Here is a 49,727-nt window from a genome sequence, read left to right as displayed (position 1 = left end):
AGTTGCCTTATATCCACCGCCTGAAGTCGGTGGTTTTACGGCAACAGAGGATAAAAAGGTCAGCGCAAATAGTTGAATTTAAAGGTGCGATAGATGAAATCCAAGCCAGCATAAATTATTGAGCTACCTTGAGAACACTATTAAAATGTTATAATATAACATTTTTAATATTTTCAATACCTGATTTGGCGACCCAGCATGATAAACGCATTGATTAACAAATATGCTTTTTTTAGCCGACCTTTTTTGCTACTAAGGCTACTAAAAACCCCCACGATTGCAGGGGTAACATTGACGCTGAGCCTATTGGGGGGATTAACAGGCTGCCAAAAGCAAACTGACAATCAATCCACTTCAAATCAATCAGCCTCAAATCAATCCCCATCAAATAGCTCAGCTACAACAGTCTCATCAAACACCGTTATTGATAGCCAATTACCCACCGTGTATGCTACCACCAATGTGTGGGGTTCGGTGGCTAAAGCGGTCGGGGGGGATAAAGTCAATGTGATTGTGGGGGTCGATGATTTATCACAAGATCCGCATGATTATCAAGCCACAGCGACCGACAAGCTTAATATTACTAAGTCCGCTGTCATGCTGGTCAACGGTGGCGGGTATGATGATTGGGGTATGAGCTTAGCTCAGTCGGTAAGTCATAAACCTGTGCTGATTAATGCCGTAGCACTTTCAGGGCTGTCGCCTAACACGGACAATGCGGCAGATGAGCCTGCCAGTGAACAACACCAACACGACACCCAACACGAAATAAAAACCGCTGATCCGCAGCCATCTGATCATCCTCACGTGCTCAGTGAGGGGCCCAGTGAAGTGCACAGCGAAGTACATAGTCACTCGCACGGTGACTTCAATGAGCATGTGTTTTTCTCCCTCGATACAGCAAAAAAAGTGGCTGAAGCGGTCAACAAGCAATTGGCTGCAACATCGCCTGCCAATCAAGCAATTTATGCGAAAAATACCCAGCAATTCATCCAGCAAATTGATGCGCTTAAAGTCAAAGCCCAACAAATCGGACAGCGAAAAGCCATCACTGCCTTTGCTACTGAGCCCGTCATCGGGTATTTGCTAGCCGATATGGGCATCAAGGATGTGACGCCAAAAGCCTATGCTGTGCAATCAGAGACGGATGCGGGGGTATCGGTCAAAGTGCTCAACGACAGTAAAAGCCTGCTGAGCAATAAACAAGTGGGTTTGTTGGTGGTCAATGCCCAGACCGAAGATGCCACCTCAAAGCAACTAATCACATTGGCTAAGGCATCAGCAGTCCCAGTTGTGGCGGTCTATGAAACCTTCCCCGATGGCGTGACAAGCTACACACAATTTATTGAAAAAACTCTGGATGATTTTGCGGCAGCGACGCGCTAATTTTAACTAGCCTAAAAATTTTAGATTACCCATTAACGCATTTGGGGAAAAATTTGCGTTAATGGGTATAGTGTTGGCGGGTTATCGCTTATAATGCTTAATTTTTAGCCCAGATTTTTTGCAATGTGATATTGCCAATCAACCATCCTTGCCTTTAGGATCTTGTCGTTAGGATGAAGAAGTAGCCACCATGCCTATGTCAACCACCAAAATAGCCAATAGCGAGCGGCAGTTTGCGCAGGCCATTCATTGCCAATCGTTTGTCAAACTGCCCCATTCACAGCAAGTCGTTTTGCAAGTCAAAGATGGCAGTATGCACTTTGGACAACGTCTGCTATGGCAGGATGTCAATTTTTCGATTTTATCGGGTGAATTTGTGGTACTGCTCGGCGCCAACGGTACAGGAAAGACGACACTGTTGCGAAGTTTACTCAAACTTGTGCCACTATCCAGTGGTTCAATCACGCTTGGCAAAGATATTCGAGTGGGCTATGTGCCACAGATCAAAGACTTTGCGCCAAAACTACCGATTCGGGGTAGGGACTTGGTGCAGCTAGGGCTGGATGGGGAAAATTATTTGTTTGGTCTATTTAGCCCGAAAAAAACCTTGGGCGGTTTTTGGCAGACAGCAAAACAAAAAAAATACTTGGTGGATAAAGCCATTGCGGAAGTCGGCGGTGAGTCATTTTGTGATGCGCCGCTTACCATGCTCTCGGGTGGTGAGCAGCAGCGCATGCGTATCGCCCAAGCCTTGGTCGCTGAGCCTGATGTTTTGTTGATGGATGAGCCGCTGCTGAGTCTTGATGTGGCAAGTCAGTATGTGGTCAGTGATATTTTAGCCCATCGCAAACAGGCGCATCATACCGCGATTTTGATGATTAGCCATGAACTCGAACCGATTATACCTTTGGTAGATAAAGTGCTGCACCTTGAAAATGCGACTGCCAACCTCGGTGGTATCGACTTAATCAATCGATTTCGCTAATTTATTTGCTTCAATCAAACACAAGCCATCACATTCGATGGTTTTTTAACTTTTGGAATTTACATGCTGCTCACGACTTGGCTACATACCATCATCAATTTTGATAACTTTGCTGAGCTGTTGCCCTTGGTGTCGACATCCATCGTGGCCGCGGTATTGTTGGGTGTGATGGCGGGATTCATCGGACCGATGGTTCAGGCACGGGACATGGCGTTTGCCGTGCATGGGACAGCAGAGCTGTCGTTTGCAGGGGCGGCGTGTGCCTTATGGTTAGGGTCTTCAGTGACGCTAGGTGCCGTCATTGGGGCGGTGACGGCTGGCATGGTGCTAGGGGTCATGGGGATTGATGGCAAAAACCGCAACTCAGTGGTGGGTATTTTGTTGCCATTCGGGCTTGGGCTGGGGGTGTTGTTTTTATCCTTGTATCAAGGGCGCTCCTCCAATAAATTTGGCTTATTAACCGGGCAAATTGTTGCAATCACGCCCGCTGAATTGCAGTCGATGTTAGTGGTTGCGGTGATTGTGCTGTCAATCATCGCCATATTTGGTCAGCGCATGTTATTTGCCGCAGTTGACCCGCAAGTTGCCCAAGCGCAGCATCTGAATTTAACATTTTTATCTTTGCTGTTTATGTTTGCGCTGAGTCTTGTGGTGGCGGTAAGTGTGCAGTTTGTCGGTGCCTTGCTGCTATTATCGTTACTCATCACGCCTGCGGCGGCGGCGAGTCAAGTGACGGCTAGACCTATCTATGTCTATTTGTTGTCCATGCTGTTTGCCATCATCGCTGGGGTCGGCGGGATATTACTATCGTTAGGACCTGGACTGCCGATTTCACCTTATATTACCACCATTTCGTTTGTGATTTATTTAAGCTGCTGGGGAATTGGCTACCTACGAAAAAAAGCAGGGTGGAATAAACGCTTAGCCGCAAAAAACTTTTCTTAATCAACAGGGTATAAAAAAAGCGCAAATGGTATCAATTTGCGCTGTTTGTATCTTGATGGGTATTAAACTTTAAACTTCAGCTAGGCTAGTAGGAGCATCAATGGTCTGAATCACGCCACCACCTAGACAAATATCACCGTCATAAAACACACAAGACTGACCCGGTGTCACCGCGCGCTGTGGCTCGTCAAACACCACTTTTATGGTGTCACCCGTTTCATCAAGGGCAAAAACTGTACAGGCTTGATCGGGCTGACGATAGCGCGTTTTGGCGGTACAGCGATAACCTTGGGCAGTAAACAGTTGGATGGGTGCATCAACCACCCAGTCAAGCTTATAAGCAGTCAATTCAGTGGATTGTAACATCGGATGGTCATGCCCTTGACCGACAATCAGGCGATTATTATCCAAGTCTTTGTGCAACACAAACCAAGGCGCCTCATCTCTATCTTTGACCCCACCAATACCAATACCGCCACGTTGACCAAGTGTGTAATACATTAAGCCATCATGGGTACCGATTTTTTTGCCATCATCGGTATAGATATCGCCTTTTTGAGCGGGCAAATACTGCTGTAAAAAGTCTTTAAAGCGTCGCTCGCCGATAAAGCAAATACCGGTAGAGTCTTTTTTCTTCGCAGTTGCTAAATCGTATTGCTCGGCAATACGGCGTACTTCAGGTTTTTCTAACTCACCCACAGGGAACAGGGTTTTGGCGATTTTATCGCCTGCCACCGCATGCAGAAAATAGCTTTGGTCTTTATTGTTATCAAGTCCGCGCAGTAGTGGCGATTTGCCATTTTCATCGCTAAAACCGCGGCGTGCATAGTGACCGGTGGCAATGTAATCCGCGCCCAAGGTTAACGCATAATCCAAAAACGCTTTAAACTTGACTTCTTTGTTGCATAAAATATCAGGGTTTGGGGTGCGACCTGCGCTATATTCCGCCAAAAAATGCTCAAATACGTGATCCCAATATTCCATGGCAAAGTTGGCGGTATGCAGTTTAATACCGATTTTATCGGCGACCGCTTGCGCGTCGGCAAGGTCAGTCATGGCGGTACAATATTCGGTACCGTCATCTTCTTCCCAGTTTTTCATAAACAAGCCTTCAACGTCAAAGCCCGCTTGTTTGAGCAAAACGGCGGTGACAGAAGAATCAACGCCCCCCGACATCCCCACAATGACGCGGGTTTTGGCAGGGCTCGCAATATCAGATAAATTAACAGCAGTTGAATAAGTCATAATTTTTAGAAGTGCCAAAAGGGTTATTATAGCAAATTTATTGCTTGTTAAAAATCAATAAACCTGCCACAATACCATTATCGGATGAGCCGATATCGAAAAAACCCAACTTATTCTCGTAAGTTGGGTTTTTTAATGGGCAAATTATATTAATTGATTTTTTCAAATTCACTGATTGGCTTTAATAGATAAAGCGACATTGTAAATTCACAAACATTCTTTATATAACCTTTACTTATCAAAAATTTGGGGCTGGTATGCGTTGGATATTTCTGACCGTCATTGTATTGTTGTTTGAATTGTTTACTTATGGCGCGGGGCGGGGGCTGCAGTGGTGGGCAGGGTCTTGGTTATCCGATCGGTCTTCTCGCTATTTGATGATTAGTCTATTTGTGATGAGTAATGCGTTATTGGTATTTGGCATCGCACGATTGACGAGCTTTGGGCTTAAGCTGTCTATGACTTGGCTGACTATTTTGTGGTTTGTCATCATGTCAATGGTGGCGGTGGGCATTATCAATCTGGTGTTGATGAAAGTTGCCCCGCAATTTTTTAATTCCGTGAGTTATCAAACTTACGGGGAACGCATTTTATTGCCGGTCGTGTTTTTTGGCATGGTGTTGATGGGTATTTATAATGCTTATACACCCACCATTCGTCATATCAGCTTGACTGCCAACCAGCCGCTTGCCAAACCGATTCGTATTGGGATGGTTTCAGACTTGCATTTGGGTCTAATGGTCGGTGAGCGGCAAATTAACCGATTAACCGAGATGGTAAAAGCACAGAACGTGCAACTGCTGCTGATGCCTGGCGATATCATGGATGATAATGTTGACTACTATACCTCGCAAAATATGCAGCCAGCACTGCAGCAACTAGCAAATGCAGGGCCAATGGGCGCGTATGCCACGCTAGGCAATCATGATATGTATGGGCATGAAGGCGAGATTCGTGATGCGATCCAAAAAGCCAATATTACCTTATTGGCAGATGAGAACGTGTTGGTTGATAACCAGCTTTGGTTGGTAGGGCGACTGGATAATCATGCCAGTTATCGTAAAGCGACCAAGGACTTAATGCCGTCAAATACCGATAAGCCGATTATTTTACTTGACCATGAGCCCAATGAGATTGAAAAAAACGTACAATTACCGATTGATCTACAAGTGTCTGGACATACCCATAATGGGCAAATATTTCCTGCCAATTTCATTGTCAAATTCTTAAATCGTTTGGGTTACGGCTATGAGCGTATCAACAATACCGATGTGATTGTAAGCTCCGGTTATGGTTTTTGGGGTGTGCCGTTTCGGCTGGGCTCGCAAGCGGAACTTTGGGTGATTGATTTAGTCGGTAAAAAATCCTAAATTGGACTTTAGCGCGCTTTAACTAGACTCTAATGATGACATTGAGGTTATGGCAGATTATGGCACAGTAATCAGAGATTATTGCGATGAGAGATTACTGTATAGACACTGTCTGCATCATCAGTTGTATATTGCTACGAATATCCTCGAGTGGCATTTGGTGGTCTTGCTGCAGGCAGTAACTTAAATTGTTTAATATAATGCCTGCATACGTATGCCCTTGAAAATCCAAGTCGCCTGGGCGTTCGTGGCGCTTGGCGTGCTCAATATAATTTTGTTTGATTAACGCATACATGTCATCATATAAATGAATATTGGGGGTTTTGATTTGCCAAAAAGCCAGTATGCGTTGTTTTTGCGTGTGAATAAACGCCCAAAATTGTTCCAAACACATCAGTAAATTTTCTTGACTGGCGACACTAAAGCGTTCAGTTAAAAACTTCTCATACACTTGGCGAAAATTACTTACCATTTTCTCTGCCAGCGCCTCTTTACTGGCGTAATGACGATAAAAGGTTGAGCGATTAATCGCTGCAGTATCTAAAATATCTTGGACCGTGATGGCGCGGTAAGGTTTCTGCTGCAGTAATGCGAGGAAAGCTTGCTCGATATGTTGTTCAGTCTTAATGACCCGTAAATCATTTTCGTTCATCGCTTTTTGGTATCCTTACGCTCTTTATCATACGCTTTATGTCTTAGCCTTTAAATTTTAGCAATCGCACGAATTGCGCAAAATTTTTACAATAAACAACATTATCTACCTAACTGTATTCTTATGCAACATTTATGTTTTATTTGATGCTTGATGGCTGTTTAGGATAGTTTTATATTGCCACCCATTAAGCATATTAAATTACATAATCGAGCTATTTTCTAGCATAAATCCGTCTGCTAGCCGTCGGATTTTTTAGATTTTGCCACTCAAGTTTAGCGATAAGGACGAAAAAATGGCTGAAACCATGCCGACTGGGGTTGATGATAGCCCCGAACCAGTACCGACACTAGAACCTACGCATAACACAACCCAACGCCCCGCCAAATCCAAACGTAAAAAAAACCTATTGTTATTTACCTTGATTGTTTTAGCGATTGCTGCGGTGACGTTATGGTTATACGTTAACCAATGGCGCTATCAAGTCAGTACCGAAGACGCCTATGTGAGCGGCAACCAAGTACAAATCAACGCGCAAATATCGGGGACGGTGACAGCAATTGGGGTCAATGACACAGATATGGTCAAAGCTGGGCAAACCTTGGTAGCATTAGACCAAGCGGATAATGGCTTAGCCCTTGAAACCGCCAAAGCACAATTGCGCACAGCAATCAGACAGTATAAAACCCAAACCGCAACCATCCAACAAGCTGATGTCAATATCTCGCAAGCACAAACTGCGATGAATGAAGTGCAATCACAAATTGAATCTGCCAAGATTGCGCTGCTTGCCGCACAATCTGACTATCAACGCCGCGCCGCTTTGATGGCAAGTCAAGCAGTATCGCAAGAAGAAGTCCAGCATGCTGCCGACACTGTCAAAAAAGCCCAAGCCCAGCTCAATGCGGCAGTTGCCAAGCAAGCCACCGCTCGCTCTGCCGTTGTGACTGCCGAAGCGCAGCGCAATGTGACAATCGCCAATTTAGGTAAAAATGATGTGCTATCACAACCTGCGGTACAAACCGCGATAGCAAATATCCAAACCGCTTGGCTCAATCTCAACCGTACCCAGATTGTAGCACCCATCGATGGGCAAATTGCCAAACGCGGTGTGCAATTAGGTCAAAAAATCAGCGCAGGCACGCCTTTGATGGTGATTGTGCCGTTACATGATTTGTGGGTTGATGCCAATTTTAAAGAAAGCCAAATTAAAGACATTCACCTAGGTCAAGCGGTGAATTTAACATCAGATATCTATGGTAAAGAGGTTGTTTATCATGGCAAAGTGATTGGCTTATCAGCAGGAACAGGCAGTGCGTTCTCGGTTTTGCCTGCCCAAAACGCCACCGGTAACTGGATTAAAGTCACCCAGCGTCTACCTGTACGAATTGCACTCGATAGCAAAGAATTACAACAGCATCCGCTACGCGTGGGGCTAAGTATGCATGCCGAGCTTGATAGCCGAGACCAACAAGGCAAACCGCAGGTGGCTACCGCGACCGCTAGCAACAAACCTGTTGCGCAGCTGCAGCCGCAAGTCGATATGTCAGGCGCGACCAAAATTATCCAACAAATTATCCAGCAAAACCAATCGTGAGGTGAAAAATGGCGGAAGCAATTTCACCCACTATGGATGCCGAGCAGCCAGCGGCTGATAGCCGAGCCCGTAGTCAGCTAAATCAACCCCCGCCTTTATCAGGGATGCCGCTTGCGATTGTGACTTTTGCCCTATCGATGGCGGTGTTTATGATGGTGCTTGATTCGACCATTGCCAATGTGGCATTGCCGACCATTGCAGGGGATTTGGGTGCGGCGACCTCGCAAGGTACATGGGTGATTACCATGTTTGCCGTGTCCAACGCGATATCTATTCCCCTCACAGGGTGGTTGGCTCGTCAGTATGGCTCGGTCAAAGTGTTTTTGGTGTCGGCAAGTTTATTTGTATTTTGTTCATGGCTATGCGGGGTGTCCCATAGTTTGACGATGCTGATTATTGCCAGGGTGGCGCAAGGTGCAGTAGCAGGTCCGATGATTCCACTGGCACAAAGCCTATTATTACAGTCTTTTGCGCTTGAAAAACGGGCAATGGCGCTTGGATTATTTGCTATGGTGGTCGTCACCGCGCCGATATTAGGTCCGATTTTGGGCGGTTATATCTGCGACAATTATCACTGGGGCTGGATATTTTTTATCAATATTCCGATTGGCATTGTCGCCATCATTTTGGCATGGCAACAACTTAAAGACCGCGAAACGCCTGTCATCAAGACCGATATTGATAAAGTAGGCCTTGTTTTGATGATTGTTGGGGTGGGTGCACTGCAGTTTTTCTTGGATCGTGGGCGTGAGCTCGATTGGTTTGCTTCCCCTGAAATCATTGCTTTAGCCGTCATTAGCGTTTTATGTTTGAGTTATTTGATAATTTGGGAGCGCGGTGAGGAACATCCGATTATTGATTTGTCGATTTTTCAAGACCGCAATTTTACCATTGGCACATTGGTGATTAGCTTGGCATTTTTGCTATATATGGGCGCCATTGTGCTATTGCCCGTCATGCTGCAGCAGACCATGGGCTATACCGCGGTTTGGGCAGGGTTGGCAGCCGCACCGATTGGTATTTTCCCGGTGTTGTTGACGCCCTTAATCGGTAAATACGCGCGAAACATTGATATGCGCATCTTGGTGACGTTAAGTTTTTTAATCTATTGTGCGACCTTTGTATGGCGAAGTGATTTTAATCCGCAGATGACGTTTTGGGATGTGTTTTGGCCGCAGTTTATCCAAGGACTGGGTACTGCCATGTTTTTTATGCCCTTAACTACCATTGCACTCTCCAACATTTCGCATGATAAAATGGCGGCAGCGACAGGGATTTTCACCTTTGTGAGAACCTTGGCGGGCGGGATTGGCGCTTCAATGGTGATGACTGTTTGGGAAAGACGCAGCAATTATGCGCATACTTATTTGACCGAAAGTATCACCCAAAATTCCAATTTTGATGCGTGGTCAAAAAGCCTGCAAGCGTCTGGTATGAGTTATGAACAAACGCTGGCGCTCATCAACCAAAATATTAACCAACAGGCGCTGATTATTGGCTCGAATGAGGTTTTTTATGTGTTTGGCTTGGTGTTCTTATTATTGATTGGTATGATTTGGCTTGCCAAACCGCCATTTCACCATTAAAAATAAGGGGTTAGGTTGCTTCTTTCAAATTGACGCTGATAAAATGTTACTATCGTCAAGTACATAGATAACTTTGGTTACAAAATATAATTTAACCGCAATTTTATAATTCGACTTATAATAATCCATCTTATCAAATTGCGTCGTTAATTTATGAGTAAAGCACATGCTAAAACCTCGGTTCCTGCATTGACATTAGGGGCAATCGGGGTCGTTTATGGCGATATCGGTACCAGTGTACTGTATTCAGTAAAAGAAGTTTTTAATTCTGGTCATGTCGCCTTTAACGTTGCCAATATCTATGGGGTGCTGTCGTTATTTGTGTGGACTATCACCATTATCGTCAGTCTTAAGTACATCTCGTTGGTGCTACGCGCCGACAATAAAGGGGAAGGCGGTCTGATTGCGATGCTCGCTTTGGCATCAAGCGCGGTGAAACATCGCCCAAAATTGCACGCAATCATCATGACCATGGGGATATTTGGTACTTGCTTGTTTTATGGTGATGGGGTGATTACCCCATCCATCTCGGTGCTATCGGCAGTAGAGGGTTTGACGGTGGTATCGCCACGGCTGCATAGTGTGGTAATTCCTGCCACGCTGACCATTTTGTTCATACTGTTTTTTGTGCAAAAATTTGGTACCAAAGGTATTGGTAAGCTGTTTGGACCTGTGATGGTGCTATGGTTTTTGTTGATTGCTGGTATTGGGGTTTATCATATCCAGCACAATGTCGAAATCTTGCAAGCCATCAATCCCATCTATGCTTATCAGTTTGTGATCACCAATCCGACACTCGCCTTTATCATCTTGGGGGCAGTTGTGTTGTGTGTGACAGGCGGTGAAGCCTTGTATGCCGATATGGGGCATTTTGGCAAAAAACCGATTCGTATCGCCTGGTTTTCCATTGTCATGCCTGCCTTGCTGCTCAATTATTTTGGTCAAGGCGCATTTTTACTCGCCAATCCTGATGGCAAATCCAATCCCTTCTTTTTGATGATTCCAGATGCCATGCGTATCCCGATGGTGGTGATGGCAACTTTAGCGACGGTGATTGCATCACAAGCGCTGATTTCTGGAGCGTTTAGTATCACAAAACAAGCGGTGCAACTGGGCTTTTTACCGCGTATGCGTATTGTGTATACCAATGTCAAAGAAGTGGGTCAGGTGTATATTCCAGCGATTAACTGGGGCTTATTTATCGCCATTGCGTTTGCTGTGGTGATGTTCAAATCATCGGGTGCGTTAGCGGCCGCTTATGGTATTGCGGTTTGTACGGATATGCTGATTACCACGATATTGACCTTCTTTGTGATTCGCTATGCGTGGAAATACCCATTGCTACTGTGTATTGCCGCGACCTCATTGTTCTTTGTAGTGGATTTCTTGTTTTGGGCGTCAAATCTGCTCAAATTGTTCAAAGGCGGCTGGTTCCCATTGTTGTTAGGGGGCGTCATGTTTGTGCTCATGATGACTTGGCGAGATGGGCGTAACTTGGTGAGAATTGCCCATACCACAAGACAAATTAACTTAAAAAATTTCTTGGATGACTTGTTTGGTAGTTTTACCAATAAACGCTTACAAATAGCTTTGGAGTCGACGCAAGGCAAATTAGAAAAGCTGGCCCAAGATATTGAAAACGCGCCACTTGAGAATATCCAAGAGCTGCAAAATCAGCAAGCGGTACTGCAAGAGAAAATCTTAATCAACCAGCGCTGCCAAGTGCTGTTTGAAAATATCAAAAAAATCAAAGGCATTGCTGTATTTATGGTCTCTGAAGTCGATATCGTACCCGTGGCGTTGAAACAAAACTTAAAGCACAATAAATGCTTGCATGAGTACAATATCTTTGTCACTGTGAATACCTTAGAAACCCCTTGGGTGGGTCTTAGCAAACGTAGTGAAGTGACCTATTTGGGACACAATTGCTGGAAGGTGGTGCTCAATTTTGGCTTTAAAAATGACCCTGATGTGCCAGACTCACTCAAACACATTCAGCAATTTAACTTTGATTTCGATCCTGCCAAGGTCAGTTATTTCTTATCCCATGAAGCAGTGGTGGCATCTGAGAGTATTAAAGGTATGGCGTTATGGCGTGAAAAATTGTTTGCGCATATGCACCGTAATGCCGGCACCGCGGCTGAATTTCTAAAACTTCCTAGCAACAATGTGGTAGAAATGGGTGCCAAAGTAGAAATTTAAATGCCCAACATAAAAAAGCCATTATCCTTCGATAGTGGCTTTTTTTATTCTGCTTTTATGCTTGATTGAAACTTAGTCTGTTTCAAACGCTTGATTAAGCGAGGCTTCGACGGCATCAATCCGCGCTTGGCATACTTTATAGGCGTCAATGGACTGCGCTACAATGGTCATCAGCGCGTCGATGTTGGGTTCTTGGCTATTTTGCAAGCGCTGTGCATTTGTTTTTAACACCTCATAGGCGCTTTTAAAATCAGTTGGCTCGGTCATGGTTATTCCTGTTGATTGATAAGTCAGTTTTTTGATTGTTTGGCAGTGACGGTGGCTTGTAGATAGCCATCTTGTAGTTCAATGGTTATGGTTGAATTGGGTTCAGCTTGGGCAATCGAAGTCATCACCGTATTCGATACGAGGTCATTTGATGTTGAATCATGTGAGGCTAAGTCCTTTGAGGCAGGATGGGAGGTTCTGATAATCGCATAGCCACGGGTCAATACGGTCGACGGATGCTGTAACAATGTCATCTCACGCAGTTGGTTGGTGGATTGGCGAGCGGTGGTGATTTGCTGATAGGCAAGTTGGCGAATCTGTACAAATTGGTTGTCTATGGCAAGTTTAGCGGCAGATAATTGTCGCTGCGCTGCCGATTGTATCTTGGTAAGTTGTTGTTCGCTATCACGGCGTGCCTGCAAGATGCTGGATTTAGCAATTTGCTCGATGGTCAAAAAATGTTGTTTGGCACCTTGGGTAATAGTGAGCAGATGATTGCGAATGCCTGCGATAACCTTGGATGGGGTATCAAAACTTTGATGTGCCACTTCATCTAGCATGACGCGGTCGCGCTCATGACCAATGCCGACCCATACCGGTATCGGCTGCTCCGCCACCAGCGCGGCAAGTTCGTAATCATTGAGATAGGCCAAATCGCCCACCGCGCCACCACCCCGGATAATCACTATCAAATCTGCGGCAATATGCTGCTTGCTCAGATTTTTCATGCCTTTAATGATGGCTTGGCGGATGTCTTCAGGGGCGTGATTGCCTTGAAAAGTGGCGTGCTCATAATGAAAAATACAAGCCCCTGTGCTGGCGAGCCTATCGGCATCCGCGCGAAAATCGCCTAACCCTGCCGCTTTTTCAGGCGCGATGACGAGCACATGCTCAATATCAAACGGCATGGGGAGCGATTGATTGAGATCGAGCAGCCCTTCTTCATGCAGTCTGGTTAAAATCATTTGGTATTGCTTTGCCAAATCGCCCAGTGTGTAAGTGGGGTCGATATCGACGATGTTTAGCGAAAAGCCATATTGGGCATGGAACGTGGCTGATACTTTGAGCAATACATTCAAGCCTCGCTCAAGGCTCATGCCAGTGTTTTTTTCAAACTTTGACAGTACTTTGGCTGCTTGACCGCGCCATAGCGTGCCGCGGCAGCTGGCGGTGACTTTGCCCTCCATATCTTTATCCGCCAATTCAAAATAATAGTGACCGCCTTTGGCTGACAGACTACGGATTTCAGCTTTCACCCAAACGGTATGGGCAAACGTTTCACTAATCACCAACTGCACAGCGGATAGATAATCGCTCAGTGACAATACAGTATCGCTTAACGCCTGTTGTAGTTGGCTATCGCGATCTTGAATGGCTAATTGTTCGCTAAAGTCATAATCGTTTAAGTTATCAACGCTTAAGTTATCAACACTGCCACGCTTTGCAGTTGCTTTATTATTAGGCTCACCATCGACAAGCAGCGCCAAGAATACGTCATCAGCCTGATTTGATGGGATGGTTTGCAAATCCAGTCGTGCGAGCTGATCTTCAATTGATTTGATAACGGTTTTGGAAGCTTTTGCCATGGAGAATTCTTGTTAACTAAAAATAAAATTGTAGGGGAAAATGATAACGCTGACAACGTGACATTTGTGATTCAGGTGTGATTCAGCCTGTTAAGCTGTTAATTTTAAATATTACATTATATTTTATGATGTAATATTCAGAAGTGGAATATGAATAAAGAATAATATTGTTTTTTTTGTCGACGCTTTTTTTGTAAAATAGTATGAATTTAACATTATATATTGATTTTTATACATTGAGATGAGGGGTGACCATGATGACTGTTAATTTTCAAAAAAAAACTAAGGTTCAACACAAAACCGTAGCCGTGCTATCAAGTCTAGCGTTATTAGGCGTGAGTCTAGCGGGCTGTTCACGTGCGCCCACCCAGCAAGACCAACAAGCCGCTTCAGGTCAAGCCGCCACGCAATCAAATACAGACGCGAGCGATAAAGGCGGTATTAAACTCCTCAATGTCTCCTATGACGTTGCGCGTGACTTTTATAAAAGCTACAATCCCCTGTTTATCAAAGACTACGAAGCCAAAAATAGCGGCAAAACCATCGATATCCAGCAATCGCATGGCGGCTCTAGCAAACAAGCGCTCGCAGTTGCCAACGGTCTGCAAGCGGACGTAGTGAGTATGAACCAAGGCTCAGATGTAGAGCTGTTGGTGAAAAAAGGCTTGGTGGCGCAAGATTGGCAAAGCCAATTCCCAAACAAAGCAGTACCCTATACCAGTGCCATCGTGTTTTTGGTGCGTAAAGACAACCCAAAACAAATCAAAGACTGGTCTGATTTGGCAAAACCAGGCGTACAAATCGTACTTGCCAACCCAAAAACCACGGGTAATGGGCGTTATGCCTTCTTAGGCGCGTATGGCTACGGCTTACATAGTTTTAATAAAGATGAAAGTAAAACCAAAAGCTTTGTCAAAGCGTTGCTCAAAAACGTACCAGTGTATGAAAATGGTGGGCGTGCGGCAACGACCACGTTCTTACAACGTCAAATTGGCGATGTGTTAGTCACCTTTGAAAACGAAGCCAACCTAGCGGTCAAACAGTTTGGTAAAGGCGATGTGCAAATTGTCTATCCAAGCTACACCATATCAGCAGAAAACCCCGTGGCGATTGTCAAATCAGTGACCGATAAAAAAGGCACCAACGACGCAGCGAAAGCGTATCTTGATTATTTATGGAGCGAGCCTGCCCAGCAATTGGCGGCAGATTTATACCTGCGCCCAAGCGACGCGGCGGTACTGGCTAAAAATCAAGATAAATTACCCCCGCTTACCACCTTTAGTCCCAATGCCGAATTTGGTAGCTGGACGGATATCATGACCAAATACTTCAAAGATGGTGGTGTTTTTGATCAGCTAGCCAGCCCAACGAGTACCATAGCATCGGCACCTGCGGCAAAATAGTTCGCTGTTTTTACCTCACAAAACCAGAGTTCGGCTCTGGTTTTTTATTCTAGCTAAGAATATTTAAAGCGCATAAATATAGTTTGGAAAATTGAAGTGAGATGGTACTATAGCCGTGCTTAAGATTTTGGATACAGAGCTTTTTGTATCTTTATTTTTGAATTTTTATTTTTGTATGTTTATTAGTTTAAATTCTGACGTTGCCTACCGATTATTAGTAAAGGAAGCCCTGCATGGCAAGCATCAATGCTAACCATCAAGCCGATTTAACATCAAACAATCAGCCTAAAACACCCAATTCACCCTTAAAACGCAATAAAAAGCGCCATATCATGCCGTTTTTTAATTTGAGTTTGGGCATCAGTGTGTTGGCGTTGTCGATTATTGTGCTATTGCCATTTGTGGCAATGGTAATGACGGCCGCCGATATTGGCGTGGCAGGATTTATCAAAACCATTGCCGAACCGCGCGTCAAGGCAGCGATTGAACTGTCGCTAAAAATGTCATTACTAGCGACATTGACCAATTTGGTGTTTGGTACGCTGATTGCATGGGTATTGGTGCGCTATGAGTTTTGGGGAAAGTCGATTTTAAATGCACTGGTCGATTTGCCCTTTGCTTTGCCAACGGCGGTAATGGGGATTTCGCTAGCAACCTTATATGCACCCAATGGTTTAATCGGGCAGTTTTTTGCGCCATTTGGCATTAAAATTGCTTTTACCCCCATTGGTATTTGGTTGGCGTTGATTGTGGTGAGTTTGCCGTTTATTGTGCGTGCGGTGCAACCTGTGCTAGCTGAGCTGTCGCCAGAATATGAAGAGGCGGCATCGGTGCTGGGCGCTGGTAGATTGACAACTTTTAGACGGGTCATATTACCAGAATTGTATCCTGCGTTGCTAATGGGCTCAGGCATGATGTTTGCGCGGGCGACGGGGGAGTATGGTTCGGTGATTTTTATTGCGGGTAATTTGCCGATGAAATCTGAGATTTTACCGTTAATCATTATTGGTAAGCTTGAAAGCTTTGATGTACAAGGGGCTGCTGCGGTTGCTTTGTTTATGTTGATGATTTCGTTTGTGATTTTATTCGCCATTAATGCCTTGCAGTGGCTATTAACCAAACGTATGGGCGGGGCAAGTGTATGATAGATAGCAGCCAATATCCTTACCAAACCCAAGCCGCAACCCGTGAGCCAACATGGCTACGTTATACCTTAATTGGTATTGCGGTGGCGTTTATGACGCTGATGCTAGTGATTCCGCTGATATCGGTGTTTTACGAAGCCTTAAAATCTGGCTGGCAGTTGTATGTGGCTGCCTTGACCGATCACGAGGCGTTATCGGCTATCAAGCTTACCTTGATTACGGCGCTGATTGTGGTACCGATTAATACGGTGATTGGGATTGCATTAGCCTGGCTATTGACCCGATTTGATTTTAAAGGTAAGCAATTTCTCACCACGCTGCTAGATTTGCCATTTTCGGTGTCGCCGGTGGTCGCAGGCTTGATGTTTGTAGCGCTACTGGGCGCCAATACTTGGCTTGGCGGCTGGCTAGAATACTTTGGTTTTCAAGTGATTTTTGCCATTCCCGGTATCGTACTTGCCACCATGTTTGTGACTTTTCCATTCGTGGCGCGTGAAGTGATTCCGCTGATGCAGTCGCAGGGCAGCAGTGAAGAGCAAGCGGCATTAACACTCGGCGCGTCAGGCTGGCAAATGTTTTGGCGGGTGACGCTGCCCAATATCAAATGGGCATTGCTATACGGTATTATTTTGACCAATGCCCGGGCGATGGGTGAGTTTGGCGCGGTGAGTGTGGTCTCAGGTCATATTCGCGGTGAAACCAATACCATGCCGCTATTGGTTGAGATTGCCTACAATGAATACAACATGACGGCGGCGTTTGCGTTGTCGAGTTTGTTGGCGTTGTTGGCACTCGTTACCTTAATCGTGCAGCAGGCGTTGACTAAACGTCAGTCTGCCAATGATGAATAACATTGATGCAATTTAAAAAGTAAAAAAAGTTAAGAGAATACCATGAGTATCGAAATCCGTGATATCACCAAACAGTTTGGTCGCTTTACTGCACTACAACCGATTAATTTAACCGTACCGACGGGCAAATTAACCTCGCTCTTGGGACCTTCAGGCTGCGGTAAGACAACCTTACTGCGCATCATTGCAGGGCTTGAGCTTGCCGATACGGGGCGTATTTTGTTTGATGGTGAAGATGTGACCGATGTGCCTGTGCAGCAGCGCCATATCGGCTTTATGTTCCAGCATTACGCGTTATTTCGCCATATGACCGTGTTTGATAACGTGGCGTTTGGCTTGACCGTCATGCCAAAAAACAAACGCTTAAGCAACGCGGAAATCAGCAAAAAGGTCAATTATCTGCTGGAGCTCGTGCAACTATCCCAAACCGCAAAAAAATACCCGCATCAACTCTCAGGCGGTCAGCGTCAGCGTATCGCATTGGCGCGTGCGTTAGCGGTAGAGCCGAAGCTGTTGTTACTCGATGAGCCATTTGGCGCACTCGATGCCAAGGTGCGTAAAGAATTACGTGCTTGGCTGCGCTCAATTCATCATGAGCTCGGTGTCACCAGTATTTTAGTGACCCATGACCAAGAAGAAGCGGCAGAATTATCCGATGAAATTGTGGTGATGAACCAAGGTCAAATCGTGCAAATTGGGGATTATGAGACGCTGGTCAATCATCCCTCGAATCATTTTGTTGCCAATTTTCTACAAGATTCACACGTCGAATATGTGATTTAGCCTAGTTAAATTTAGCCTTAATTAAATTTAGCTCAGTTAAGCAATGTTAAGCAATAAAAAAGAGAAGCCCCGTGCTTCTTTTTCATTGCTAATTTTTTTGCTAAAGGCTGGATAAAAAAAAGGGTATTATCACATACCCTTTTTATCGATTGATAAGCGTTAAACCTCGCAATAATTATTTTGCAGAGTGACCTGTTAGCTCAACTTTATGTTTTTGATGATCTTCTAAGCCTTCATAGTAGTTACGAAGTACCGCTAACACTTCTGGACGGCTGAAGTTATCAGGCACGTCTTCCCCTTCAGATAGGGCTTTACGCAATTTGGTACCTGAGACTTTGACATGATGGCTGGCATCGTGTGGGCAAGTTTTGGTCGATGCCATCGAGTCACAAGCATCACACCAGAATGTCCAGTCAATTTTTAACGGTTGGGTGATTAAATCATTCGGTTGGAGCGTATCAAAAATATGCTGCGCATCAAACGCGCCATAGTAATCACCCACGCCTGCATGGTCACGACCGACAATCAAATGGCTACAACCATAGTTTTGACGGAACAAGGCATGTAATAACGCTTCACGCGGACCGGCGTAGCGCATATCCAGTGGATAGCCTGCTTGGATGACGGTGTCTTTACGGAAGTAATGGTCGATTAATGTACCAATAGCTTCTTGGCGTACATCTGCAGGAATATCCCCAGGTTTTAATGCGCCAAGCAAGGAATGAATGAGTACGCCATCACAGATTTCAATGGCGATTTTGGCAAGGTACTCATGTGAGCGGTGCATTGGGTTACGGGTTTGGAAGGCAGCGACGGTTTTCCAGCCATTTTGAGTAAAGATGTCACGGGTTTGTGCCGGGGTGAGGTAGATATCACCATATTTGCTAGGAAATTCGCCTTCACTTAACACCACCACATCGCCGGCGAGATTGACATCACCTTGTGCCATTACCATGGCAACGCCGGGATGCTCAAGTTCTGTAGTGCCAAAGACGGTTTGGCACTCGTGCGCTTTATCAATGCGGTATTTTTCGCTTAAGGTCAAAATCCCCATGATTTCGCCTTGGTATTCTAGCGCGATGTCATCGCCTAGGTTTAGCGTATCGGCAGTGGCAGCATCGGTCGATAGGGTAATAGGAATGGGCCAAAATACGCCCGCATTGTCACCGCTGGTTAAATGCATATTGTCACATACGCTTTGCCAGTCTGCTTGGTTCATAAAACCATCTAGCGGGGTAAAGCCGCCAATGCCGAGCATAATCAAATCACCGGCTTCACGGGAGCTGATTTGGATTTTTGGGAGATTTTTGGCTTTTTGCTGGGCGGCGGTTAGCGCATCGCCTTGGAGTAATTTTTCTTTTAATGTGTCACTGCCGTGCGGTGGTACCAGTTGGCTTAGAGAATGGAGAGTTGAAGTGGCGCTTTGGCTCATCGGATTTCCTATATTAGCGGGTCAAAATTAACGTGTCAAAAAAACAGACGGTTCAAAAAAATTAAGGTAGCGTATAATAGAATATTGCGGTTCGCAATAATAAATGCAGTAACTCGATATATTTATGTAAAAATGGAATTTACTAAATACCCCTTGGGCATTTATGATAGGCAGGTTAAAATTTCACCCAGTTGAAATGGCTGCAACAGCTAAAAGTTTTAAATTTAATTTGTAATTAGAATTTGTATTAGTGACATAGGAATCCGCATGTATAAATACAACGCAATTGACCAACAATTGGTAGACGATCGGGTCGAGCAGTTTCGCGACCAAACCCGACGTTTTTTGGCTGGCGAGCTCAGTGAAGAAGCATACTTGCCATTACGCCTGATGAATGGTCTATATATTCAGCGTCATGCGCCGATGCTTCGCGTGGCGATTCCTTATGGTTTGCTTGCGACGTATCAACTGCGTAAACTTGCCGACATCAGCGAAAAATACGATCGTGGCTATGGTCATATCACAACCCGTACCAATATGCAATTTAACTGGCCAAAATTAGAGGAAGTGCCCGATATTTTGGCAGAATTGGCATCGGTACAAATGCATGCGATTCAAACCTCAGGTAACTGTATCCGCAATACTACCACCGACCAGTTTGCCGGTGTGACGGCTGATGAAATCGCCGATCCGCGCCCGTATTGTGAAATCATCCGCCAATGGTCAACGTTTCACCCAGAATTTACCTATTTACCGCGTAAATTTAAAATTGCCGTTATCGGTACCCGGTCAGACCGTGCAGCGACCCAGCTGCATGACATTGGCCTGCATGTCGTCAAAAATGACGCAGGTGACATCGGCTTTGAAGTGATTGTGGGCGGTGGTCTAGGGCGCACCCCTGTGATTGGCAAAGTGATTCGTCCGTTTTTACCTGAACGCCATTTACTCTCTTATTTAGATGCCATCTTACGTGTCTACAACCAATACGGTCGCCGTGACAACAAATATAAAGCGCGTATCAAGATTTTGGTAGAAAGTATGGGCGCCGAAGCGTTTTCACGAATCGTGGAAGAAGATTGGGAAAAACACAATAAAGACGGTGCATTAACACTGACAGCTGAACAAATTGAACACGCCAAAACCTACTTTCCACCGCCAGCGTATCAAACATTCAGTCAACAACAATTACAAGCTAGCCAAGACAAACTGGCTGCCCAGTTTGAAGATAGCGAGTTTGTGCGTTGGTTTAATCAAAATACCCGCGAGCATAAAGTCAAAGGCTATCAGGTGGTGATTATCTCACTCAAACACTTTATGCAAGACACCGGCGATATCACCGCCACCCAAATGCGCGTGGTGGCTGATTTGGCGGATAAATACAGCTTCGGTGAAGTGCGCGGCACCCATCATCAAAACTTGGTGCTCACGGATGTCAAACTTGAAGAGGTGTATGAGGTCTATCAGGTGCTCAAACAATACGACCTTGCCCGCCCAAATATTGGCTTATTGACGGATATTATCTCATGTCCAGGCTTTGACTATTGCTCATTGGCCAATGCCAGCACCTTAAATATCGTTAACCAAGTCAATCAATATTTCCAAGACGCAGATTTTGTCCATGATATTGGTGAAATTCGCCTAAACATGTCAGGCTGTATGAATGCCTGTGCGCATCACCACGTCGCAGATATCGGTATTTTGGGCGTTGATAAAAAAGGCGAACATTGGTACCAAATCTCGCTCGGTGGTAGCTCGGGTCAAAACGCCAAATTAGGCGATATTTTGGGTAAAGCAGTGCCTGTCGATGCGGTTGCGGCGACGGTGGATGATATCCTGCAAGTCTATCTTAAATATCGCCAAGCGGCGGATACCGATTTTGGTAGTGAAACATTTGCCGAAGTGGTCGATCGTATCGGCATTGAGCCATTTAAAGAGTATGTATATCGTGACAAATCAGAACAGCCGGTGGAGGGATAAGCCATGGCACTCATTAACCAAAGCCAAGTGATTGACAATGTAAAGTCCGTGAGCGTGAGTATTCATGAGCAAAAAATCGAGCATATCGACCCATCCCAGTATGCCTCAGATATCACTGAAATTTTGGTGGACTATCGCCCTGTCCAATTTAGCGAGAAAAATCCGCCAAAACCACAGTTAGAAGCGGATGATTTGGTAGCATTATCCAATCGGTTGGGCGATAAAAAACTGGGTATTATTCTATCAGGTGCCAGTGATTATCAGTTTTTGCACCAGGACTTTGTCAAAGTGATGCCGCTATTGTCGGTGATTGTGATTGATTTTCATGGTTTTCGTGATGGACGCGGTTATAGTTTAGCGCAAAAAATCCAGCAACACCCCAGTTATAACGCCGCTATTGTGTTGCGCGCCAGCGGTGATATCTTGCCAGATACCTTGCAGCTACTTACCGAAGTAGGGTTTAGTGAGTTTGATATTGATGACAGCGATTTTAACCCCGGTTGGTTTGATTATTTTGTCGATATCAAACACCGTTATACAGGGCGCAGTGTGACGCAATTACCGATTTTTGCCAATTAATTGTTGAATGATGCTAAGATTGAGCGAATCTAAGGGTTCGCTTTTTTAATGTTAGCCAGTTGCTACGGTGTCGTTTCTAACTTCTTGTTTCTGCATTTCAAGTTAATTGGTTAATTCTAAATTTTCATAATAATATCATTAAAAATCATTTATTAAACATCGCATAATTGATTAGCATAGCGTATCCCAATTTTTCACCATAAAACATTAGGAAATCCAATGAGCAATAAATTAAATATCGACCTAGACAAAGCCAACGCAGAATTAAATGGCAAAACCCCAGAGGAAATCATTGCTTGGGCACTGGCACAAGGTAGTAATCCTATCATCACTACCAACTTTCGCCCTTACGAAGTGGTACTGTTAGAGATGGTTGCCAAACAACGTCCTGATATCAAAGTATTGTTTGTGGATTCTGGCTATAACACTGAAGCGACTTATCGCCATGCGCAAGATTTGATTAAACGCCTAAACTTAAACGTGATTACCTACTTGCCACAACAAACCGCAGCTTGGCGTGATGTCGAGTTCAATGGTGTACCTAGCGTCAATAACCCAGCGCACGCAAAATTCACTGAGCAAGTTAAACTTGAGCCATTTGGACGTGCGTTAAAAGAAATTGCCCCTGATGTGTGGATTAATGCGATTCGTAAAGACCAAACAGAATTTCGTCAATCGCTTGACGTGTTGTCAGAAAGCAAAGACGGCGTATTAAAAGTAGCGCCATTGTTCCATTGGTCAGAAGATGACCTAGAAGCTTACTTAAAAGAGCATGATTTGCCAAATGAACATGACTACTTTGACCCTACTAAAGTAGAAGAGAACCGTGAATGTGGTCTACACACACAATTATAATTTTTGATCGGCAGTATGTATGAAAATGTTAAGCTGAACTTCGGTTCAGCTTAATTGTTCTTGTCACTATTGTTCTTGTCACTATCTAATGTTGAGAATGTCTATGAATACCTTACCGCTATTTTTTAAATTAGAAAATCGCCCTGTACTCGTGGTTGGCGGTGGGGAAGTGGCACTGCGTAAAGCGGATTTGCTCGATAAGGCTGGGGCAACTATCACTTTTGTCGCACCTAGCTATGAGCCAAGGCTCACCGCGCAATTTAGCGATTCTCGTCATCAATTGATTAACGATGTTTATCAGCAAAAATATTTGGATAAACAAACCATCGTCATTGCTTGTACCGATGATGAAATGGTGAATGCGCAGATTTTTCATGACTGTGAAGCCCGTTTTATCCCAGTCAATGTCGTCGATAATCCACCGCTATGTACCTTTATCTTTCCTGCCATCGTTGACCGCAATCCGATTACCATTGCGGTATCCAGTGCAGGCAAAGCCCCTGTGCTGGCAAGACTGCTGCGCGCCAAAATCGAAACAGTCGTGCCACCGCAATATGGTGAATTGGCAGGATTGGCCGGTAAATTTCGCGATAAAGTGAAAGCTGCATTGCCCAATGTGACGGCTAGACGTAAGTTTTGGGAACAAGCCTTTGAAGGGCAAGTGGCGGAATCGGTATTCGAAGGCAATGAAAATAGCCTAAGCAAAGCTGAAAGCCAACTTGAAACTTTGCTACAGCAGCACGCCAACAACCAGCCGACAGATAAAGCCCAGCTTGGTAAGGTGTACATTGTGGGTGCAGGGGCAGGCGATCCTGATTTGCTAACTTTTAAAGCGCTACGATTGATGCAACAAGCGGATGTGGTATTTTATGATAATTTGGTTTCAGCGCAGATTCTCGATCTGTGCAGGCGTGATGCCACCAAAATCTACGTGGGTAAAAAAGCCAGTGATCATGCGGTAAGGCAAGAAAAAATCAATGAGCTACTCGTGGAACAGGCGCAGCAAGGAAAACGCGTGTTACGTCTCAAAGGCGGCGACCCGTATGTATTTGGGCGGGGCGGCGAAGAAGCCGAGCAATTGGTTGCAGCTGGGATTGCGTTTGAAGTCGTGCCCGGCATCACTGCAGCCACCGCGGCGGCAAGCTGTGCCGGTATTCCATTGACTCACCGTGCGTATGCGCACTCTGTCAAGTTCGTTACCGCCTCTCTTAAGACGGATACCATCAATGAAGACTTTGCCAGCTGGCTCGATGATAACCAAACCGTGGTTTTTTATATGGGATTAAAACAGCTTGATAAATTGACGAGTGGCTTGATTGACGCAGGAAAAAATCCCAGTACACCGATTGCGATTGTGTCAAATGCCAGCTTGCCGCATCAGCAAGTTTTGACAGGCACGCTTGAGACCATCGTGGCAAAACAACGTGAGGCAAACTTGCCCGCCCCAGCGATTTTAATTATGGGCAATGTGGTTAAGCTACATCACAGACTTAATAAACTATCTTAATAAACTATAGCAATCTTTAATTGAAGGGCTATGGCAGTTAAAAAAGCTTACAGATTGTGGTAAATACTTATAACTTAAATATCCGTTAGAAAAATTAACGAATTGGTCAGATAACAGAAATATTTTTGTCACAATTTAATATGACGTTTTTTGTGAAAGGATTTATGTATATTGTAGCAATACATATTATTTGTATCTGCTACGACATCAACTAGTAATTTAGAAGGATAGGGACATGCGACTAAAACCGAAACTGATTTTAACCAATCTGTCACTGGCTTTAATGTTGGTGATATCACCCATTGCCCAAAGCAAACTATTACCAAAACCCGCCACCAACGCTAGCCAGTTAGCGGCAAATCGCTACGATAGCAGCAATGATATCTTTCATCCCGTGTATGGTAAAAATGGTATGGTGGCTTCCGAGCAAGGGTTAGCAACGCAAGTTGGTTTGGATATATTAAAACAAGGCGGGAATGCTATCGATGCGGCGGTCGCGGTTGGATTTGCCTTAGCAGTCGTCTTGCCAAATGCAGGCAACATTGGTGGGGGCGGTTTTATGGTGTTGCATGATGATAAAACTGGCAAAGATGTTGCGATTGATTTTCGCGAAATTGCGCCAGCCAAAGCCAGCCGTGATATGTACCTGGATAATCAAGGTAATGTTATTGATGGAAAATCATTGTTCACGCATGACGCTTCAGGTGTGCCTGGTACAGTAGCTGGAATGGAATACGCGCTAAAAAAATGGGGTACCATGCCATTATCTAAAGTGCTTGAGCCTGCAATTAAGCTTGCAGACAAAGGATTTATTGTCAGTGATGTATTGGCACAGACGTTAAAAGAAGAAAAATCAACACTGGGTAAATGGTCAGCTAGCAAAGCGATTTTTTTCAAAAACGGTGAACCGCTGAAATCTGGTGATTTGTTGGTACAAAAAGATTTGGCGAAATCATTGCGTTTGATTGCCAAACAAGGGGCAAAAGCATTTTATCAAGGTGAAATCGCCACAAAAATTGCTAAAGAAATGCAATCACAGGGTGGCACAATGACAGTTGAAGATTTAAAAGCCTATAAAGTTGTTGAGCGTCAGCCAATTATTGGTGATTATCGAGGCTATAAAGTTGTTACCATGCCACCCCCAAGTTCGGGTGGTGTACACTTGATTGAGATATTAAATATGCTTGAGCATTACTCTATCAAAGAAGATGGGGTAAATAGTGCCAAAAATATTCACCACATGGCAGAGAGTATGAAATTAGCCTATGCTGACCGCTCAGAATATTTAGGCGACCCGGATTTTGTCAAAATCCCTGTCACAGGTTTAACATCGAAAGCATATGCTAACGAACGGGTCAAAACGATTGATGATAATAAAGCAAGACTTTCATCAAACATTAAACCTGGTAAACCACAACCTTATGAAAGTGACCAGACTACGCATTTTTCCGTCATGGATAAAGCGGGCAATGCCGTTGCTGTCACCTATACATTAAATCTTAACTTTGGTAGTGGCATTGTTGTAGAAGGCACAGGGATTTTACTCAATAATGAAATGGATGACTTCTCAGTGAAACCCGGTGTGCCAAATGCGTTTGGTCTAGTGGGTGGTACTGCCAATGCGATTGAAGCAAAAAAACGTCCACTTTCTTCAATGACACCAACGATTGTCATGAAGAATAATAAACCTTGGCTGGTTACAGGTAGTCCAGGTGGGGCTCGTATCATCACGACTGTATTACAAAGTGTGGTTAATACGATTGACCATGAAATGAATCCAGCAGAAGCGATAATTACACCACGCGTTCATCATCAATGGCTACCCGATGAGCTTAGAGTTGAAGCAGGCATTAGTCCTGATACGATAAAATTGTTGCAAGACAAAGGTCATAAAGTTGTTACTAAAGCACCAATGGGGCGTATTCAAATTATTCAAGCGGATGATTCTGGTTTTTATGGCTATTCTGACCCAAGAAATCCTGATAGCAAAACATTAGGTTTCTAAACTGTTGATTAAACAAAACGTGAGTGAGGTGACTCACGTTTTTTTTACTGACAAAATATATCAAGATTATTTTTTGCAATTAGTAGCCCAGTAAATCTTGAATAATTTTATCTGCTGTACCACCTCTTGCCAATCTCGCATTTTGCCCTGCCCACAGTGAGCTAAATTCATCACTTCCCATGCTTTCGGCTTTGACCTTAATGGGATTGCTGACAAACGATGCATGGGGAAATGGGGGTGCAGAGTCGCTAATATACCCCGCTTCTTGCATAAAACGATTGACAATTCCGCGTGCTAAGCCACCACTAAATAGATTGGTTAAAGCGGTGTGTTCGGCTCGCTCACTTTGTAGCGCCTTGCGGTGAAAGTCTTTGGTATCACACTCCTCTGCCAGTAAAAATGCCGTACCCACCTGTACCGCGCTAGCGCCCATAGCAAACGCTGATTGTGCGGTAGCGTTGTCGCTGATGCCGCCTGCCGCAATCACCGGCAAACTGACAGAGCGGATGATATTGGGCAGTAGGCTAAAAGTGCCCGCTTGCAGCGTGACATCTTGGCTTAAAAACATACCCCGATGCCCACCTGCTTCCAACCCTTGCGCGATAATCATATCCGCCCCATTGGCTTGCAACCAGCGCGCTTCCGCAGGCGTGGTGGCGGACGATATCACAATCGCCCCGGATTTTTTGACGATATTTAACAAAGCTTTGTCCGGTAGCCCAAAATGAAAACTCACCACAGGGACTTTTAAATCCGCCAATAGCGCTGCTTGTTCATGCGTAAATGGCTGACGTCCACCGGTCGTAGCTATCTCATCTTGGGTCAAACCAAATTCTTGATAATAAGGTTGTAGGGTATTAAACCATTTTTCTTGCATCGCTTGGGTATAGTCAGGTTGTTGATGCGCAAAAAAATTGACATTAAAGGGGGCGTCAGTCGCAGCACGAATAGCCTTAATTTCGCTTTCAATTTTTTGTAGGCTGAGCAGGGCGCCAGGCAGTGAGCCTAAGCCACCTGCTTGGGATACCGCAATCGTGAGTTTACTATCTTGGACACCTGCCATCGGCGCTTGGACGATGGGCAATTGAACTTTAACGTAGTCAAGAAAGCGGTTAATCGCCTTGGTATGATGGATCATTTTGTGTTCCTTGTTATTGTTTTAATATGTTTGTCTTAATGCTATTGATTTACAGGGCAAAAATCGAAAACCATTTTAGTGTATCGCCTAAAGATGATATTGAAAAGTACTATATGGAAAAGCGCTATATGCCCGTTATAAATCGGCTGAATATAAAAAAGCCCCAGTAACATCACTGGGGTTTATTTGACTCGTTAATTTAGGTTGAGAGTTTAGGTAAGTGGCTTATGTATTAAGCGCTTGGTATCGCCATTAACAGCGCTTGTCTTGCCTCGGTATTGTGTTTGAATTCGCCCAGTAGTGACATGCTGCGAGTATCGGATTTTTGTTTCATCACCCCGCGCATCATCATGCACATATGCGCGGCATCCATCACCACCGCTGCGCCTTTTGCCCCTGTCATATCCATCACCGCTTGCGCGATTTGGCGGGTTAGGTTTTCTTGAATTTGCAAACGCCGGGCGTACATATCCACGATACGTGCCATTTTTGACAGTCCAATCACTTTGCCATCAGGCAGATACGCCACATGGGCAACGCCATAAAAAGGCAACATGTGATGCTCACACATCGAATAAAACTCGATATTTTTTACCATGACCAATTCATTATTGTCAGTTGGAAAAATCGCGTTATTGGTAATTTCGACCAAATCTTGATGATAGCCTTGGGTCAAAAAACTAAAGGCTTTAGCGGCACGTTCTGGGGTATTATGCAGTCCTTCACGTGTTAAGTCTTCCCCTGTTGATGCAATGAGGGTGCGGTAGGCATCACTGTTTTGTTGGATAATCTCGTCAAAATTTGCAGGCATAGTCATGATAACATTTAAGTTTAAAAAAATAGGCATAGCTTAACGCTTTACCACTATTTGTAAAGAGATTTTTGTCACAAACGCCATGAAAATCACTAAATTTGCTTTGTTTGGGTTTTTTGCTAGAATTAACCCCTAATTTTGAGCTATTATAGTGCATATTCGTTCACTGAAAAATAAGGAAAAACCATGCTATTAACAGGGAAGCGTTTCGTTGTTACCGGTATCGCCAGTAAATTATCGATTGCTTGGGGTATCGCAGAAGCGTTACATCGTGAAGGCGCGAGTTTAATTTTGACCTATCCGAATGAAAAAATGAAAAAACGGGTGGATATGGCAGCCGAAACTTTTGGTGCAGAGAAGGTATTGGCGTGTGATGTGGCGTCAGATAGCGAAATCGAAGCGTGTTTTGCCCAAGTTGCTGCACACTGGCCAGAGGGCATTGATGGGGTCGTGCACGCCATTGGTTTTGCCCCTGCTGATCAGCTAGATGGTGATTTTACCCAAGTGACCACCCGTGAAGGCTTTGCCATTGCCCATGATATTAGTAGCTACAGCTTTGTGGCGCTTGCTAAAGCCAGCCGTGAGTTGCTGGCAAAACGCCAAGGCTCGCTGTTAACCTTGACGTACGAAGGCAGTATCCATGTGTTGCCAAACTACAATGTCATGGGTCTAGCCAAAGCGAGTCTGGAAGCGAGCATTCGCTACCTTGCGAGCTCAATGGGTAGCGATGGCATCCGTGTCAATGGGATTTCTGCCGGTCCAATTCGTACCTTGGCGGCAAGCGGTATCAAATCATTACGTAAAATGCTCGACACCAACGCCAAAATGTCACCACTACAGCGCAATGTCAATATTGAAGAAGTCGGCAATGCCGCGATGTTCTTGTTATCGCCTTGGGCATCTGGTATCACCGGCGAGATTTTATTTGTCGATGCTGGGTTTAATACCGTGGCACTCTCTGAACAAGTGATGATGCAAGTAGAAGACTAATTTTTAGGCAGGTAGTCGAAAAAAGAGCGACCATGGTTGCTCTTTTTTTTGCTTGCTGTTTTTTGCTTACTTTTTTTGATTGATGTTTGGATAGGGATTGCAATGCTGTCTGGTTAAGCTTACCATTTTTTGTCAGGCTTAACATGTTTGGCAAGTTAGCTAAAGACTGATAGATGGCGGTAGCTAATGATTAATAAATTACCTAAGTGGATTTTATGGGGTGGCTGCGTGCTGGCGTTTAATGCAGGGTGTATCAATAGCACCGCGTTAGTCGGCTTCACGCACTTATCTGCTTCGCATGTAACGGGCAATGTGACGCTATTTGCCACAGCATTGGCGGAACAGCATTACCAGCAGATGGCAATGGTTTGTATCGTGCTGTTATCGTTTTTATTTGGGGCAGTTATCAGTGGCTTTGTGGTGGGTAGTACGGCATTAAAAGAAGGTAAACGCTATGGCAAAGCTCTGTTAATTGAAGCAAGTTTATTAATCATCAGTCTAATTTTATTTAGCTATCAGTCGTTTTGGGGGCAGGTGTTTGCCGCGATGGCTTGCGGACTGCAAAATTCGATGGTCGCGACCTATAGCGGTGCGGTGATTCGAACCACCCATTTGACAGGATTGACCTCAGATATGGGCTCAGCCTTGGGTAATTGGCTGGCAGGCAGACCGATTAATAAGAAGATGTTCGTGTTTCAAGCGATGATATGGTACAGCTTTTGCGGGGGCGGGGTATTAGGTGCTTTGGGCTATATCCACTATAAATACATGACGCTGATGTTACCCATTGTGATTGTATTATCGTCAGCGCTGGCTTATCAAACGTATTTATTAACCCGTAAAAAAACGGCTAAGTAGCGACCTTAACCGTTTGATTTTATCTTATTCTTCATCTTCATCTTCATCTTCATCTTCATCTTCATCTTCGAATTTTTTCGCCTCATGTAACATATCAAGTAGCGATTCATCAGAGCCCTTAGAGGTAGGAGTGCTCGCATTATCTTGGTTGATGTCGGTACGATTGATGCCTTCCATCGCTTCATTGGCAACATCAGATTGGGCGTTGTCTAATTGAGATTTGTCGGTAGGGTTAGCGTTAGTATTGTCAGTCACGGTCGTCTCCTTATTGTTTTCTCTTATACAGTTGTTTTCTTTTATATGTGTTTTCTTTTATACGTTAGACCTAATAAGCTTAATATTATAAGTAAACCAAATGGCTTACAACACTTAAAAATGAAACGTAACGAAAAATATACTCATGAGTGACGTAGGGATAAGTTTATCACTTTGCTAGCTGTATATTACTTGCTTTGAATTGCATAAAAGCTAAGTGAGTTAGGGAGATTGACAGACTGTTGGCGACAATGGCTGTCGCGACTGTGGCAATTCGGGCGTTTTTTTCATTAAGCGGTGATGGTGAGGTGTTTTTTTTGCTGTATAATTTTTTGAGCGACCCACTCACTATCTATAAAAATTCTTGAGTATTTACTGCATGCTAACGATTATACAAAGCAATAAAGTCGATAAGCTATTTGACCATTTGTTAAAGGCTTACAAAAATCCCAGGTATCAAGGCTCAATTTTTGAGCCATTTCAGGTGATTGTGCCATCTAAAGTCATGGGGGAGTGGTTAAAAAAACAAGTCGCAGATAAGGCAGGCATCAGCACCTTAGTAACCACCGAATTTTGGGGTCGCTATTTTTTGGGACTGATGCAGCGGGTTTTAAGAACCTATGCGCGCATCTCGGAAGACGACGATATATTAGACGTGCCAGAAGTGGCAATGCTATCAAAAAACGTCATGCAGTGGCAAATATTTGGCTATTTAACCCAATACCAACAAGAGATTGTGGAGGAGCCGCAACATCCGCTTTATCCATTTTTATCGCCGTTGGTTGAAGATAAAGAAGCAGATAGCCCAAATGCGACTGGTTTTGCACCTGATACACCCGCCACCATTGACAGTTTGAGCTGGGCGAATAACCAATCGCTACTGTCTAATGACGTGATTAGCCAATCTGCTGAATTGCAAACCCAAGATCAACGCATCTGGCAGCTAGCCAGTGATATGGCAAATATGCTCAATCGTTATATGACTTATCGTCCGCAGTGGCTCAGTAATTGGGGGCAAGACAAGCCTGTCGCGGTGAGTGACATGATTGCCAAAAAAGATGCGCTGCATAACCGCTTAAACGGGCGGGATGCGTCCAACGCCATCGAGACACCTGACTGGCTCGTTGAGCACTACGAAAAGTTAGAAGCCGCGCAGCGATTTTTATGGCGGCAGCTGTTTGATGATGACTACCGGTTTCGCGAGCAGTTGCATCAGCAGTTTTGGCAGGCATTAAATCATTCAGAGACCCGTATCCGCAACATCAGCCGTAGCAAGTTACCAAAGCACGTGTTTTTATTTACTTTGCAGCAGTTACCGCCGACAGAGTTACTGGACTTACAACGCTTAGGGGTGCTCACCGACGTCACGATTTTACACTTTAACCCGTCAGAGCAATTTTGGGCAGATATCGTCGATAAAAATTGGCTCATGCAGATGCAAATGGAAGACGATGCCAGCAAGCATGACGCTTGGTATCTAAAGGATTATGGTCATACTTTGTTGTCACGGTTTGGTAAACAGTCGCGTGAAGTGTTTGCCATGCTGGCAAGCTTATCGGGTAATGAATATGAACATGTACTGTGGCAAGATGATTTTGATAACACACCGCCCAATACGTTACTTGAATTTATCCAACATGACATCTTAATGCTAGAAGAAGTCGCGACTACCGCCAAAATCAATGACATGCTTAAACTGGTGAAAGGCGATGAAACAAAAGCAGCAAAAGCAGCGAGTGAAGATAGCCGCCAAAACCTCCTGCAGCAAACCCAGCTTTTGCAGCAGCAGCTTGCCAATATTCAAAGTAATGGGCTGAAAGATATTGAATCCACGCTTGGTCTATACAAAGCCATCAAAGACAAACTCAAGCAAGAATCCAACAAGCAACTTGAAAACGTGGAAAAATGGCGACCCAAACCACTTGATACCAGTATTGCCATTCATGTCTGTCATAGCATGGTGCGCCAGCTTGAAGTGCTACGCAGTATGATTATCGGGTGGCTAAATTATAGCGATATGCAAGCCACACCCGCGCAGATTCCCGCCGATCCTTGGGATAGACGGGCATTGTCAGATATTTTGGTATTATTGCCTGATATCGAAACCCACCAAAACATCATCGAAGCCACGTTCCCCAAACACGTGGGCGGTGATGGCTATCAGTTGCCAGCCAAAGTGACAGGCGTGGTGGCAAAAGATATTAACCGACTTTGGCAAGCGATTACAGGGTACTACACGCTGCTCAATCGAGCAGGCGCTCGGTTTCAGCGTAGTGAAGTATTTGATTGGTTGATGCTAGCGCCACTATATGAAAGCTTTGGGCTTAATTTGGAGCAGATGACCCGTGCTTGTGATTTGCTGACTCAGGCGGGATTTATTCGCGGGTTTGACGAGCTGCATTTGCAGCAAACCTTAAGTGCTGCCGATGATGACTATCGATACACCTTTGCTTACGCGCTTGAGCGCTTGGTCGCTGGCGTGATGATGCCCAAAGCCACGGTGGTCAGTTTTGGGGAGTATACCAATAGCTTTGGCGTGGTAGAGAAGTTTGTACCACTGACTAACTTGACCATGGCAGATGCCGACATCGTCGCTGTGCTGTGTGATATTTATGAAACGTTGGATGACAATCGTCACCTAGGTAATGACGTTAAAACCTTGCCTGACTGGCTAACCCAAATAGAAAAACTCATTCAACAAAAATTTAGCCTATTTAATCAAACCAATGCGTGGCGCGCGATTTTTGCCGCACAAAATGACCTAAAAGAAAATATCGAAGCCAATAGCAAATACCTCGCTACGGTAACAAGCAAAACCGCAAAAAACTCCAACCCACCTACCGAGTCCGTGCAACAAATTGACACCGAGAATTTGCCACTTAAACTCACTTTTGTACTCGAAAATATCGCCCAATCGATTATCAATCAGCAAGTAAGTGCCGAGCCCTCAGGCGTGATTACCTTTGCCCGTATCGGCTCAGTGCGCAGCCTGCCGTATAAGTTGGTGGTGATGCTCAATTTAAATTTATCTGAGTTTCCAAAGCAAGAGCAGCAAAACCGTTATAACTTGATGCAGGCAGGATTGCCCATTCGCGGTGACAGATTTCGAGAAGATGACGATTTAGGCGCGTTTTTGGATGCGTTGCTGTGCGCCAAGCAAGCGTGCTGGATATTTTATAATGGTAAAAGTACCACAGATACCCACGAGCATTTACCTGCCAGTCCCGTACAGGAATTACTCGACTTTTTGCAAAACCGAATAGCGAGTGATGACGCTATTCTTAAACCCAATAACGACTCAAATAGCCTAAGCAACAATTCTCAAAATCCCCCAAATTCCCAGTCAGCCAATTTTGAACAATGGGTGAAAGCGTATTTGGTCACCCATCATGCCGCCTTGCCATTTGATAAAAGTTATTTTGAATTGCCGCAAGCTGAGCAAAAAAACGAGCAAAAAAGCGAGCATAAAGATAAAGGTATTCAAAGTCCCGAGCAAATTAATGACGATGGGTTATCTGCTGATTTACAACAAACCACAGCCACTCTAAACCAGCAAATCAAGCTGTCAAAAACCGCCCTGTACCCACCTGCCAAAATTTGGCACAATCTTTATACAGCGCTGCAAGATAAAAACGCTACTTCCACTCAGCCAATCGTGCAAGTCTGGGATACAAAGCAACTAACCGAATGGCTATCGCAGTGGCAACAACTAAAACAGCGTTTGTCCAACCTGCCTGAACAGTCGCAGCAGCATTATGTCAATTTAAGCAAAATCGTTGGCAACCTAGCCGATCCTGCCAAAGCCTTTGTGAAGGCACAAAACATTGCTATCCCTGCCCAGGGTGACAATGATAGCGGTGGCAATGATAGAAATGACAATGATAACGAGTTTGAATCGTTAACCTTGGATGCGTTAGATGGTTGGTTGTTGCGTAAATCTTTGTTAGATGCTTTTTTTGCCCAAGCCTTGTCCGATAAGGACGATAATAAACATCAAAACGAGATGAAACTGGCAGTAAACGCGCAAAAGCCAATCATTCAAGAATCAATCAACATCGCTATCAATGAGTTATTGCCAGCCGGGGTGAACCGTTACCAATCGTTGCAGCAAAATCAGCAACAACTCAAAAAAGATTTACAGGATTTTGTTCATCACTTAAAAACCATCAGTCAACAGCTTGATGCTACTGAGGCAAAGTTGTTAGGAAATTTTTATTCAGAAAAATTTGGGGCGTTAGATATACAAAACACCGATGAAGTCATCCAATGGGTGGCAACGGCGTTAACCCCCTGTGAAGAGCAGCGAATCGCTATTAGCGCCTTAGCGCTGGATAAACAAGCGGGACTGATGAGCAGTAAAGAAAGCTGGGTCATCACTGCCAACTTGCCATTATATAAACCGTATCAATCAATTGAAGATAAGGTTGCCGCAGCTGACAATCCCAGCTATTGGTTAAATTACTTGCCAACCTCTGGCAAAGAAAAATACCTGTTGCAGTTTTGGTTGCATCATTTATGTTGGCAAGTGCTTCGCCGCACCACGACTCAACAAGCACAGCTGAATGATGGCTTTTCACTGTGGCAGTTTAGCAATAAAAAAACCGTGTATCTACCTGCCATCCCTTGTGAGCAAGCCTGTGGTTATTTGCAGGATATTGTGATGGTGTATCAACTCATTGGTAGCGTTGTAACCATTTTACCGCCCGCTTTTTGCCTGTCATTTTTACAAAAACAACAAAAACAGCCAGAGACACCAGCCAGCCAGCATCTAGGTGATTGGCTAAAAGACAGTAATTTTAATTTTGTGGATGTGAACCAGTTTGACTATCCGATTTGGCAGCATTTAATCGGCGATTATAAACCATCGGTGATTATTGGGTTTGCCCAGACGTTGGGTACGCTGATTTATGAACCCATGTTATCTATGGTCAAAGAATTGCACCAACTCATTGAAGCATGACACGCATTTTTATCAAAGAAATCTTATGAAACACGATCTTCATACCCTAAGCATAAAAGTAAGTAGTGAAACAAATATCGAGGCAGACATCGAAACAAACACTCAAACAAACATCGACGAAGCACGCATTAAAGAAGACGCTGAATCTTTACTACCTCCTGCAGTCACTTTGCCATTGACGGGGCGTCATTTGATTGAAGCCTCAGCAGGCACAGGCAAAACATGGACGCTGACGGGCGTGATGTTGCGACTAATCGTGCAAGCGGGGCAGCCGTGTGAAAAAATTATCGCCACGACCTTTACGCGAAGTGCCGCTGCCGAAATGCGCCAGCGGATTCGTGAGCGCTTGCAAGATTTTTATCAATTGCTGCAAATGATTAATAATGCTACATTTACACCGTTAAACGACAGTGATTTGGATAGCAGCAAAGCTATCGCTGTGCAAAAATATGCACATTTTATTGCACAGGTAGAAGCGCTTGCGGCACAAAAAAATTTACTGGGTAAGTACCAAGATCCTATCAATCAACACTTAATCGAGTGGGTCGCCAAACAAATCTTTGGTTTGCCGGTAGATGTAACCGCTGTAGCAAGCACAAAAGTAAGCCCGAAAGCAAGCTTAAACACCCTAAAGCCAACCGCCGATGATAGTGAAAATAGCACCCATAAACCTGCCAAGAATACCGTCAATTTTCGTATCGCACTGCAGCGCACCACATTGGCGCTCAACCAACTTGATCGCTTATTTGTCAGCACCCTCGATAGTTTGTGTCAAAAGTGGCTAAGAGAATACAGTAGCGAAACTGGGTTTTCTGCAGAGGTGCAAATCAGTAATGATGTCAGCGGCATCATCAAGGGTATGATTCACGACCAACTTAGGGCATTTATGGCGCAGGTCAATGCCAATATGCCTGAATTGTACCCGATGATGTTTGACAATAACGTGTTTTTACCGGTTGATGATTACTATGAGGCGGTCAATCGCGCGCTAAATTTTTATACCGCTGACATCGATACTGTACCATTGACAGCGTTTGATACCACTACTATCAAGGCACTGATGCAGTCGATTGCAGATGATAATGATAGTGAGTTTGAGGCTTATTTTGATAGTGACTTTCGTAAAGCGCAAGGGTTTAGTGCTGGCAATAAACTTCATAAACACTTTAATGAAATTAAAAATCTGCAAAATTTACTCAGCACGGGTGACATTACCAATGTCTTTGCTATGTATAAAGTTGGCAATATAGTCAAGGTGCTAGAAGGCATTGAAGATTTATACGCCAACGATAAAGGCTTTAATAGCAAAAAAGAACAGCAAAGCGCCGCATTTAAATCCTTTGATATCGTGGACAACATTTGGCAGCTCATCCAACAAACGCAAGCCTTGCAAGACTACTTTAAACAAGTAAATTTTTACTTTACCCAGTTTATCAGCCGTTATGTGCGTACCCGCTTACCAAAACGACTAGAATCACAGCGGCTAACTACCTTTGCGTTACAATTGGCGCGGTTAAACGATGCGTTATCCGGCAAAAAAGGTCAATCGTTAGCGCGTTATATTCGCCATCAGTATCCCATCGCCTTAATTGATGAATCGCAGGATATCAACACCGAACAAGCGTTACTCATTCAAAGGGTTTATTTACAAGACTTTGAGTCAGATACAGTAGATAAAGCAGAAAAATCAAATAGGGGAAAATATCACACCCCGTCGCAATTTTTGCTGTTAGTAGGCGATCCCAAACAGGCAATTTATGGATTTCGCGGCGGGGACGTACAAAACTACACCACACTAAAAAAATTATTTCCAGAACAACCCAAGTCACTGAGCCAAAACCATCGTTCATCAGCCGCGCTGATTGATAGCCTCAATCACTGGTATGGCGTTGGCGAGCAGGATATTGACCCAGATCAAGCCGACCAGCTGCCCAATATCAGCCAACAGCCGTATTTTATGGGGCGTGAAATTTATTATCGTAAAATCTCTGCGACGCGCGAAACCGCTGAGCTGGTTATCGGTAATGCGGTAGACAATGAAGCTGCCAGCTTACCTGCGTTTAATCATATTGCTATCGAATATAAAGCGCCTTATAGTCAGCAAGTGGTGGCAGTAGCCGAGAATGACAGCACATCAAATGATACTAACTCCTCAAATGAAACCATCTCACCAAGTGATGAAAGAACGGTGGATTATGCCGATGCCATTGCCGCGCAAATTTTTGACTTATTTGATGATGGCAAGCCATTAAGCTACCAAACTCGTGGCTTGACGCTGAGCGATATTTGTGTGTTGGCAGTCAAAAACAGTGAGCTTCATACTATCGAGAAACGCTTACATCATCACGGGATTGCGACGGTCAGAGGTGGTAGTCAAAGTGTCTTTGGCGATAGCATGAGTGTTGATTTGATGACCTTACAAAGCGTGCTGTTGACACCATTTAGCGAATCAAAATTAAAATCCTTGATGTTGTCTAGTTTTTTTCAGCTGACTCTTGAACAAATCAACCAGTTGTATGATGCGCTTAATCAAACTAACACCCAAGAGGCGCAAGGACAAGCTCATCCTCATCGTCAAGCTCATCAAGCGTCAACAAACACCAGTTTGGCTGAGATTCAGCAGTTGGTATTGACCGCCAGCGAATTGTGGCAAAAACACAGTTTTTTGGTCGCGATACAGTGGCTACTCAATCAGCCCCTTACTTTACCCAACCAAATCACCCTCAATTTTTGGCAGCGCCTCGCCAAACATCCAAATGGCGAGCGATTGCTTATCGATTTGCGCCAGTTGTTAGATATTATTAGCGACCAGTTCAATGGACAGGTGGGCGAGCATCAACTGTTTGAATGGTTCTGCGCCCAAGTGCAACAGCAGCCTAAAGAAGATTGGTCAACGCAGCAGCGCTTGCCATCTGATGAAGGCGTGCAACTGATGACGGTTCACGCGTCTAAAGGCTTGGAGTTTCCGATAGTATTTGTGGTTGGGTTTACAGGGGAGAGTAAAGCCAAGTTTCATGGTGCGCCGTTATATCTGTATGGCATACAAACCACCCATCAAGCAACGCCCCAATTCACTCAAAAATTGACTCAAAACAATGATAACCCGCTGTTAAGCCGCCGATTAACCGCGTTGCCCAGCCAAATAACCGATAATAACTCAATTGATCCAATCAATTATGTCGCTATTGAAGACCAATCTGCCTACGAGGAACGACTGCGATTATTGTACGTTGCCCTTACCCGTGCAAAAGAACAAGTGTATCTTGTGACTGTCGCCAAAAAATCTGCAGTGAAAAATTCTGCTTTGGCGCCTTTTATGGACGATTTGGCAAAATTTGCTGTCAAAGAAAGCTTGACTGAAACAACCCATACCATAGATTCAAATAGCCTAAGCAAATACTATGACTCAAAACTAAAATTCACAGCCAAAACAAATGAGCAAAACGCTACGGTCGCTAAGATTGATTACGATGAAATCATCAAGGTCATCACCATCGATACCTTTAAGGGATGGGCGAATACCAGTTTTACCGCATTGTCTCGTTATATTGACCATGCCAGCGTTGACACAGTGGTCAATGCCGAAGACAGGCAAGATGATGATATTTTGTCAGCGGCGCAAACTAACGTATTGACTATCGCCAATAACAGGCTATCGGGGGAGCCAAGTAACGAGGTCAACTCAATTAGATTTAACTTTGAAAAAGGCACAAACCCAGGGACTTTTTTACATAGTATCTTAGAAGACATCGCCAATAACTACAATGAAACCCCTGAGTTGGCGGTGCCACAGCAAGATGCCAGAGCAGACAAGTTAAAACGCTGGTCAGTCATGGTGGATCGCACGTTAAGACGCTACCAAATGCCGAGCAATTATTTTTCTACAAAAGCCAGTAGTGCAGGGCAGTATGGCAACTGGCATGATATCAACATTGATGCTTTGCAGCCTGATTATATCGCGTTGGTGGATTGGCTAGATGACATCATCCATACACCGTTAGCCGCTTCGGCAGTCCCACTGGTCAATATCAAATACAACCAAAAAGTTGCTGAATTAGGGTTTAATCTACGCTTAAATCAGCATTTGTCATTTAGCGACTTAAACAGGTTGTTTCATCAATTTGATATCCCACTGCAATTGCAGAGCCAAGAAGTCAACACCATGGTTTGGCAGTATCTCAAAGGGGAAATTGACTTGGTGTATCAGCACGGCACACAGTTTTTTATCGTCGATTATAAAAGCAATTATCTCGGCAGTGATTTCGACAGTTATAACCCAGCGGCATTATATGACGCGATGACCACGCATAGTTATTGGTTGCAAGCAAGCATCTACCAAGTGGCATTGCATCGCTATTTAAAGCTGCGACTACCCAATTATGACATCAATACCCATTTGGGTGCGGTCGAATATGCCTTTTTACGCGGTATGTCAGCCAAACACGCTACCTGTGGGAAGCTAGTAAAGCAGTTTGATAGTGACTTTATCTTGGCACTCGATGATATGTTCGGCTATCCCAATGACAATTAAAATTTAACAATGACGCATAAAGAATTTATTATGAAAACAAACACGACTGAGCCAACCGCTACAATTGAAGAAACCGCTAAATTAACCCAATTAGCCAATTTTATTCAATACCGCAAGCAGCAAAAATCACAGCTAACTAATACAGAAACCAATAAAAATAGCCTAAGCAAAGGAAATCAAAACAACGGCCAAAAAACAAAAGAAGAACCGAAAATCCTACAAATTTTTGACCAAATCAATGAACAACTGTCAGAAGGTCATACTATGTATGAAATGACGGTCAATGATGAATATGAAAAATCACTCATTGCAGAGTTAACTGACAATAACTGGGCAAGCGTGATAGGGGTGAAGGAGGATGAATTATGCCACCATGACACCAATACACCTATCATTCTTCAAAAGCTTACCCAAGCAGTTGATGGAGTTGGTGAAACGCAAGTTAGCTACATTGTTTGGCTGCATCGGCAATGGTATGAAGAACAATCATTAGCCAAACAGTTGATGAAAATTGCCCATAGAAAAGTGGCGGCGTTTAATGGTATATCTTCATCAAGAGAAGTGGATAACGGTGTGGCGCCCAAACCCAATGAGATGCAGCAGCTCGCCATCGAAAAATCAAGCCAACACGCACTGAGTATTATTATCGGTGGCCCTGGTACCGGCAAAACTTTTACCGTGGCGAAGCTGGTAACCAGTTTGCAAAAGGCGCACGAGCACAAAAGAAAACAAGACCCTAATTTACCGCCTTTATCTATCACCTTGACTGCACCCACAGGGAAGGCGGCGCAGCGTATGCAAGAGTCATTACGTATAAGCTTGCAAAAAAGCTTGCAAGATGAAGAAATCACTTTGGACAATGCAAAAACATTACATCGGCTTTTGGGTATTGGTAGTGATGGGATACCACGCTATCACGCCAAAAATCCATTACCTGATGATTTGATTATCGTAGATGAAGCGTCCATGCTAGGGCTTGAGCTCGCCAGTCAGTTGGTTGATGCTATCAAACCCACGGGTCGGCTGATTTTGTTGGGTGATGCAAACCAGCTGGCGGCAGTAGACGCAGGGTCGGTTCTATCAGATTTGTGCGCGGTGACGCGTTTGCAGCCTTATATTACGGAATTGACCGAGTCAAAACGCTTTGATTCAAATTCAGTTGTCGGTCAGTTTGCTCTCGCCATTCAGCAAAATTTGCCTGCACCTAAAAAAATAAAGTTAATCCAGCGATTATTACAACCCATTGATTTACAATCAATCAAGCTATCTCAAAGTGAAAATCCATCAGATTTGGCTGGTAAAAAACAGCAAATAGCCAATATTCCTTTTTACCCAATTGATGCGTCTTCGAGTTTGCCTGCTGTTTTCAGCCAATTAGCGAAACCTTATCATCCATTTTTTGCGCTTATGCAGCAATGGTACAGCCAGCCTGTCAATATTTTTGAAGCGGATAATCGAAAAGGGTTATTTGAAGTATTTGATAGGTATCGCATTCTGTGTGCAGGTCATCAAGGACAATTGGGCACCCAATCAATCAACCAAAAGATGAGCCTAGCTTTTACCGAGTTTTCCAAAATCACTCGAACCAAAGCCTACTTTTATCACGGTTTACCGATTATCATCCAAAACAATGATTATCAGTTGGGGTTATTCAATGGCGATATTGCGATTTGTTTGTTGTACCAAGGGCAGTTATACGCGTGTTTTGCAGAAAAAGTGATACCTATTCAGCGATTAAGCCGTGAAAGTTGTGACTATGCGTATGCGATGACCATTCATAAGTCACAAGGCTCAGAATTTCACACGGTCGCCATTTGTATTGATAAAGCGCATACAAGGCTACTAAGCCAAGCGCTGATTTATACAGCGGTGACGCGCAGTAAATCCGCTTTATCCATATATAGCGCTAAAGAAAATTTTGAGTTAGCTGTGACACAAAAAGCCGTGCGACAAACTGGTTTGCAATTACAATTTGATCATCTCAACAACACGCCATAAAAGATAGGTCATAGAAAGAGACATCATAAAAAGATATATTCTAAAAAAATACGCCATAAAAAAAGGTATCCAACGATACCTTTTTATTTATGACAAGCAGTTTTACACATTTTTTAACGCATAAATTCCTGGCATATGGCGTAGATACCCGTGATAGTCCATACCGCAGCCATACACATAGCGATCCGCCACATCTAGACCCACAAAATCAACTTTAAACTCTTGCACTTTTCGGTCATGGAGTTTATTGAGTAGCACACAGGTGCGGATAGATTTTGGATTTTCTTTTGCCAGCTCGTCCACCACCGCTTTTAGGGTAATGCCTTCATCAAAAATATCATCAATCAATAAAATATCTTCACCCGCCAAATCAATTTCAGGTTTGAATTTCCATTCAAGTTCATTGGTGCCTTGGTTGTTGCGATAGCGGGTAGCATGAATATAATACATACGATGATAAAAGGTAAACTGGGTAAGCAGTTGACCTGCTGGAATCAACCCGCCATTCATCACAACCATCACAATGGGATTTTGACCTGCATAGTGCAGGTTGACACTGGCTGCCAAACGCTCGTAAGCACTACTCACTTCAAAACTACTGATGAGACATTCAGAATTGCGTAGCGCTTCTTCGATTTGCTGATTGCTAAGTTGATTCATGGTGGACCTATTAATTTAAAAAAATAAGTGGGCTATTGTAACGCAGTTTTAGCTAATTGAATAATAACGGTTAGCAATACCTAATCGTTAAATATTAACGCTTGGTAATGTTTAGTAAAACGCTCAAGCGATTCTTGCGGCATTTGTGGGATTAAACGGTGTAGCGCGATATCAATTACTTTGACGATGATGCCGTCGGTCACTGGAATTGCCGCGCGTTTCAGCATATTTAAATTGAGCGTTTTGGTAAAATCGACCAAAAAATGTTGCAAACAGGCTTTGGTTAACTCGCTAAATAACCGAATCAAATTTTGCTGCTCTTCAAGCCCTTTACCTGCTTGGACATTTTCTATGGTAGCCAGTAAACTCTTTGCTAGCTCGTCAGTGAGTGGCACTGAGATACGACGTTCACCCGATTGGGTGTTTTTTAATACTTTTTGGTCAAAAAAATCAAAGCTAGGTAACACATCTTCATTTTTGGTAGGGCTTAACAGTGTGTTAATCAGTTTATCGCTAGTTGCTTCAATAGTTTCTGCGGTTTTAATCAAATGCGCTTTTCGTTCTGAATCATCGGGTAGCGATTCGATTAATTTAATCAGTAGCGCATCCATCAGCTCTCTACTGGTCAACTGGGTGATTTTATCGCGATAAACGTCATAACGTTCGCTACTTTTGCTAGCAATCAGCTCATACGCCTTATCAATGGTGGCGCTCAATTCTACGGAAGGGGTAAACCCAAAATAATAGCTCATAATATTTTTTCGTTATCCAATGATTTCTTCAGGGTAATCAATCACTACCCAGCCATTTTCTATCCAGTCACAAATTATATCAGTTTCGACATCAGCTGCTTGCAAAATTTGCTCATCGACGGATTCACCATTGGCAAGCCGAATGAGGAGTGATTGCGCGTTAGCGGGTATATCGTCCGCATCAATGGCACAGCCATTGACATAAATTTTTATCGGGATTTTTGAATCCGCTTGGTTTTGGGTAAAGATAATACGGCTAGACATATCCTGCCTGATGACTGCACCCGCTGCCAAGGCGCTTTGTATCTCATCAATATCGGCATACGTGTCAGGGAGCATCAGCTCATATTGACGCTTGCTTACCGTTTCGCTAATCGCTTGAGTGATTATTTCATCGCCAAGTTCAGAGTTTAGCAGCGCAATCAGCTGCGCTTTGATATCGTGAACGCTGGCTATCGACAGCTCGCCTGCAACGGCGGCGGGTTGGTTGATTTTGAGGGGGATGGCTAAATCATCAAAATGGGTAGCGACATCTGCCAAACTATCGAGCAGCTGTAATGGGGTAGGTCGCCTAAATCCAAACGAAAAAGTCAAACAATCCTCAACGGCGACCCCGTAATGGGAGAGATTGGTCGGTACATACAGCACATCGCCCGGCTCAAGCACCTCATCAAATATCAGCTTGCCCATCTCATTCATCAAACGAATCGGTTGACCTGCTTCAAATTGGGTTGTTTGGTCGCAATACTTGCCCAATTGCCAATGGCGTTTGCCGTACCCTTGCGCCAAAAAGACATCGTAATTGTCATAATGCTTGCCAACGCTGCCACCTAAGGGCGCATACGACACCATAATGTCATCACGTTGCCACTGCGGAATAAAATCAAACGCATGCCATAGGTTGCCAAGCGCTGGCGACCATTGTTCCATATTTTGCACCAGCACCGTCCAATGTTTTGGCAGTTTTTGAAAGTCTTTGGCGGTAAGAGGGCTGGTTTTAAGTGACCATTGCTGGTTATTTTCGCTGATGAGTCGGGCAGTGGCGTCTTCATCTTGGGCAAGCCCGATGATATCGTCTGGCTCAAACATACCAACCAATTGCGGCAAGCCCTGCTTGATTAGCAGTGGTTTTTTTTGCCAGTACTCGATCAAAAATTGTTCGGGGCTGATATCGCTAGGCAAACAAAAGTGCTGGGTCATATTTTTTCGTTCAGTGGGATAGGTAACGCGCATTATAGCAAAGGCAGTATACCAAAATCCTATAATAAAATTTTTTTCATCAAAGTGTAAAACAAGCGTAAAAATATGAAACATATTGAACTGGAAAGTTTCATATTTTTTGTTGTATTGGTTATAACGCTCGTATATAGTCAATACTCACAAGGAAGTACTCACAGGAAAGTTAGACGAGCAATATTTGATTGACTCGTTGTTTATACAACAACAGTTATACCACAACAAAGGAATGTTCTATGACAGCTATTTTAAATCAGCACGAAAACTACCTACAAGCCGACCAAGCTTATGGTTTTCCCTTGCTTATCAAAAATTTATTGTCTCGCGCCAAAGTGGTCTCTGGCGACAAAAAAATCCATTACGCTGACAAAACCAGTTACACCTATCAAGAGTTTTTCAAACGTGTCAATCGCTTAGCCAATGTCTTAAAAGGCTTAAATCTACAAAAAGGCGATGTGGTTGCAGTCATGGATTGGGATACACACCGTTATTTGGAATGTTATTTTGCCATTCCGATGTGTGGCTATATCTTGCAAACCGTCAATGTGCGTTTGTCAGAAGACAAAGTGCTATATACCATCAATCATGCCAAACCAAAAGCACTACTGCTAAATTCAGAATTTTCACCGATGATCAAAAGCCATACCCAAGATGCGCCATCGGTCGAGCATGTGATTTGGTTGGATGATAACAACACGCCAATGGCCCCATACGCCCAAGGCGAATACGAAACCATGCTAGCGCAAGCCAGCGATGAGTACGAGTTTGAAGATTTTGATGAAAACACCATTGCCACAACCTTCTATACCAGCGGCACAACAGGCAACCCCAAAGGCGTATTTTTTAGCCATCGTCAAATCGTCATGCATACGCTCGTCGTCGCAATTGCCAATGCACTTAATATCGAAGGTCAAGGGCTGCGCTACTCAGATGTCTATATGCCAATGACGCCTATGTTCCATGTCCATGCTTGGGGTTTCCCTTTTGTCGCAACCATGCTAGGACTGGAGCAAATCTATCCGGGTCGCTATGTGCCTTCTACTATGGTTGACTTGGTAAAAAAACACAATGTTACCATCACCCATGGGGTGCCAACGATTTTGCAAATGCTACTGGGTGAAATCAACAGCCGCCAAGAAAAATTCAACGGCTTAAAAATGGTCGTCGGTGGCTCTAAACTCAATCAAGGGCTTGCCAAAATGGCTGTAGCCAGCGGCATCGAAGTGTCTACGGGTTATGGCATGTCAGAGACTTGTCCTATTATCAGCATTGTCAAATTTGATGAAACATTCCAACACATGAGTGAAGAACAACAAATTGAGCATCGCTGCTTGTCTGGCTCACCAGTGCCATTGGTCGATTTGCAAATCTGGCATAATGGCAAACGTATGCCAAACGATGGCACATCCACAGGCGAAATCGTGGTGCGTTCACCTTGGTTGACGCAGAGTTATTACAAAAACCAAGACGCAGGCAACGAGCTGTGGGAAGGTGGTTATCTGCATACCCAAGATATCGGTTGGATGGACGCAAAAGGCAATGTCAAAATCACCGACCGGCTAAAAGATGTCATCAAATCGGGGGGCGAATGGATCTCTTCGCTTGAAGTAGAAACCATTATGTCATTACACCCAAGCGTTGCCGACATTGCTGTGATTGCGATTCCTGATGCGCGCTGGGGTGAGCGTCCGATGGCGTTGATTGTGCTCAAACCCGATTATCAAGACACCAAAGCTGAAGACATCATCGCGATTGCGCAACAAGCGTATGAGCGCGGTCATTTGCCAAAATACGGTATTCCGCAGGATGTGAAATTTATCACGGAATTACCAAAAACCAGCGTGGGTAAAATTGACAAAAAAGTCATCCGCGATCAATATGCCCAAGGGTTATTTGCTTAGACTGTTACTTAATCACGATAAAGTAAAAAAGAAAGTAAAAAAGGTAGAATTTTCTCTACCTTTTTTATTATCCGAGCAATCAAATAATCAAGCAATTCATCAAGCCAGTAAGCGCTGATTTACTTTTGCCATCGGTAACGGGTAATGTCGGGCTTTGGCAATATCGCGCGCGACTATATTGACCTCATTGACATCAATTTTGTACCAGTTAGGACGCTTGCAAGCAGATTTTTCTATCAAATTGGCGTCAACTAGCGCATTCATGACTTTATCCGCCACATCTAGGGTAGAATTGGCTTTCACATTTTCTGCCACTGCATAACGCAGCTTGGTAAACACCTGCAAATCTGCGACGCGCACGGTAATATCATCACTCGGTACTTGCTGCCCACCATATAACGCATTATCTCCCGCTTGCGCAGTTCGAAAACTTGGCACAAATTCACTGACATAATCTATGGCGTTTTGGGTGCGCTGTTTTAGTGCGTTTGGCTCCCAGCCGTTTTCAATATAACTTAGATATTGTGGATTAATGGGCGGTTGGCTGCTTTCTTGTGTGGCTTTGGTCAAACCATCATTAAATAAGGTAATGTTTTCGGTCATGCCGTGTAGCTGAAAAAAACCATCAGGATAAGGGGTGAACTGCGCCATGCCATTGGGCGTGCCACGCTCACCATGAAAAATAATCTCAGGCAAACGCCCCTTATAATCACGCCATTCACTGATATAGGAAGCTTTAAATTCAACCATGCGCTTAATATGCACGCCTGCTTTGTCATCAATAATACCGGTTCTAAACCCGCAAGCATTGACCACAAAATCGGCATAGATATGCTGCAGCTCGCCATGTTCATCGGTAAATGACACTTGCCAGCCATCCATGTGACGTTTTAAATCATCCACTTGGGCATTTAGATGTACCTTCGCGCGTTGCAAGCGCTGCAATTGTAAAAAAGCACTGGCAGAGAGTCTAAAAATATTCCAGCCGAATTCTTGCACCGCAATGATGGGATATTGCAGTTTTTCCAAATCCATCACTTTAAGAGCCGCCACAACCCACTCATCAGTGGTGCTCGGAATATCTTTAGCTGCTAATTGAATTAGCTGTTGAATTTGCTGCTTGTCATATACTCGGTAATAATCTTGAACTTTGCCCAACACTTGGTTGCTAGGGTCAGCATCAACCAATGATTGATAGTAAGCCGTTAACATATCAAGACGTGGCAGTAAGTCAGTGGCGGTATTGTTATCGCGTTTTGGCACCGTGATGAGGGTGGGGCGCACATCGATACTCTCTGGATACAACTTGGCAATATCAATACATTGGCGCATCAACATGCGGCAATCTTCATCACTGATTTCGCGGTACAGATTGCCACCTGCATGCAGATGACACATGGGCGGGGCGTTGATAAGGCTGGCATTTTTTTCAATCAAATGCACATGGATGCCCGCCATTGCCAGCCGTATAGCAATCGTAGAACCTGCTGAACCACCACCAATCACTGCTACAGTCGGTGATTGCGTACTTGAATTAACGTACATAATTTTGCCCTTATGAGTTACCCAAAATGAAGAAATAAATTGTAGCGGAAAATAACCTAGTTACTGTGACATTTATGCAGTCATTGTCGCTTTTGTTGTTAATGAATTTTACCCAATAGTATATATTAAAATAAGTAGTATTTTTTATACTTTTTAGTATAAAAATATATTGAAAATTCTAATATTATCAGTTAAAGTTAATTTAGCTTAAAAAGCTGACCTGTATTTTATCTAACAATCATAATTAAATAAGGAAAATAAATATGTTAAAACAAGCCTTCTTAGCAGCGGCGATTTCTACCACGTTATTAGCCGGTTGTGCAACGACGCCAACCCATACCGCTCATGCACCGATGCACACGGCTAATATTGTTGATGTGGCAAAATCAAATCCAGATTTTTCAATATTAGTTGAAGCGGTGGTAGCCGCAGGTTTAGCCGACACCGTCGCGACTACTAAAAACATCACCGTATTTGCGCCGACCAACGCTGCGTTTGCCAATCTACTTGCTGAGCTCGGTATGACCAAAGCGCAATTGTTTGCAAACAAACCACTATTACAATCTGTGTTAACTTATCATGTGTTGCCAGCCACAGTAATGGCAAAAGATGTCAAGCCAGGTATGGTTAAAACCTTACAAGGTCAAAACGTCATGGTGACTTCAACTGGTAAATTACAAGACGCCAATGGACGTGTTGCCAACATTGTCACCACAGATATCAAAGCGAGCAATGGTGTAGTACATGTGATTGACCGTGTCATTTTGCCAAAAAGATAAGTTATCATGCATTTATCATGGATAAAGTTATCGACCATAAATTGTTGTCCCTATGCATAGTTATCTTTAGTAATAGTAGCCAACAATTTATTGGTCTGATGGCATAGCGGTGATATGAGTCATCGCTATTTTTTTAACTTTCAAAAATCGTTATAGAGCGGGTAAAACTATGAAACGGATTGCCATTATCGGTGCAGGATTGGCAGGGTTAACTTGTGGTAAAGCGTTGCAACAAGCAGGGCACGACGTAGTGATTTTTGAAAAATCCCGTGGCATCGGTGGGCGACTAGCAACGCGCCGTGCCGAACCATTTTATTTTGATCATGGTGTTGCCGCGTTTACTGCCAGTGACGACGATTTTCAAAGTTTTGTCAATCAATTACTCACTGAAGAGGTGGTTGCAGTGTGGGCAGTTGACCAAGCTACCCCCGATAATTCCTTCATATCTACTGTATCTACCAAACCACACTCCGTGCCCAGAGTGTCTGACTGTTATTCTGACTACTATGTCGGCATACCCGCCATGAATGCCATTGGTAAACATCTCGCCCGTGGCTTAACTGTGCAGCGCAATACTAGAGTAGCCTCTATCATTGACCATCATCCGATTTTTAATAGTTGGGAGTTGTTAAGTGACAAGGGTGAAACGTTGGGTCAGTTTGATTGGATTATTTCGGCGATGCCTGTGGAACAAGCAAAAAGCTTTGCTCAGACATCGCTACATACCAAAGTGTTGAATAAATATGCGCTCATGCCCTCTAGTGTGCTGATGCTAGGATTTGATACGCCGCTAGCTTTAGACTATGAGTATGCCAAAATCGAGAGTGAGGATATCGGTAAAATTATCGTCAATAGTGCAAAACCCCATCGCGAAGGCGGTTATAGCCTTGTGATTCATAGTACCCCAGCATGGACGAATAGACATATTGAGGAAGATAAAACTGCCTGTATC

35 protein-coding genes and 1 pseudogene (1 of these 36 cut by a window edge) are annotated in these 49,727 nt (G+C 44.1%); 24 read left to right on the top strand and 12 right to left on the bottom strand.

Features of this window, described 5'->3' with window-relative positions; translation table 11 throughout:
- The first annotated feature begins 198 nt into the window (after positions 1-198).
- The 3 genes from RTS09_RS02210 to RTS09_RS02200 all read left to right on the top strand — a co-directional run bounded on the left by RTS09_RS02210 (position 199) and on the right by RTS09_RS02200 (position 3,316).
- The gene (locus RTS09_RS02210; protein WP_312533881.1) at positions 199-1,386 is read left to right on the top strand and encodes a metal ABC transporter solute-binding protein, Zn/Mn family; all 1,188 of its coding nucleotides are present in this window, start codon (positions 199-201) and stop codon (positions 1,384-1,386) included.
- Positions 1,387-1,576: 190 nt separating this feature from the next.
- A complete protein-coding gene (locus RTS09_RS02205) occupies positions 1,577-2,371 on the top strand; it encodes a metal ABC transporter ATP-binding protein (RefSeq protein WP_312533879.1) in 795 nt (264 codons plus the stop codon).
- Positions 2,372-2,434: 63 nt separating this feature from the next.
- Positions 2,435-3,316 (top strand): metal ABC transporter permease, encoded by an 882-nt coding sequence (locus tag RTS09_RS02200; protein ID WP_312533877.1) that lies wholly within the window; start codon positions 2,435-2,437, stop codon positions 3,314-3,316.
- A gap of 69 nt (positions 3,317-3,385) precedes the next feature.
- Here the strand turns inward: RTS09_RS02200 and mnmA are convergent, their stop codons facing one another.
- Complete coding sequence (mnmA, locus tag RTS09_RS02195; RefSeq protein ID WP_312533874.1) at positions 3,386-4,561, bottom strand: tRNA 2-thiouridine(34) synthase MnmA; 1,176 nt, start codon at positions 4,559-4,561, stop codon at positions 3,386-3,388.
- 257 nt (positions 4,562-4,818) lie between these two features.
- Between mnmA and RTS09_RS02190 the strand changes: the two genes are divergently transcribed.
- On the top strand, positions 4,819-5,931 hold the full coding sequence (locus RTS09_RS02190) for a metallophosphoesterase (protein ID WP_312533871.1): 1,113 nt from the start codon (positions 4,819-4,821) through the stop codon (positions 5,929-5,931).
- 94 nt (positions 5,932-6,025) lie between these two features.
- Here RTS09_RS02190 and RTS09_RS02185 read toward each other — a convergent pair whose 3' ends face one another.
- Positions 6,026-6,583: a TetR/AcrR family transcriptional regulator gene (locus tag RTS09_RS02185; RefSeq protein WP_312533868.1), complete on the bottom strand. Its 558-nt coding sequence runs from the start codon at positions 6,581-6,583 to the stop codon at positions 6,026-6,028.
- A gap of 295 nt (positions 6,584-6,878) precedes the next feature.
- Here RTS09_RS02185 and RTS09_RS02180 point away from each other — a divergent pair, with 295 nt between their 5' ends.
- The 3 genes from RTS09_RS02180 to RTS09_RS02170 all read left to right on the top strand — a co-directional run bounded on the left by RTS09_RS02180 (position 6,879) and on the right by RTS09_RS02170 (position 11,968).
- Positions 6,879-8,180 carry an HlyD family efflux transporter periplasmic adaptor subunit gene (locus RTS09_RS02180; protein ID WP_312533865.1) on the top strand — a complete coding sequence of 434 codons (1,302 nt, stop codon included), beginning with the start codon at positions 6,879-6,881 and terminating at the stop codon, positions 8,178-8,180.
- Positions 8,181-8,188: 8 nt separating this feature from the next.
- The gene (locus RTS09_RS02175; RefSeq protein ID WP_312533860.1) at positions 8,189-9,766 is read left to right on the top strand and encodes a DHA2 family efflux MFS transporter permease subunit; all 1,578 of its coding nucleotides are present in this window, start codon (positions 8,189-8,191) and stop codon (positions 9,764-9,766) included.
- A 153-nt stretch (positions 9,767-9,919) separates the two neighbouring features.
- Positions 9,920-11,968, top strand: a complete 2,049-nt coding sequence (locus RTS09_RS02170; protein ID WP_312533858.1) for a potassium transporter Kup — start codon at positions 9,920-9,922, stop codon at positions 11,966-11,968.
- A gap of 72 nt (positions 11,969-12,040) precedes the next feature.
- Here the strand turns inward: RTS09_RS02170 and xseB are convergent, their stop codons facing one another.
- Positions 12,041-12,235: an exodeoxyribonuclease VII small subunit gene (gene xseB / locus RTS09_RS02165; RefSeq protein ID WP_007115343.1), complete on the bottom strand. Its 195-nt coding sequence runs from the start codon at positions 12,233-12,235 to the stop codon at positions 12,041-12,043.
- 23 nt (positions 12,236-12,258) lie between these two features.
- Positions 12,259-13,821: an exodeoxyribonuclease VII large subunit gene (xseA, locus tag RTS09_RS02160; protein WP_312533856.1), complete on the bottom strand. Its 1,563-nt coding sequence runs from the start codon at positions 13,819-13,821 to the stop codon at positions 12,259-12,261.
- 254 nt (positions 13,822-14,075) lie between these two features.
- On the opposite strand from xseA, the gene RTS09_RS02155 reads away from it, so the two are divergent.
- From RTS09_RS02155 to RTS09_RS02140, 4 genes and pseudogenes are all read left to right on the top strand, one after another.
- On the top strand, positions 14,076-15,224 hold the full coding sequence (locus tag RTS09_RS02155) for a sulfate ABC transporter substrate-binding protein (protein WP_409418362.1): 1,149 nt from the start codon (positions 14,076-14,078) through the stop codon (positions 15,222-15,224).
- A gap of 233 nt (positions 15,225-15,457) precedes the next feature.
- Complete coding sequence (gene cysT / locus RTS09_RS02150) at positions 15,458-16,369, top strand: sulfate ABC transporter permease subunit CysT (RefSeq protein WP_198510400.1); 912 nt, start codon at positions 15,458-15,460, stop codon at positions 16,367-16,369.
- Positions 16,366-17,220, top strand: a complete 855-nt coding sequence (cysW, locus tag RTS09_RS02145; RefSeq protein ID WP_050325393.1) for a sulfate ABC transporter permease subunit CysW — start codon at positions 16,366-16,368, stop codon at positions 17,218-17,220. Before cysT ends, cysW begins: the two co-directional genes overlap by 4 nt.
- Positions 17,221-17,262: 42 nt before the next feature.
- Positions 17,263-17,973 (top strand): annotated as a pseudogene (locus RTS09_RS02140) (sulfate/molybdate ABC transporter ATP-binding protein); the annotation flags it as partial.
- Positions 17,974-18,178: 205 nt separating this feature from the next.
- Here the strand turns inward: RTS09_RS02140 and sat are convergent.
- Positions 18,179-19,435, bottom strand: coding sequence for a sulfate adenylyltransferase (sat, locus tag RTS09_RS02135; protein ID WP_312533854.1), 1,257 nt, complete (start codon positions 19,433-19,435; stop codon positions 18,179-18,181).
- 267 nt (positions 19,436-19,702) lie between these two features.
- Here sat and RTS09_RS02130 point away from each other — a divergent pair, with 267 nt between their 5' ends.
- The 5 genes from RTS09_RS02130 (at position 19,703) to ggt (ending at position 26,358) form a co-directional block, all read left to right on the top strand.
- Entirely contained in the window at positions 19,703-21,412 is a 1,710-nt protein-coding gene (locus RTS09_RS02130) for a nitrite/sulfite reductase (RefSeq protein WP_312533851.1), read from the top strand.
- A gap of 3 nt (positions 21,413-21,415) precedes the next feature.
- The gene (locus tag RTS09_RS02125) at positions 21,416-21,991 is read left to right on the top strand and encodes a DUF934 domain-containing protein (protein WP_312533849.1); all 576 of its coding nucleotides are present in this window, start codon (positions 21,416-21,418) and stop codon (positions 21,989-21,991) included.
- Positions 21,992-22,210: 219 nt separating this feature from the next.
- Positions 22,211-22,846 carry a phosphoadenosine phosphosulfate reductase domain-containing protein gene (locus tag RTS09_RS02120; RefSeq protein WP_219332841.1) on the top strand — a complete coding sequence of 212 codons (636 nt, stop codon included), beginning with the start codon at positions 22,211-22,213 and terminating at the stop codon, positions 22,844-22,846.
- Between the two features lie 103 nt (positions 22,847-22,949).
- A complete protein-coding gene (gene cysG, locus RTS09_RS02115; protein ID WP_312533844.1) occupies positions 22,950-24,353 on the top strand; it encodes a siroheme synthase CysG in 1,404 nt (467 codons plus the stop codon).
- Positions 24,354-24,588: 235 nt separating this feature from the next.
- Complete coding sequence (gene ggt, locus RTS09_RS02110) at positions 24,589-26,358, top strand: gamma-glutamyltransferase (protein WP_312533842.1); 1,770 nt, start codon at positions 24,589-24,591, stop codon at positions 26,356-26,358.
- A 79-nt stretch (positions 26,359-26,437) separates the two neighbouring features.
- Here ggt and RTS09_RS02105 read toward each other — a convergent pair whose 3' ends face one another.
- The gene (locus RTS09_RS02105) at positions 26,438-27,496 is read right to left on the bottom strand and encodes an NAD(P)H-dependent flavin oxidoreductase (protein ID WP_312533838.1); all 1,059 of its coding nucleotides are present in this window, start codon (positions 27,494-27,496) and stop codon (positions 26,438-26,440) included.
- 232 nt (positions 27,497-27,728) lie between these two features.
- Positions 27,729-28,307, bottom strand: coding sequence for a GTP cyclohydrolase I FolE (gene folE, locus RTS09_RS02100; RefSeq protein WP_312533930.1), 579 nt, complete (start codon positions 28,305-28,307; stop codon positions 27,729-27,731).
- Positions 28,308-28,496: 189 nt separating this feature from the next.
- Between folE and RTS09_RS02095 the strand changes: the two genes are divergently transcribed.
- Together RTS09_RS02095 and RTS09_RS02090 are read left to right on the top strand one after the other, a co-directional pair.
- Positions 28,497-29,300, top strand: coding sequence for an enoyl-ACP reductase FabI (locus tag RTS09_RS02095; protein WP_312533836.1), 804 nt, complete (start codon positions 28,497-28,499; stop codon positions 29,298-29,300).
- A gap of 186 nt (positions 29,301-29,486) precedes the next feature.
- Positions 29,487-30,158, top strand: coding sequence for a YoaK family protein (locus tag RTS09_RS02090; RefSeq protein ID WP_312533835.1), 672 nt, complete (start codon positions 29,487-29,489; stop codon positions 30,156-30,158).
- A 24-nt stretch (positions 30,159-30,182) separates the two neighbouring features.
- Here RTS09_RS02090 and RTS09_RS02085 read toward each other — a convergent pair whose 3' ends face one another.
- The gene (locus tag RTS09_RS02085; protein ID WP_312533832.1) at positions 30,183-30,413 is read right to left on the bottom strand and encodes a hypothetical protein; all 231 of its coding nucleotides are present in this window, start codon (positions 30,411-30,413) and stop codon (positions 30,183-30,185) included.
- Between the two features lie 379 nt (positions 30,414-30,792).
- Between RTS09_RS02085 and RTS09_RS02080 the strand changes: the two genes are divergently transcribed.
- Genes RTS09_RS02080 through recD form a run of 3 tightly spaced genes read left to right on the top strand, consistent with a single transcriptional unit; the run spans position 30,793 to position 41,902 of the window.
- Entirely contained in the window at positions 30,793-35,373 is a 4,581-nt protein-coding gene (locus tag RTS09_RS02080; RefSeq protein ID WP_312533829.1) for an exodeoxyribonuclease V subunit gamma, read from the top strand.
- A gap of 25 nt (positions 35,374-35,398) precedes the next feature.
- Positions 35,399-39,904 carry a UvrD-helicase domain-containing protein gene (locus RTS09_RS02075; RefSeq protein ID WP_312533826.1) on the top strand — a complete coding sequence of 1,502 codons (4,506 nt, stop codon included), beginning with the start codon at positions 35,399-35,401 and terminating at the stop codon, positions 39,902-39,904.
- 30 nt (positions 39,905-39,934) lie between these two features.
- The gene (gene recD / locus RTS09_RS02070; RefSeq protein ID WP_312533824.1) at positions 39,935-41,902 is read left to right on the top strand and encodes an exodeoxyribonuclease V subunit alpha; all 1,968 of its coding nucleotides are present in this window, start codon (positions 39,935-39,937) and stop codon (positions 41,900-41,902) included.
- 102 nt (positions 41,903-42,004) lie between these two features.
- Here the strand turns inward: recD and RTS09_RS02065 are convergent, their stop codons facing one another.
- From RTS09_RS02065 to RTS09_RS02055, 3 genes are all read right to left on the bottom strand, one after another.
- Positions 42,005-42,562 carry a hypoxanthine-guanine phosphoribosyltransferase gene (locus tag RTS09_RS02065; protein ID WP_007115322.1) on the bottom strand — a complete coding sequence of 186 codons (558 nt, stop codon included), beginning with the start codon at positions 42,560-42,562 and terminating at the stop codon, positions 42,005-42,007.
- A gap of 80 nt (positions 42,563-42,642) precedes the next feature.
- A complete protein-coding gene (locus RTS09_RS02060; RefSeq protein WP_312533821.1) occupies positions 42,643-43,314 on the bottom strand; it encodes a hypothetical protein in 672 nt (223 codons plus the stop codon).
- Between the two features lie 12 nt (positions 43,315-43,326).
- The gene (locus RTS09_RS02055) at positions 43,327-44,514 is read right to left on the bottom strand and encodes a JmjC domain-containing protein (RefSeq protein ID WP_312533819.1); all 1,188 of its coding nucleotides are present in this window, start codon (positions 44,512-44,514) and stop codon (positions 43,327-43,329) included.
- 272 nt (positions 44,515-44,786) lie between these two features.
- Here RTS09_RS02055 and RTS09_RS02050 point away from each other — a divergent pair, with 272 nt between their 5' ends.
- The gene (locus RTS09_RS02050; RefSeq protein WP_312533816.1) at positions 44,787-46,451 is read left to right on the top strand and encodes a fatty acid--CoA ligase; all 1,665 of its coding nucleotides are present in this window, start codon (positions 44,787-44,789) and stop codon (positions 46,449-46,451) included.
- A gap of 99 nt (positions 46,452-46,550) precedes the next feature.
- On the opposite strand, the gene RTS09_RS02045 is transcribed toward RTS09_RS02050, so the two are convergent.
- Entirely contained in the window at positions 46,551-47,996 is a 1,446-nt protein-coding gene (locus RTS09_RS02045; RefSeq protein ID WP_312533814.1) for an FAD-dependent oxidoreductase, read from the bottom strand.
- 263 nt (positions 47,997-48,259) lie between these two features.
- Between RTS09_RS02045 and RTS09_RS02040 the strand changes: the two genes are divergently transcribed.
- Together RTS09_RS02040 and RTS09_RS02035 are read left to right on the top strand one after the other, a co-directional pair.
- The gene (locus RTS09_RS02040) at positions 48,260-48,775 is read left to right on the top strand and encodes a fasciclin domain-containing protein (protein ID WP_082168289.1); all 516 of its coding nucleotides are present in this window, start codon (positions 48,260-48,262) and stop codon (positions 48,773-48,775) included.
- 169 nt (positions 48,776-48,944) lie between these two features.
- Positions 48,945-49,727: the 5' portion of an NAD(P)/FAD-dependent oxidoreductase gene (locus tag RTS09_RS02035; RefSeq protein WP_312533813.1), read on the top strand. Its footprint extends 261 nt past the window's final position; 783 of the gene's 1,044 nt are visible here — the first part of the coding sequence; its start codon is at positions 48,945-48,947; the stop codon falls past the right edge of the window.

This window comes from Moraxella sp. CTOTU47618, from assembly GCF_032017425.1.
GTDB lineage: Bacteria > Pseudomonadota > Gammaproteobacteria > Pseudomonadales > Moraxellaceae > Faucicola > Faucicola tetraodonis.
Note: the sequence above shows the minus strand (reverse complement) of the source record. Positions and strands in the feature narration are given on the sequence as shown.

Coding starts and splice junctions, on each gene's coding strand:
- RTS09_RS02205 (WP_312533879.1), top strand. CDS start 1,577: ATGCCTATGTCAACCACCAAAATAGCCAATAGCGAGCGGCAGTTTGCG.
- xseA (WP_312533856.1), bottom strand. CDS start 13,821: ATGGCAAAAGCTTCCAAAACCGTTATCAAATCAATTGAAGATCAGCTC.
- cysT (WP_198510400.1), top strand. CDS start 15,458: ATGGCAAGCATCAATGCTAACCATCAAGCCGATTTAACATCAAACAAT.
- sat (WP_312533854.1), bottom strand. CDS start 19,435: ATGAGCCAAAGCGCCACTTCAACTCTCCATTCTCTAAGCCAACTGGTA.
- xseB (WP_007115343.1), bottom strand. CDS start 12,235: ATGACCGAGCCAACTGATTTTAAAAGCGCCTATGAGGTGTTAAAAACA.
- recD (WP_312533824.1), top strand. CDS start 39,935: ATGAAAACAAACACGACTGAGCCAACCGCTACAATTGAAGAAACCGCT.
- ggt (WP_312533842.1), top strand. CDS start 24,589: ATGCGACTAAAACCGAAACTGATTTTAACCAATCTGTCACTGGCTTTA.
- RTS09_RS02045 (WP_312533814.1), bottom strand. CDS start 47,996: ATGTACGTTAATTCAAGTACGCAATCACCGACTGTAGCAGTGATTGGT.
- mnmA (WP_312533874.1), bottom strand. CDS start 4,561: ATGACTTATTCAACTGCTGTTAATTTATCTGATATTGCGAGCCCTGCC.
- cysW (WP_050325393.1), top strand. CDS start 16,366: ATGATAGATAGCAGCCAATATCCTTACCAAACCCAAGCCGCAACCCGT.
- RTS09_RS02080 (WP_312533829.1), top strand. CDS start 30,793: ATGCTAACGATTATACAAAGCAATAAAGTCGATAAGCTATTTGACCAT.
- RTS09_RS02075 (WP_312533826.1), top strand. CDS start 35,399: ATGAAACACGATCTTCATACCCTAAGCATAAAAGTAAGTAGTGAAACA.
- RTS09_RS02090 (WP_312533835.1), top strand. CDS start 29,487: ATGATTAATAAATTACCTAAGTGGATTTTATGGGGTGGCTGCGTGCTG.
- RTS09_RS02040 (WP_082168289.1), top strand. CDS start 48,260: ATGTTAAAACAAGCCTTCTTAGCAGCGGCGATTTCTACCACGTTATTA.
- RTS09_RS02190 (WP_312533871.1), top strand. CDS start 4,819: ATGCGTTGGATATTTCTGACCGTCATTGTATTGTTGTTTGAATTGTTT.
- RTS09_RS02210 (WP_312533881.1), top strand. CDS start 199: ATGATAAACGCATTGATTAACAAATATGCTTTTTTTAGCCGACCTTTT.
- RTS09_RS02185 (WP_312533868.1), bottom strand. CDS start 6,583: ATGAACGAAAATGATTTACGGGTCATTAAGACTGAACAACATATCGAG.
- RTS09_RS02095 (WP_312533836.1), top strand. CDS start 28,497: ATGCTATTAACAGGGAAGCGTTTCGTTGTTACCGGTATCGCCAGTAAA.
- cysG (WP_312533844.1), top strand. CDS start 22,950: ATGAATACCTTACCGCTATTTTTTAAATTAGAAAATCGCCCTGTACTC.
- folE (WP_312533930.1), bottom strand. CDS start 28,307: ATGCCTGCAAATTTTGACGAGATTATCCAACAAAACAGTGATGCCTAC.
- RTS09_RS02170 (WP_312533858.1), top strand. CDS start 9,920: ATGAGTAAAGCACATGCTAAAACCTCGGTTCCTGCATTGACATTAGGG.
- RTS09_RS02130 (WP_312533851.1), top strand. CDS start 19,703: ATGTATAAATACAACGCAATTGACCAACAATTGGTAGACGATCGGGTC.
- RTS09_RS02050 (WP_312533816.1), top strand. CDS start 44,787: ATGACAGCTATTTTAAATCAGCACGAAAACTACCTACAAGCCGACCAA.
- RTS09_RS02120 (WP_219332841.1), top strand. CDS start 22,211: ATGAGCAATAAATTAAATATCGACCTAGACAAAGCCAACGCAGAATTA.
- RTS09_RS02065 (WP_007115322.1), bottom strand. CDS start 42,562: ATGAATCAACTTAGCAATCAGCAAATCGAAGAAGCGCTACGCAATTCT.
- RTS09_RS02175 (WP_312533860.1), top strand. CDS start 8,189: ATGGCGGAAGCAATTTCACCCACTATGGATGCCGAGCAGCCAGCGGCT.
- RTS09_RS02060 (WP_312533821.1), bottom strand. CDS start 43,314: ATGAGCTATTATTTTGGGTTTACCCCTTCCGTAGAATTGAGCGCCACC.
- RTS09_RS02105 (WP_312533838.1), bottom strand. CDS start 27,496: ATGATCCATCATACCAAGGCGATTAACCGCTTTCTTGACTACGTTAAA.
- RTS09_RS02125 (WP_312533849.1), top strand. CDS start 21,416: ATGGCACTCATTAACCAAAGCCAAGTGATTGACAATGTAAAGTCCGTG.
- RTS09_RS02200 (WP_312533877.1), top strand. CDS start 2,435: ATGCTGCTCACGACTTGGCTACATACCATCATCAATTTTGATAACTTT.
- RTS09_RS02055 (WP_312533819.1), bottom strand. CDS start 44,514: ATGACCCAGCACTTTTGTTTGCCTAGCGATATCAGCCCCGAACAATTT.
- RTS09_RS02155 (WP_409418362.1), top strand. CDS start 14,076: ATGATGACTGTTAATTTTCAAAAAAAAACTAAGGTTCAACACAAAACC.
- RTS09_RS02180 (WP_312533865.1), top strand. CDS start 6,879: ATGGCTGAAACCATGCCGACTGGGGTTGATGATAGCCCCGAACCAGTA.